Annotated in this window: 47 protein-coding genes, 1 pseudogene and 2 riboswitches (1 of these 50 running past the window's edge); of the genes and pseudogenes, 19 read left to right on the top strand and 29 right to left on the bottom strand. The window is 35.4% G+C overall.

All coding sequences use genetic code 11. The features are described from left to right. Positions 1 to 405, bottom strand: the 5' portion of a protein-coding gene (locus tag ADJ83_RS02650; RefSeq protein ID WP_031540410.1) for an AAA family ATPase. The gene continues 180 nt to the left of window position 1, outside the view; only the first 405 of its 585 coding nucleotides appear in the window; the start codon lies at positions 403 to 405; its stop codon lies beyond the left edge, outside the window. A gap of 175 nt (positions 406 to 580) precedes the next feature. Here ADJ83_RS02650 and ADJ83_RS02645 point away from each other — a divergent pair, with 175 nt between their 5' ends. Beyond that, positions 581 to 1,669, top strand: a complete 1,089-nt coding sequence (locus ADJ83_RS02645) for an iron-containing alcohol dehydrogenase family protein (RefSeq protein ID WP_031540412.1) — start codon at positions 581 to 583, stop codon at positions 1,667 to 1,669. 31 nt (positions 1,670 to 1,700) lie between these two features. Here the strand turns inward: ADJ83_RS02645 and ADJ83_RS02640 are convergent, their stop codons facing one another. Both ADJ83_RS02640 and ric read right to left on the bottom strand, forming a co-directional pair. After that, entirely contained in the window at positions 1,701 to 2,564 is an 864-nt protein-coding gene (locus ADJ83_RS02640) for an NAD(P)-dependent oxidoreductase (protein WP_031540413.1), read from the bottom strand. 132 nt (positions 2,565 to 2,696) lie between these two features. After that, positions 2,697 to 3,386 carry an iron-sulfur cluster repair di-iron protein gene (ric, locus tag ADJ83_RS02635; RefSeq protein ID WP_031540414.1) on the bottom strand — a complete coding sequence of 230 codons (690 nt, stop codon included), beginning with the start codon at positions 3,384 to 3,386 and terminating at the stop codon, positions 2,697 to 2,699. A 153-nt stretch (positions 3,387 to 3,539) separates the two neighbouring features. Here ric and ADJ83_RS02630 point away from each other — a divergent pair, with 153 nt between their 5' ends. Continuing rightward, complete coding sequence (locus tag ADJ83_RS02630; protein ID WP_031540415.1) at positions 3,540 to 4,250, top strand: Crp/Fnr family transcriptional regulator; 711 nt, start codon at positions 3,540 to 3,542, stop codon at positions 4,248 to 4,250. A gap of 148 nt (positions 4,251 to 4,398) precedes the next feature. On the opposite strand, the gene ADJ83_RS02625 is transcribed toward ADJ83_RS02630, so the two are convergent. The 8 genes from ADJ83_RS02625 to ADJ83_RS02590 all read right to left on the bottom strand — a co-directional run bounded on the left by ADJ83_RS02625 (position 4,399) and on the right by ADJ83_RS02590 (position 15,431). Continuing rightward, the gene (locus ADJ83_RS02625; protein ID WP_035416852.1) at positions 4,399 to 5,880 is read right to left on the bottom strand and encodes a glycosyltransferase family 2 protein; all 1,482 of its coding nucleotides are present in this window, start codon (positions 5,878 to 5,880) and stop codon (positions 4,399 to 4,401) included. A 450-nt stretch (positions 5,881 to 6,330) separates the two neighbouring features. Then, on the bottom strand, positions 6,331 to 7,563 hold the full coding sequence (locus tag ADJ83_RS02620) for a Zn-dependent hydrolase (protein WP_031540417.1): 1,233 nt from the start codon (positions 7,561 to 7,563) through the stop codon (positions 6,331 to 6,333). A 19-nt stretch (positions 7,564 to 7,582) separates the two neighbouring features. Then, on the bottom strand, positions 7,583 to 7,825 hold the full coding sequence (locus tag ADJ83_RS02615; RefSeq protein WP_031540418.1) for a hypothetical protein: 243 nt from the start codon (positions 7,823 to 7,825) through the stop codon (positions 7,583 to 7,585). A gap of 137 nt (positions 7,826 to 7,962) precedes the next feature. After that, entirely contained in the window at positions 7,963 to 9,438 is a 1,476-nt protein-coding gene (locus tag ADJ83_RS02610) for an NCS1 family transporter (RefSeq protein WP_031540419.1), read from the bottom strand. A 57-nt stretch (positions 9,439 to 9,495) separates the two neighbouring features. Next, a complete protein-coding gene (gene hydA, locus ADJ83_RS02605; protein WP_031540420.1) occupies positions 9,496 to 10,914 on the bottom strand; it encodes a dihydropyrimidinase in 1,419 nt (472 codons plus the stop codon). A 57-nt stretch (positions 10,915 to 10,971) separates the two neighbouring features. After that, positions 10,972 to 12,258, bottom strand: coding sequence for an NAD-dependent dihydropyrimidine dehydrogenase subunit PreA (gene preA, locus ADJ83_RS02600; protein ID WP_031540421.1), 1,287 nt, complete (start codon positions 12,256 to 12,258; stop codon positions 10,972 to 10,974). Positions 12,259 to 12,273: 15 nt separating this feature from the next. Beyond that, positions 12,274 to 13,647 (bottom strand): NAD(P)-dependent oxidoreductase, encoded by a 1,374-nt coding sequence (locus ADJ83_RS02595; protein ID WP_031540422.1) that lies wholly within the window; start codon positions 13,645 to 13,647, stop codon positions 12,274 to 12,276. A gap of 407 nt (positions 13,648 to 14,054) precedes the next feature. After that, positions 14,055 to 15,431, bottom strand: coding sequence for an aspartate aminotransferase family protein (locus ADJ83_RS02590; RefSeq protein WP_031540423.1), 1,377 nt, complete (start codon positions 15,429 to 15,431; stop codon positions 14,055 to 14,057). A 185-nt stretch (positions 15,432 to 15,616) separates the two neighbouring features. Between ADJ83_RS02590 and ADJ83_RS02585 the strand changes: the two genes are divergently transcribed. Further along, positions 15,617 to 17,251, top strand: a complete 1,635-nt coding sequence (locus ADJ83_RS02585; protein WP_048716718.1) for a PucR family transcriptional regulator — start codon at positions 15,617 to 15,619, stop codon at positions 17,249 to 17,251. A gap of 194 nt (positions 17,252 to 17,445) precedes the next feature. Here the strand turns inward: ADJ83_RS02585 and ADJ83_RS25445 are convergent, their stop codons facing one another. From ADJ83_RS25445 to ADJ83_RS02565, 5 genes are all read right to left on the bottom strand, one after another. After that, the gene (locus ADJ83_RS25445; protein ID WP_155986809.1) at positions 17,446 to 17,598 is read right to left on the bottom strand and encodes a hypothetical protein; all 153 of its coding nucleotides are present in this window, start codon (positions 17,596 to 17,598) and stop codon (positions 17,446 to 17,448) included. Between the two features lie 118 nt (positions 17,599 to 17,716). Further along, positions 17,717 to 18,193 carry a hypothetical protein gene (locus tag ADJ83_RS02580; protein WP_031540426.1) on the bottom strand — a complete coding sequence of 159 codons (477 nt, stop codon included), beginning with the start codon at positions 18,191 to 18,193 and terminating at the stop codon, positions 17,717 to 17,719. Positions 18,194 to 18,292: 99 nt separating this feature from the next. Next, a complete protein-coding gene (locus ADJ83_RS02575; protein ID WP_031540427.1) occupies positions 18,293 to 19,402 on the bottom strand; it encodes a GerAB/ArcD/ProY family transporter in 1,110 nt (369 codons plus the stop codon). Continuing rightward, positions 19,402 to 20,613, bottom strand: a complete 1,212-nt coding sequence (locus ADJ83_RS02570) for a Ger(x)C family spore germination protein (protein WP_031540428.1) — start codon at positions 20,611 to 20,613, stop codon at positions 19,402 to 19,404. The genes ADJ83_RS02575 and ADJ83_RS02570 overlap by 1 nt, the downstream gene beginning before the upstream one ends. Further along, positions 20,610 to 22,304 carry a spore germination protein gene (locus tag ADJ83_RS02565; RefSeq protein WP_048716715.1) on the bottom strand — a complete coding sequence of 565 codons (1,695 nt, stop codon included), beginning with the start codon at positions 22,302 to 22,304 and terminating at the stop codon, positions 20,610 to 20,612. Before ADJ83_RS02565 ends, ADJ83_RS02570 begins: the two co-directional genes overlap by 4 nt. Positions 22,305 to 22,807: 503 nt before the next feature. Beyond that, positions 22,808 to 22,924, top strand: a riboswitch (cyclic di-GMP riboswitch). Positions 22,925 to 22,961: 37 nt separating this feature from the next. Here ADJ83_RS02565 and ADJ83_RS25440 point away from each other — a divergent pair. The 3 genes from ADJ83_RS25440 to ADJ83_RS02550 all read left to right on the top strand — a co-directional run bounded on the left by ADJ83_RS25440 (position 22,962) and on the right by ADJ83_RS02550 (position 24,420). Next, positions 22,962 to 23,108 carry a hypothetical protein gene (locus tag ADJ83_RS25440; RefSeq protein WP_155986810.1) on the top strand — a complete coding sequence of 49 codons (147 nt, stop codon included), beginning with the start codon at positions 22,962 to 22,964 and terminating at the stop codon, positions 23,106 to 23,108. Positions 23,109 to 23,241: 133 nt separating this feature from the next. Next, entirely contained in the window at positions 23,242 to 23,646 is a 405-nt protein-coding gene (locus tag ADJ83_RS02555) for a YkvA family protein (protein WP_031540431.1), read from the top strand. Between the two features lie 183 nt (positions 23,647 to 23,829). Next, complete coding sequence (locus tag ADJ83_RS02550) at positions 23,830 to 24,420, top strand: DUF421 domain-containing protein (RefSeq protein WP_031540432.1); 591 nt, start codon at positions 23,830 to 23,832, stop codon at positions 24,418 to 24,420. A gap of 56 nt (positions 24,421 to 24,476) precedes the next feature. On the opposite strand, the gene ADJ83_RS02545 is transcribed toward ADJ83_RS02550, so the two are convergent. From ADJ83_RS02545 to ADJ83_RS26785, 7 genes and pseudogenes are all read right to left on the bottom strand, one after another. Beyond that, on the bottom strand, positions 24,477 to 25,658 hold the full coding sequence (locus ADJ83_RS02545) for a NupC/NupG family nucleoside CNT transporter (RefSeq protein WP_031540433.1): 1,182 nt from the start codon (positions 25,656 to 25,658) through the stop codon (positions 24,477 to 24,479). Between the two features lie 438 nt (positions 25,659 to 26,096). After that, positions 26,097 to 26,618 carry a KdsC family phosphatase gene (locus ADJ83_RS02540; RefSeq protein WP_031540434.1) on the bottom strand — a complete coding sequence of 174 codons (522 nt, stop codon included), beginning with the start codon at positions 26,616 to 26,618 and terminating at the stop codon, positions 26,097 to 26,099. 8 nt (positions 26,619 to 26,626) lie between these two features. Continuing rightward, a complete protein-coding gene (locus ADJ83_RS02535) occupies positions 26,627 to 27,610 on the bottom strand; it encodes a KpsF/GutQ family sugar-phosphate isomerase (protein ID WP_031540435.1) in 984 nt (327 codons plus the stop codon). A 17-nt stretch (positions 27,611 to 27,627) separates the two neighbouring features. Then, positions 27,628 to 28,455 (bottom strand): 3-deoxy-8-phosphooctulonate synthase, encoded by an 828-nt coding sequence (gene kdsA, locus ADJ83_RS02530; protein ID WP_031540436.1) that lies wholly within the window; start codon positions 28,453 to 28,455, stop codon positions 27,628 to 27,630. A 293-nt stretch (positions 28,456 to 28,748) separates the two neighbouring features. Further along, entirely contained in the window at positions 28,749 to 30,056 is a 1,308-nt protein-coding gene (locus ADJ83_RS02525) for a nucleobase:cation symporter-2 family protein (protein WP_031540437.1), read from the bottom strand. 1 nt (position 30,057) lies between these two features. After that, positions 30,058 to 30,666: a xanthine phosphoribosyltransferase gene (locus ADJ83_RS02520; RefSeq protein ID WP_031540438.1), complete on the bottom strand. Its 609-nt coding sequence runs from the start codon at positions 30,664 to 30,666 to the stop codon at positions 30,058 to 30,060. Positions 30,667 to 30,831: 165 nt separating this feature from the next. Then, a riboswitch (purine riboswitch) is annotated at positions 30,832 to 30,933 on the bottom strand. 144 nt (positions 30,934 to 31,077) lie between these two features. Continuing rightward, positions 31,078 to 31,392: pseudogene (locus ADJ83_RS26785) on the bottom strand (methyl-accepting chemotaxis protein); the annotation flags it as partial. 699 nt (positions 31,393 to 32,091) lie between these two features. On the opposite strand from ADJ83_RS26785, the gene ADJ83_RS02510 reads away from it, so the two are divergent. The 4 genes from ADJ83_RS02510 (at position 32,092) to ADJ83_RS02495 (ending at position 36,601) form a co-directional block, all read left to right on the top strand. After that, on the top strand, positions 32,092 to 32,781 hold the full coding sequence (locus ADJ83_RS02510) for a response regulator transcription factor (protein WP_031540440.1): 690 nt from the start codon (positions 32,092 to 32,094) through the stop codon (positions 32,779 to 32,781). Further along, positions 32,778 to 33,779, top strand: a complete 1,002-nt coding sequence (locus tag ADJ83_RS02505; protein WP_031540441.1) for a sensor histidine kinase — start codon at positions 32,778 to 32,780, stop codon at positions 33,777 to 33,779. The genes ADJ83_RS02510 and ADJ83_RS02505 overlap by 4 nt, the downstream gene beginning before the upstream one ends. Before the next feature lie 127 nt (positions 33,780 to 33,906). Next, positions 33,907 to 34,671, top strand: a complete 765-nt coding sequence (locus ADJ83_RS02500; RefSeq protein ID WP_031540442.1) for an ABC transporter ATP-binding protein — start codon at positions 33,907 to 33,909, stop codon at positions 34,669 to 34,671. After that, positions 34,658 to 36,601 (top strand): FtsX-like permease family protein, encoded by a 1,944-nt coding sequence (locus ADJ83_RS02495; protein ID WP_031540443.1) that lies wholly within the window; start codon positions 34,658 to 34,660, stop codon positions 36,599 to 36,601. Before ADJ83_RS02500 ends, ADJ83_RS02495 begins: the two co-directional genes overlap by 14 nt. A gap of 134 nt (positions 36,602 to 36,735) precedes the next feature. Here the strand turns inward: ADJ83_RS02495 and ADJ83_RS02490 are convergent, their stop codons facing one another. The 5 genes from ADJ83_RS02490 to ADJ83_RS24515 all read right to left on the bottom strand — a co-directional run bounded on the left by ADJ83_RS02490 (position 36,736) and on the right by ADJ83_RS24515 (position 47,082). Further along, on the bottom strand, positions 36,736 to 37,596 hold the full coding sequence (locus tag ADJ83_RS02490) for a hypothetical protein (protein WP_031540444.1): 861 nt from the start codon (positions 37,594 to 37,596) through the stop codon (positions 36,736 to 36,738). Between the two features lie 207 nt (positions 37,597 to 37,803). After that, entirely contained in the window at positions 37,804 to 39,156 is a 1,353-nt protein-coding gene (locus ADJ83_RS02485; protein ID WP_031540445.1) for a polysaccharide pyruvyl transferase family protein, read from the bottom strand. A 269-nt stretch (positions 39,157 to 39,425) separates the two neighbouring features. Then, entirely contained in the window at positions 39,426 to 40,781 is a 1,356-nt protein-coding gene (locus ADJ83_RS02480; protein WP_031540446.1) for a polysaccharide pyruvyl transferase family protein, read from the bottom strand. Between the two features lie 422 nt (positions 40,782 to 41,203). Then, positions 41,204 to 42,394 (bottom strand): MalY/PatB family protein, encoded by a 1,191-nt coding sequence (locus ADJ83_RS02475; RefSeq protein WP_031540447.1) that lies wholly within the window; start codon positions 42,392 to 42,394, stop codon positions 41,204 to 41,206. Between the two features lie 158 nt (positions 42,395 to 42,552). Further along, positions 42,553 to 47,082 carry an immune inhibitor A domain-containing protein gene (locus ADJ83_RS24515; protein ID WP_065429045.1) on the bottom strand — a complete coding sequence of 1,510 codons (4,530 nt, stop codon included), beginning with the start codon at positions 47,080 to 47,082 and terminating at the stop codon, positions 42,553 to 42,555. A 307-nt stretch (positions 47,083 to 47,389) separates the two neighbouring features. Here ADJ83_RS24515 and ADJ83_RS02465 point away from each other — a divergent pair, with 307 nt between their 5' ends. Further along, positions 47,390 to 47,950: a BsuPI-related putative proteinase inhibitor gene (locus ADJ83_RS02465; protein WP_031540449.1), complete on the top strand. Its 561-nt coding sequence runs from the start codon at positions 47,390 to 47,392 to the stop codon at positions 47,948 to 47,950. A gap of 113 nt (positions 47,951 to 48,063) precedes the next feature. Here the strand turns inward: ADJ83_RS02465 and ADJ83_RS02460 are convergent, their stop codons facing one another. Then, positions 48,064 to 49,329: an ATP-binding protein gene (locus ADJ83_RS02460; RefSeq protein ID WP_031540450.1), complete on the bottom strand. Its 1,266-nt coding sequence runs from the start codon at positions 49,327 to 49,329 to the stop codon at positions 48,064 to 48,066. A 188-nt stretch (positions 49,330 to 49,517) separates the two neighbouring features. Between ADJ83_RS02460 and ADJ83_RS02455 the strand changes: the two genes are divergently transcribed. From ADJ83_RS02455 to ADJ83_RS02415, 8 genes are all read left to right on the top strand, one after another. Then, on the top strand, positions 49,518 to 49,991 hold the full coding sequence (locus tag ADJ83_RS02455) for a hypothetical protein (RefSeq protein ID WP_031540451.1): 474 nt from the start codon (positions 49,518 to 49,520) through the stop codon (positions 49,989 to 49,991). 53 nt (positions 49,992 to 50,044) lie between these two features. Continuing rightward, positions 50,045 to 51,286, top strand: a complete 1,242-nt coding sequence (locus tag ADJ83_RS02450) for an MFS transporter (protein WP_031540452.1) — start codon at positions 50,045 to 50,047, stop codon at positions 51,284 to 51,286. Positions 51,287 to 51,790: 504 nt separating this feature from the next. Continuing rightward, positions 51,791 to 53,236, top strand: coding sequence for a menaquinone biosynthesis decarboxylase (locus tag ADJ83_RS02440; RefSeq protein WP_031540454.1), 1,446 nt, complete (start codon positions 51,791 to 51,793; stop codon positions 53,234 to 53,236). Continuing rightward, on the top strand, positions 53,223 to 54,239 hold the full coding sequence (locus ADJ83_RS02435) for a 4-hydroxybenzoate octaprenyltransferase (protein WP_035416843.1): 1,017 nt from the start codon (positions 53,223 to 53,225) through the stop codon (positions 54,237 to 54,239). Before ADJ83_RS02440 ends, ADJ83_RS02435 begins: the two co-directional genes overlap by 14 nt. A 45-nt stretch (positions 54,240 to 54,284) precedes the next feature. Beyond that, positions 54,285 to 54,857, top strand: a complete 573-nt coding sequence (locus ADJ83_RS02430; RefSeq protein WP_031540455.1) for a UbiX family flavin prenyltransferase — start codon at positions 54,285 to 54,287, stop codon at positions 54,855 to 54,857. A gap of 4 nt (positions 54,858 to 54,861) precedes the next feature. Beyond that, on the top strand, positions 54,862 to 55,806 hold the full coding sequence (locus ADJ83_RS02425) for an ABC transporter substrate-binding protein (RefSeq protein ID WP_031540456.1): 945 nt from the start codon (positions 54,862 to 54,864) through the stop codon (positions 55,804 to 55,806). Positions 55,807 to 56,011: 205 nt separating this feature from the next. Then, on the top strand, positions 56,012 to 56,761 hold the full coding sequence (locus ADJ83_RS02420) for an ABC transporter ATP-binding protein (RefSeq protein ID WP_031540457.1): 750 nt from the start codon (positions 56,012 to 56,014) through the stop codon (positions 56,759 to 56,761). Next, a complete protein-coding gene (locus tag ADJ83_RS02415) occupies positions 56,758 to 57,510 on the top strand; it encodes an ABC transporter permease (protein WP_035416844.1) in 753 nt (250 codons plus the stop codon). Before ADJ83_RS02420 ends, ADJ83_RS02415 begins: the two co-directional genes overlap by 4 nt. The last annotated feature ends 161 nt before the right edge of the window (positions 57,511 to 57,671 follow it).

The raw sequence follows: 57,671 nt of genomic DNA, 5'->3' as shown, positions 1-57,671 counted from the left end.
TGCTGCTTGTTTGTATGCCCAAGAATTTTCTCCTTCTAATCTGCTCCGTAACCTTTTTTTAATGGTAGCTTTCGATGCCATAAGTGTAACATGCTTAACACGTATTTGATCCTTCCGTAATCGAGAGAGAATTTCGTGAAAGTATTCTTCATTTGTGATTGTCATCGGTACAATAATGATCCCTTCATAATTTATGGCGATTTGCTTTAATAAGGAATAGTTTGTTTCTCTCCAAATAGGAAAATCTTGAAAGTCTTCCTTTTGTAAGGACTTAGGGATATTTTTCATCAATACATATCCAAAGCTTTCTGGATCAAAAACAAATGCTTTTTCTACTCTTTTTTCTAACTCATAGGCTGTTGTCGTTTTTCCTGAACCAAATGTTCCATTAATCCAAATAATCATAGGACTCCCCCAAACAGAAAGATTCTTCTCTTTACTATAGCAAATTTCTCAAGCACTCTTCTTTCTTTATGAAATTTATAAGAATATCTACTTTTCGGTTCTCAAAAGTTGTATAATTTTTAGAATAATAGAATTTATTACTATTGGATTATTGTAAGGAGGAAAAAACATGCAAATTCAACCAGAGGATATCGTTAGAAGTGGTCCTAATCAATACATTTGTAAAGAAGGAATTCTAAAGGAATTAAGTAGTTTTCTGTCTCCTTTTCAATCTCCTACTATTATAACAGGCTATAAGTCTTTTCAAGCATTTTCACAATATGTTGATTCTATTCCTATTGATTGGCAAGTTATTCAGCATACAGGCTATAGTTCTCAACAAGCAGTAGATCAAATCTCTCAAACGTGTACAGGTACAGATGTAATTGTCGGCATTGGTGGTGGTCTTGTTTTAGATACGGCTAAAGCTATTGCAAATCAACTAAATATCGAAGTGGTATTAATTCCAACCGTTGCAGGAACCTGTGCTGCTAGTACTCCATTAAGTGTCATTTATTCGCCCGAAGGAGTGTTTGAACGAGTTGCTTATCATCGTCGTTCTAGTTATTTAACATTAATCGATCCTTCCTTTTTAATACATGCGCCAATTGATTATTTAAAAAGTGGTATTGGTGATACATTAACAAAGTGGTATGAAGCAGAAGCTATTATTCGCAATGCGAACGATGAAAGATCACAATCTTTATTTGTCCAAGCTGCTTTAAGCCAGTCTGTATTTATCCGCGATATTTTGCTAAAAGAAAGTATTGAAGCTGTTCAAAACAGTGAAGCAGGTAATGTTACACCAAGCTTTACTAAAACGATTGAAGCAGTCATCACTTTAGCAGGAACAGTAGGTGGATTTGGAGGAAGATATGGCAGAATGTCTGGAGCGCATGCCGTCCACAACGGACTAAGCTTTATTGAAGAAACACATACAATCCTTCATGGACAAAAGGTAGCATTTGGCATTTTAGTTCAGCTTGCTTTAGAAAATCGCCTAGACGAAATCGAAGCATTATTATCGTATTATCAAAAGCTTGGATTCCCTACCAATTTAGCCGAGTTAAATATTGTCGACAATCAACCAGAAGCCTTGCATAAAATTGCTGCACATGCTGTTAATCCAAAAGAATCTCTTCAGCTAATGGGTTCATATACGGTGGATGAAGTTATAGCAGCAATAAATGTACTTGAAAATCTCACTGCTATGAAACAAGTGTAAAAATTGTAAAGGAGATGAATCTAACATCGCATTAAAGCGATGTTGATCCATCTCCTTTTAGCTCTTTTAAAACAGCCATTACATCTAATTCTCCTAGTCCCTTTTCAAGTGCACGCTGGTAGGTTTTATTGGCAGATGCACCAACTGCCTGTAATTCCATTGTTTCACTTGCTAAGCGCAAATCTTTTGCCATATGCTTTAGCGCAAATGCAGCAGGAAATTCATTCTTTAATATGGACGGTGTTTTCATTTTCGAGATAGCGGTTCCGACCGCACTCTCATTAATAATGGTTAACATGTCCTCCTGCTTAATACCTTGTTTTTCTGCAAAAAGAACAGATTCAGCAATTCCCTGTACAGTAATCCCCAATAAAAGATTGATCGCTAATTTAGCATTACTGCCAGCTCCAGAATTTCCGAGATAAATAGATAGTTTACTCATCGGTTCAAATATCGATTTTACCTGTTCATACACTTCTTCCTCTCCGCCGACCAGAACTAGTAGTTTCCCATCCTTTGCTGGCTGAACACTTCCTGATACAGGAGCATCAAGATATTTCACACCATTTTCTAAAGCAGTGTTGTATATGAATTGAGATGTTTGCGGGGAAACAGTACTCATATCAATAAATACTTTACCTGCTTCTGCTTGCGATAAAATCCCGTTTTCAATATAAATGCTTTTCACCGCATTATCGTCAGATACCATCGTAAAAATGACATCACTTTGATTAACTAATTCTGTTAAAGAAGTCGCCTGTTTAGCACCTAGTTCAGCCAGTTCCTCTCCCTTATCTGGTGTACGATTATAAAATGTTAATTCATATCCAGCCTTTACTAAATTTAAAGCCATTGGAATTCCCATATTTCCTAATCCAATCCAACCAATTTTCACGCAAACATCCGTCCTTTCGTTCTCCTATTCATACACATTTTACCATATCGTATATAAAAATACGTATGGAAAGGAGAGGCGCTAGGTTAAAAATATAATGAAAGAGGGTTCTCCTCATATTTTCTTAGATTTTTATAACCTTCTAAACAATACATTATTCTCTAAATGAATATGATCAAATGTTAGGCTTTCTAATTCTTCCAATTTTAAATAGGTTAATCGGTAGGTATTGCATGCATTCACAGGAATGGAATAATCTTCTGTAGCTTGACGGATTTTTTTCAGTATATCTCCTGCCCCTTCATGCTCCTCTTCTAATATACTAATTTCTGCTCTTGCTTCTTCAAGAATATCAAGTGATTTATTTAAATCATATTCCATTATCTTTGGAAAAATTCGTTGCTCTTCTCCAAGCAAATGCTGCTCTAATTCATCTTTTAATAAGAAAAATTGGGTATATACTTCTTTCAAATGGGTGTCTCTTTCTCCATGCACACGGTATACTTTACTCACAAATGCAGATAACTCTTCTAGTAAATCCCTTGTTTGTGCATGATAATGGCTAATGATATGGTTTACTAAATCTGTTAACGGTATATTCATCCAATCCACTTCTTCTGTCGCTTGCATTTGCTCGTACATAATATTGAGCACTTTTATTAAATCCTTCTCTTCAAGCTGTAAGGACTTAATAACTTCGCCAATTGGACGGTTCCCTCCACAGCAAAAATCAATTTTATATTCTTTAAATAGCTTACTCGCAGCTGGAAACTTAATAATAATATCACCTGTTTTTGTATCCTCTGTAAAAATGGTATTCATTTTGACACTCTCCTTTTTTAGAATAGCTTCAGTATAGGAGAAAAAAGCAAAGCAAAATAGGATTGAAATCACATATCAATCCTTGTTATAATTTATTCAGATATTCACATTATTAATTGTGAAAAAATACACAAACTCTACTGAGGTGTTTATATGCAACCATATGCGAATGAGCCTTGTCCTAAACGTGTGCCAATTTTCCATTCTTTATCCGAACTAGAAATTCAAAAAATAACTGACGTTGTCCACCATAAAGTCTTTAAAAAAGGCGAAAGAATTATAGAGGAAGGGGAAAAATCAACTTCCCTCTATATTATTCATAGTGGAAAAATAAAATTATCTAAATTAACTGTTCAGGGGAAAGAACAAATTGTCCATTTATTAACAGTTGGTGATTTCTTTGGAGAACAAAATCTCTTTCATGACAATACGGTTATGAACTTGAGCGGCTATGCAGTAGAAGATACAAAGATATGCCTTTTAAAGAAACAAGATTTTGATCAAATTATGGCAAATAATCCTGACATCTCTTTCAAATTCCTAAAAACAATCACAAAGCGCTTAGCCCATACAGAGGACTTAGCGAGAACATTAGCGACAAAAGACCCTGAAGTTAGAATTGCTAATATGCTTCTAGAGTTTTGTGAAATTTTTGGGACAGAGAAACAAAATGCTATTCTGATTAATCTTCCCATTACAAGAGAAGAGATTTCTAGTTACGTAGGTTTAACAAGAGAAACAATTAGTCGAAAACTTGCAAAGTTTGCGGATAAAGGAATTCTTACGTTGATCGGAAATAAACAAATCCTTATTAAAAATAAAGGAAAGCTGCAAACGACGGGTGATCCCCTCCTCGATTTTTAACCAATCATTTTTCGTGGATCACTCTTTTTTCCTGTTATTTAGATTTGGTTTTATTACCATTTTGCGGAGTCTAAAATAGGAATTTACCTCTCCATATAAGCAAAAAAAAACGCTTAGATAATCTATCTAAACGTTTCTCCATTAAATCTTAAGCTGTATGTCTTCCGCGCAATGTCCAAATTTGATAAGCCATCATTAAAGATTTTAAAATAGTCAAGTATGTTAATGTTATCCAACCACCCATCAAATATGGATTAATTGCTTGTTGAACAGCCTCACTTGTTAGAAAATCACGATAAGAAAAACATATATAGCCGATTATTAAAATAGTTATTGTTCCAAGCAAGATTCCTTGGGCTAATTTGCTTCGCGTTTTTCCTGACTCGGCAGCATATTGATTTGCCCATCCGTCTTTCTTATTAGCAGATAGCTTTTGCAGCCACACCTGACTAAAAGTCATTAAATTTACCCATAAATAAACTTCGGGAGCAATCAATAGTGCCGCAAAAATGACATCTATTGTCCGATGCATCGGTGTTTTGATAGCAAGAACCGTATTAAGAATAGATGCCAGTACTATTGGTGTTAACCATATCCAGGACCAATAAAATTGATCTGTAGCTAATGCAACACTTAATAAAATGACAAAGAGGACACGTATTACTAAATCCGAAAATGACTTTAGTTGGTTTCGCCAAATTTTCCCCTTGTGTCGCGTCTGAATACTTAAATCTTTATTTGTAAGCAATTCAACCGTTCCGGAATTCCACTTATTTCGTTGTTCCCTAAAAGTATGGTACGAGCGCATTGCATCTACAAAGCAGCGGCCCTTTGGACTAACAAGCGTCTTCCATCCCGATTTTTGCAATTGCCAAGTAAGTAGCATATCTTCTACATCACTATCATTCTGCCATGGGCCATCTAATTTATTATGGTTTACTACTTCTTGCAATGCTTCTGGTCGAAATAAGGTTGCTTGACCTCCAAGTACATATGTGCTGCCACCATGATACTGAAGATCTAATAGCCAGCTTGCCATATCTTGTTTTTGCTGATGTGTCCACCATCTACTAATGGGACCACCGTACTCACCGCTAGCTATCTTTTCTTCATAATAGACATCATGTTTGCTTAATAAGCTCTTCTTTTTCGGCATACGCATTGTATATTTAGCCATAACTCCACCAATGTTGCGGCCACTCATCAACCCTTCCCATAGATATTTTAAACAGTTAGGGGCTAAACGACTATCTGCATCCATCCCAAGAATCGCTTTAATACTTTGTTTATATAATTCTTGCGATTCGGTTAATTGAATATTATAGAAATCCATAATATCCCCATACAATAATTTCCATCCGCTATTTAAAGCGCCAACCTTCCGAAGTTTATTTCCTTCCGTAATAATCACTTTTAGATTTAAGCCGAATTCTTCGCCTGCCTTTATTGCCTTTTCTTCCGTGCGATCTGTACAGTTATCTGCGATGACATAAACATCTAACTCTACGCCTTTTGGTAGCAATTGATCATTAATTCCGGCTAAACAATCTCTAATGGATTTTTCTTCGTTGTGAGCAGGAATTAGTGCTACAATTCTAGGTTTCATATAGGATTTTTTTATACCAGGCATGCTAAAAAACGATATACTACCTTTTTCCTCTTCTACTACTAATGACAATGAATCCACCAACTTTCATTTTTCTTCATAATGCTATGTTAGACTTCATCAGGTTGTCTTACTAAAAAACAAATCGTTCTTTAAAAAGAACAAGTGAACAAAAAAATAAAATAATAACTTTTGGATTCATCTCCACCATTTGTTCTTATTTAAGAACATTTTATCATTATAATTGCCTAAAAGTCAATCAAATCCTTTTACTTTTTCTTTTTCGTTCCTTTTATAGAACAACATCATTTCTGGATGACAGGAAAAACACTTCAAAATAATGAACACCTGTAGCTATTATTGGAACTCTTTCATTTTTGCTGTCCCCTTTATGTCAAAATAAAAGGCTAGCCATTGTTTTGACCAGCCTCCAACCATCATTCGACTATTTCGCTACCGTTCTATTTACTCTTACTATTGTTTTCCTAAACTTAAGACAGTTTCTAATAAAACATTTACACCCTTCTCACAATCCTCCCATGGCGTTAGTTCTTCCTCACAGTGACTTTTCCCCTTTATACTTGGTACAAAAATCATCGCTGTAGGTACCACACTTGCCATAAATTGAGCATCATGTCCCGCGCCACTTGCCATTGTCTTATAGGAGTAGCCTAAAGTTTTTACGGACTCTTCTATTTGTTCCAAAATCCTTTCATCAAACCAGACGGTATTTCTATCCCATAGTTTTATGGCCGTCAAGCTACAATCTTCTAGTTCAACAGAAGTATCTAAATCTTGCAAAACACTTTCCACTTGTTTCATAATAAGTGGATCCTTATGCCGCGCCTCTACTGTAAAAATCACCTTATTGGGAATAACAGTATGAATATTAGGATATGTATTCATTCTGCCTATCGTAAAAACTAATTCACTATCTAATTTTCCAAGCTGCTTTCTTATTTCCGCTATTATATCATTAGCAGCAAAAAGCGCATCTTTTCTCATTGACATTGGCGTCGTTCCAGCATGATTCGATTCGCCACTTACTGTTATTTCATAACACACCATTCCAACAACACATTCAACAACGCCAATTGTTAGATTCTCTGCTTCAAGAACTGGTCCTTGCTCAATATGCATTTCTAGTAATGCTGTGGCCTTTGTTAATCGGTTTTTCTTATCCCCATCATAGCCGATTGCTTTTAATGCCTGTTCAAAAGTAATGCCATTTTCATCTTTTTTTCTCATCATTATTTCTTTTTCAAATTTTCCTGTTATAACACCTGAAGCCATCATGGAAGGTTCGAACCTTGCTCCTTCTTCATTTGTGAAATTAACAAGCATTAACGGAATCCTTGGTTTAATGCTGCTGTCTACAATCGTTCTAATGACCTCAAGTCCTGCTGCAACACCAAATACTCCATCAAATCGGCCCCCTTTTTTCACAGAATCCAAATGAGATCCCATTACAATTGGTGGATGCTCTGTTTCCCCCTCCAAAAGGGCATACATATTTCCCATATCATCAATACTTACGATCATCCCCAGTTCTTCACAGCAGCTGCGAAAATAATTTCTAGCCTCCTCATCTTCTTTTGACAAGGCAAGTCTCGTAACGCCATTATTTTCTGTCCTACCAAAGTCTGCAAATTTTTCTAATGAAGCTTTTAAGCGATCACCATTTATTAATACTTTTTGGCCCTCCATCCTTGATTCACTCCCTTTTTTAACTTTTTGAAGCGTGATGCATTTTTAATTGCTCTAGTAAAAGCACAGAAAAGTATTTTCTTCCGTTAGCCGTATGGATTCGTAGTGTTTGCTGTTCTACTAGTCGATTAGTTCTATCCTGTTTTTCTAGTTGAACCATCGCACCATTTAAATCTTCTAATATACTTTTTATTCGATAGCCGTCCGAAATTAAATAATCTATTTGGTCACGCTCATGTAAGAATTTCTGATAATCGGACATCTAACTCCTCCTTTTTAAAAAGTCTTTCTTCACGGGATTCAACATGATTATTTATTCAAGATAAATCTACTTCAAGCAGGGGAGCTTCCCATTCACTTACTGTCGCTGTTTAAATATTTCCAATTACATTCTAGTAACTAAACTCTTTCCACCATTGCATCCTCTATTTCTGTAGCTTCCTCTTCTGCTCCATCAATATACCAGTCATGACTTACCGTGATACCTAAATATTTTTCATCACAAGGATCCTCTATTTCTGCTTGTGGATATTTTTTAAACCACCAATATTTTGCCAATACATAATAAAGCCCTGATCCTACAACAAAACCAACGATGGAAGAATAAGAAGAAAGAAGATTTGCCAGCACTCCACCAACAATCCAAGCGATGAATCCAGCAAGATTTATTCCTTTCATATATCGAAATTGTCCATCTGGTTCATATAAATCGATGACATTTACCCTTCTTTTTCTTAAAAGATAGTAATCTGCAAACAAGATTCCTACAATGGATGTTAAAATTCCGCCGATAACAAGCAGGGCACTATTTAATACTTCAAATAAACTCCATGGCTGTGCAATGACACCAATAATTCCTGCAATCACCACGCCTACCCAAAAAGGCATCTTTGGTCCACCTACATTTGAAAAAATAGTGGCTGCTGGTATAACGTTAGCAGATGTATTTGTAGACCACTGTGCAAGAACAATCATTAATAATAAGATTCCTAATGCGAAACCACTTGCAGCTTCTTGCAAAGCAACGACAGGATCTGCGTTAGAAACAGCCATATAGGATACTGCACCAATGATAATCATAAATGTATTCACAATCGGCATTACAACAATGCTTCCTAGTAGCTGTGTTTTATTTCTTTTAAACCAATTTCTTTCTTCTTTTGGTGCTTTAAAAAAACGAGAGAGAGAAGGCATATCGGCAGCTAATGTTGCCCAAAATCCCATATTGCTCATGACAATGACCATAAATGCTGTAAAAGCAGCTCCCCCTGTTACAGGGCTTTCCACCCAAGTCCACACATCCTTTCCATCTGCAATGGCTTTATCAGATAAAGAGACATACATCCAGCATGAGATGAGGATAATAATAGGTGCCGCCAAATCAGCAAATCGTTCAATTGATTTAATCCCTAATGAAGTATTTAATAATTGCAATGCAGCAAAGAGAAAAAAGCATACTAGCCAATTGTCAAAGCCAAATAATAAATTTAATATGGCATTAATGGCAGTCGATCCAAAATACGTGTTAATTCCAAACCAGCAAGCGGCAGTAACCCCCCTTACAATAGAAGGAATATGTGTCCCAATCGTTCCAAATGGAGCCCTCATATAAACAGGAAACGATAGGCCATGCTCCACCCCTATATCGCCAATAATCGTCATAAGAATTCCTATAGCTACTGAACCGATGATTGTTGCTAAGATAACCATACCTAAAGGAAGGTTTATAATCCCTCCCCCGCCAATGGCAAATGCCGCCAGTACAATTGCCATCCCTACCCAAATAACCGCAAAACCAAATGGTCCAATACTTCGTTTTTCGTGACTAATCGGCAATAAATCAGGAGATTTTAAATAATTACTTTTTTGGGACATATAAAACACCTTCCTTTTATTTATTCAGAATATTAAGAATTCAAAAATCATACATTACTACTTCATTGTTAGTGATTTGCTTTTTGCAGATAATGCTTCTCCATACTTTGCACGTTTTAAATACTGACCTTTACCTGCTGTCCCTACAAATACTTTATTTTTAATCACATATTCTCCTCTTGAAAATACCGTAACTGGCTCTCCTATAATCTCCATGCCTTCAAACGGATTATAATCAACAGCCATATGATGTGTTTCAGCGGAAATTATTCTTTCTGTCTCTGGATCAAAAAGAACGATATCAGCATCTGCACCAATAGCAATCGTTCCTTTTTTCGGATATAGACCAAATAACTTGGCAGCACGAGTGGAAGTTATCTCTACAAATTGATTTAAGGTAATTCTTCCTTTTTTTACACCTTCAGAAAATAAAATACTCATTCTATCTTCAATAATTGGTCCACCATTCGGTATCTTTGAAAAATCGCCTCTCCCTAAATCTTTCTGTCCTTTAAAATCAAATGAACATTGATCTGATCCTAATGTTTGCAGTTGACCAGTTTTCAATGCATTCCATAATACATCTTGATTCCAAGCTTCTCTTAAAGGCGGAGACCATACATACTTCGCTCCTTCAAAATTAGGCTTTTCCAAATAGGATTGATCTAATACCAAATATTGAGGACATGTTTCTCCCCAAATATCTACTCCTTTTTTCCTAGCCTCCTCTAATTGTTTCACTGCTTCTGCACAGGAAACATGGACAACATAAAGTTGTGAATTGGCTAGCTGTGTTAATGTTGCAGCTCTACCTGTTGCTTCTCCTTCTGCTTCTGGTGGTCTTGTTAATGCATGATAAATGGGGTCAGTATTTCCTTCTTCCAATGCCTTTTTTACCAAATAATCAATTACATCCCCATTTTCTGCATGAACCATAACTAGTGCGCCTAATTCCTTTGCTGCTATTAACGTCTTAAATAATGTCTCGTCGTCCGCTTGAAATTGATTTTTATATGCCATAAATACTTTTAAGGAAGTGATGCCTTCCTCTGTGATCATTTCCTGTAGTTCCTCTAGCACCAGATCTGTTACTTCTACTATTTGCAAATGAAATCCATAATCAATCACTGCCTTATCTTTAGCTTTGGCATGCCAAGTTTCGATTGCGCTTTTTAAGCTTTTTCCTTTCGTCGTTAAACAAAAATCAATAATAGAAGTCGTCCCTCCAAACGCAGCAGCCATTGTTCCTGTTTCAAAATCATCTTTCGTCATTGTCCCCCCAAACGGCATATCTAAATGCGTATGCGGATCAATGCCTCCTGGAAAAACATACATTCCTTTTGCATCAATGATTTCAGCCTGAAGATCTATTATGTTCTCGGCAATTTGGGTAATTACTCCATTTTCCATTGCAATATCTGCATTATACGTATCAGTTGCTGTTACAATACAACCATTTTTAATAATTTTTTTCATGGTCATTCCTCCATTTACTTTTTAGGTCTGAACATTATCTTTTTCAGCTGAAAAAATTTACTTATTTCCTATTCCTAATGCAGTAGGAAATGCTCCAATTACGGCTTGTCGTTCATTCCATGTCATCGCAGGCATAGAATGAGCAACTTCTATCATTTCAATGGCTCCATCCACTGGACATACAATGGAACAGAGATTGCATCCTACACAATCCTCCTCTCTTACCTTTAAATAGCTTTTTCCATTACTATCCTTTAGCATGTCAATACATTGATGACTTGTATCTTCACAAGCAATATGACATTTATTGCAATTGATGCAAACGTCATTATTGATTTGTGCTACAATTTGGTAATTTAAATCGAGGTCTCCCCAGTCCGAATATTTCGGTACAGATTTCCCTACTAATTCCATAACAGATGAAAGATTTTTATCATCTAAATAATTATTCAACCCATCTATCATATCTTCGACGATTCGAAAACCATGGTGCATAGCAGCTGTACAGATTTGCACATTTGTTGCTCCCATTAGCATAAATTCCACAGCATTTTGCCAATTGGAGATGCCGCCAATTCCTGAAATAGGAACATTAATTAATGGATTTCTAGCACATTCTCCTACCATATGCAATGCGATTGGCTTGACTGCTGGTCCACAATAGCCACCATGGGCCCCTTTTCCAGCAACATGAGGAATCGTATCCCAAGTATCAATATCTACCCCTGCTAAACTATTAATTGTATTTATCATACTAATGGAATCTGCTCCTCCATTCACTGCTGCTTCTGCAGTTGCAGTTATATCCGTTATATTAGGGGTTAATTTTACAATTACAGGTGTCTGTGCTACTTCCTTCACCCAATATGTCTGCTTTTCAACCAACTCTGGAACTTGCCCAGATGCAGCCCCCATTCCTCTTTCTGCCATTCCGTGTGGACAGCCAAAATTAAGTTCTAATCCATCAACACCTACTGCCTCTACTTTTTTAACAATTTCATGCCATTTTTCCTGCTTTGGTTCCACCATTAAAGAAGCAACTATGGCATGATTGGGAAATCTTTTCTTTGTTTCATATATTTCTTTTAAATTTACATCTAATGGTCTGTCGGTAATTAATTCAATATTATTAAAACCCGCAACCCTTTGCCCATTAAAGCTTACAGCTGCAAACCTTGAGGATACATTTAAAATCGGATCTCCTAGTGTCTTCCACACAGCACCTCCCCAACCCGCTTCAAAGGCGCGTTGCACTTGATAACCAGAATTTGTTGGCGGAGCAGAAGCTAGCCAAAACGGGTTTGGTGATTTAATACCTGCTAAATCAACACGTAAGTCTGCCATGCTATTCCTCCTTTGTTATGCGGTTTCCATCTTTTTCGAAAGAAAAGATTGATGAATACGATAGGCACTTTCCTTCCCTTGCTGTGCCGCTGATACAACCATAGCCTCACCTTGCCCTTTTCCAAATATAACATCACCACATGCGAATACTTTACTATTACTAGTTTGATAGGTTGCAGAGTGAATGTTGACAATTCCTTGATCATGCTCTAATCCGAATTCCTCGATTAAATCTATATATCTAGATTGCCCAATTGCCTTAATTACAGCATCTACTTCCAATATAAATTCTGAGTTTTCTTGTTCAATAGGTCTTCTTCGACCATCTGCATCTGGTTCTCCAAGCATCATTTTGACACATTCTAAGCCAATAACTTCTCCCTTTTCATTCCCAATAATTTTTTTCGGAGCAGTTAGCCATCTGAATTCAATGCCATCCTGTTTTGCAAATTCGTACTCAAAATCATATGCAGACATTTCGGCTTCTGTACGCCGATATACTATTTTGACATTCTCGGCGCCTAAGCGAATGGAACAAGTTGCCGCATCTATCGCTGTATTTCCAGCGCCAATTACCGCAACCCTTTTTCCAATTAAATCTGTCGATAATGGCTTTGTCTTTGTTTCTTTTACAAACTCAATCGCATCATAAACGCCAGTTAATGCTTCACCTGGAATACCTATATTAGGTACATTAGCCATTCCAATCGCAAGCAATACCGAATCATAGTTTTCAAGAATCTCTTGTACAGAAATATCCTCTCCAACCCTTGTATTCGTCCGGATTTCAACTTCTAAATCTCTTACTTGTTCTACTTCCCAATAAGAAACTTCTTTTGGGAGGCGGAAGGAAACAATTCCATATGTATTTAAACCTCCCGCATTACTTTCCGCTTCAAAAATAGTGACATTATACCCGAGTAGCGCCAGTTCTCTTGCTGCTGAAAGTCCTGCTGGACCACCGCCTACAATTGCGATGCTTTTATTTATTGGAGGGACATTTCGCTTAAATAGTACCTGGTTGTTATACCTCGCCCAATCCGTTGCATATCGCTGAAGGTTTCCAATCATAATTGGTTTTGTTGAATTGTTCAGCACACAAGCTCCCTCACACAATTCTTCTGTTGGACAGACTCTAGAACAACTTGCCCCGACAGGATTTGCTGACATAATTGTCTTCGCAGATCCCTTCAAGTTTCCTGAAGCAATTTTTTTAATAAAACTAGGGATATCAATACCAGTTGGACAAGCCGTTATACAAGGCGCATCATAACAATATAGACAACGATTTGCTTCTTCTAATGCCTCCTGATTGGAAAGTGCTTCTTCTACTTCAGAGAAATTAGCCAATAACTGTTCATAAGAAAGCGTAGCATTAGATTTTCTCATAATCGACCTCCTTTAAATTGGTTATTAAATTGCGATTAAGAAAAATTAATAGGCTGTTTATACAACAAACTCTTTAATTAGTATTAAATAAATCACAGCCTATTGGACATGAAAAAAATTCTCTACCGTGTCGGAGTCTTGTATGGAATTAAATCTGTTTAAGTAAGTGTTGTTGTAGAATAAGTAGAATAGTTGTTTTAATGTTAAACGACGAAGAAGAAGTTACGATTGATGATGTTAGTTTTCATAACATTTATAGGATAAGATTTCCCTATTATAAGCTGATTGACATATTTAGTAAATGGATTTTATAGAAAATTAACAATATCCTACTATTTTCTTAAAATTGTTGCTAAACATGTTAGATTTTCTTTCGTAATTAATATTCTTGGTACTTCGATTTTTATCTAAGAAAGAACTTTCTGAGTCGATTGATTATTTTGTAGCACTTTCATTAAGACAGAAATAATAAAGTTTAGGTCATCTTCTGTAGATGATAATGGCGGGCTAAGTGTTAAAATATTATTGTATCCATCAACTGTGTCCCCATTTTTCCCTATTATAAGTCCTTCTTTTTTACATTCTGCAACAATCTTAGCCATATATTTAGATGATACAGGCACCTTTGTAAATTTATCTTCGACTAGCTCTATACCCAAAACTAGTCCTAATCCTCTTATATCTCCCACATTTGGATGACTATGTAAGCCATTTTTTAGATGTTCTAAAAGATATATCCCACTCTGAGCAGATTTTTCTACTAAATTTTCCTTTTCTAATATTTCGAGATTTTTTAAGGCAACAGCACAAGAAGATGGATTCCCACCAAAGGTATTGATATGGCGAAAATGGACATTTTCTTCTGTTCCTTTAAACTTCTCAAAAATTTCTTTTTTAACAGCTGTTACAGATAAAGGTAAATAAGCACTTGTTAACCCTTTAGCCATCGTTACAATATCTGGTTTGATATTAAAATGTTGGTGACCAAATTTCTTGCCAGTTCTTCCAAAGCCACAAATTACTTCATCCATAATAAGTAAGATTCCATATTTTTTACAAAGCTCCTGTACCTTTTCTAGATAAGAAGGATGCGGAATTAATACTCCTCCTCCCGTTATCAACGGCTCCATAATAACCCCTGCAATTGTCTCCTTTTGCTCCCAAATTATTTTTCTCTCCAATTCTTCCATCAACATAGAATGAAATGCCTCTATTGACATATTGTCGGGTCTCCGATAGGAATCTGGAGGTGAGATGTGAAGAAATCCACTTGCAAGGGGCTCATATTTATATTTTCGAAGTGCCTGTCCCGTTGCCGATAAGGCTCCCATTGAACTTCCATGATAGGCACGGTGTCTTGAAATGAATTTAAATCGACCATGCTCTCCATTTTGCTGATGATACTGACGAATTAATTTAAAGGCGACCTCATTCGCGTCTGAACCGCTATTTGAATAGAAAATCATATATTCTCCTTCTAGCCATTCATTAATTTTCTCTGCAAGCTTTATAGCCGGAATATGGCTTTGGGTTAAGGGCATATAGCATAATTCTTTCATTTGTTCATATGCTGCTTTTGCCAATTCCTCTCTTCCATATCCGATATTGACACACCAGAGTCCAGACATTCCATCTAGGTAGCGATTCCCATCATAATCGATAATCCATGATCCCTCCCCCTTAACAGCAATCATTGCTGGGTTTTCTTCAACATATGGAGAGATATGATGCCAAACATTACTTTGATCCCGTTCAATTAATGAATCTGTCTTTGTTTTTTCCATGGAACCACTCCTTAAAAACAGGTTAAGCATTCGTACTTTTTTAATTGCCATAAAAGAAAGGACAATTAATTGACGATGCTTGTTAACTAAGATACTATATAATTTACAGATTATTCTCACTATTTTCATTTTACATGGTGTCAAATGTTTTAATATTTTATTTTACATTTAGGAGGGTGCTCAAAATGGTTCTTGGCAAATTAACGGTTGAAGAAGCATTAAAACGACATACGTTTCAGCACGCGAAAGTATTGACAGGTGTAAATGGATTAAATAGAGTAATTAATTGGTGTCATATATTAGAAGTGAAGGATATCGATTTATTTATCAATGGAGGAGAATTAATTTTAACTACTGGCATCGGATTATTAGATTCTGATAATCAAAGAAACTATGTAGAAACATTGATAAAAAAGCAAACAGCTGGATTATGTATTGAATTAGGCTCTTTTATGCATGAAATTCCTAGGAACCTTTTATCTTTAGCAGAACAACAAAATTATCCAATCATAATTTTTGAGAAAACGGTGAGATTCATTGATATAACCCAAGATATTCATTCCCTGTTGATTAATCGACATCATCAAAATATGTTGGATCTTGACCGCTTATCTCAGAATTTTAATAAGCTTTCGTTGCAACCTAACGGAATACTAAAAATCCTTCAGGAGCTATCTCTATATTTCCAAAGTCCATGCTTTTTCATTACAAGTAATGAAAAATACTACTACCCTACTAATCAAGGGGAAACGGAAGCTGCCATTAGAGAATTAATAAATAACCATTCAAATGAACCAAAAACATTATCAACATTTTGTTTAAATAACAAATCATTTAGCGTGAATGCAGTGCAAGTATTCGAACAAGTTTGGGGCTATCTATTAATAGAAACTAGCAAATTCCCTTCCTCTGAGCTTACTGCTCTTATGTTAGATCGAGCATCAATTGCACTTTCTCATATTCTCCTTCGCAATCGAACGATAGAAGAACGAAAGCAAAGCGACGAGGCAGAGCTGATTCATTCACTCCTTAACATGGAAAACTTGGAAAGTAACCAGCTAAAGAACATTTTACCAATGTATTGTTTTTCCCATTCTTTCCGACTTATTTGCTGGCCACTACTTGAAGATGAACAAGTTAATTCCAGTAAAGGGGAAGAATTTAAACTCTATCTCTTAACATTATTACGCCCTTTTTTCAACAAATTAGGATTTCATCCCATCATCTCCTTCCGACACCAAGAATTAATAGTAATGATATATATGAATCTCTCCAAAGAAAAAAAAGTAAATTGGCAACAAATCACTGATAAAATATCAAAACTTACTGAGACTTATTTTCCTGCACAAACATTTTTTGGTATCAGTTCCATTCATCAAGAACCAATTAAAGCAAGAACTGCCTATGAAGAAGCAAAGCAAATCATCCTCTTAAAACAGAAAAAATTAATTGATTCCCATACTTATGAGCAAATAGGAATCTACCATTTAGTTCTTCCATTATTAAAAACGAATATTATTAAAGCGTATATCGACGTTCATCTAGGAAAAGTGATCGATTATGATCGAGTGAATAATAGCGAACTCCTTAAAACGCTTACTATCTATTTAGACTGTAACGGCAATAAAAAAGAAGCTTCTGAGCGCTTATTTATCGTACGACAGACCCTTTATCACCGCATAGAGAAGCTTGAAGGAATTCTCGGCCCCGACTTTATGCATTCGTCTAATCGATTAGCAATTGAAGTTGCCATAAAGGCCTTTTCCTTAGAAGAAGACGAGATGTACGTTAAAGATCAACTAATTGCTGATGCAAAATAATTCGACTTCTACTATGCTTCGATTTTGTTATTTCATATTTTGGGTGGGGACCTATTTTGCGTGGGGAAGAAGCAAGTTAGGTTGTTACTTTTATGGTAAGGCGAATATTATTTAGGTAGCCGTCCTGATTGGAGAGAAGAATGGTACATTCCGCTGTTTGTCTCCTATTCAATGGGGAATTCTGGCTTTTATGTTTAAGGCAACGCCGGTTTCCCCTTATTTTTTATGAATTTCGGCTTTCGTTTTTGGGATAAACGCCACTTTTCTGCTGTTGCCTCTGCTTTTTGGTTTTCATCTTCCGGATGAACACCACTTTTTCTCTGTTGCCTGCACTTTTTGGTTTTCATCTTCCCTATGAACACCACTTTCCCTCAAGCATCTGCTTCTTTTGGTTTTCATTATTATTTATTCATCAACAGAATAGGGAGGTGAACATTTTTATATTCACCTCCCTTTCTATTATTATTAATTACACTGAAAAGAACGAATGCGGTTAGTATCTGTGCCGTAATAAGACCAATGATTCATTCGCCAACGATATCCTGCAATGGAATGTCGTCCAACAAAAGTTGGATAGAACCAAAATCCTCGACCATTCTCTAGCCAAACATAAGTAAAACGGAACAGACAAGGTCTCATTGAACCAGAATCGACTGCAAAAGTACTTACAGACGACTGATTTAATTGTGGTGTAAAGGATGGTGGCGGTGTTGTTGGTGGTCCGTGATCTGCTCCACCCCCAATATTTGGAGCATCCGGATGAGCAGGATGTCCTCCTGGACCTGCTGGTGGCATTTCACCTCCAGGAAATGGCGGCAAAACGCCTCCTCCGATTGGAGGTATATGTGGAACAGTCCCTCCACCAATCGGCGGGAAGATTATTCTATTTTGTTGTGGAGATACTTGTTGAACATAGTAAGGATAATAAGGCTGAAAATACATCATTTTTCCCCTTTCTTTTTTGATGTATTAATCTATGCAATTCACCCAGTCAAGGTGCAAGGTTATAGTAACCTCCACCCTTAAGAGAAAACGACTAAGCTATTGCTTTACCTCATAATTTGCTTTCCATTTTTTACGAAAAACAAGACCCGAAATCCATAATATACCAATTAATCCAACCACCGTTCCAATGCTCAAATATACCCATGGACCTTCTATAAAATGCATTGCTCGATGATGATCCTTTACTAGCCAATAGCAAGAGCCACTTAAAATAAGACCTACAGGAATAATAACTGGACGGTAATCTTTTAATCCCAATAGCTTTTGAACAGCTATGGATGAGCAGAGAAATGCCATAATAATTTGAGTTAAAATCGATAACGCAAAAAATGCAATCATAATCATTTCATAACGATGGATAAAAAGACCAATTTCCGCACTCCTTGCCATTTGCATACAGGAAACAATATACTGGGCTGCGACGTCTGCTGTAAGCACTCCTGTTTCGAGAATTGGCCACATAACGATGATTATTCCACCATAAAAAATACCTGCTGTGGAAGATTTTATCCATGTCTCTTTGTCCCTTACTAAAGGAAGAATCATACAAATCATCATGGCAGCCATCGCATAATCTGTATTATGATGACGGCTCGCCCAAACCGTTTCTTTAAATCCTGATTGAAAAACTGGCTGAAGCTCTCTTATATCAAAATTACTAAGAGATCCAAGCATTAGCAAGATGTTCAAAGCAATTATAGAGAATACTCCAATCAATGCCATTCTTGCAACCACTTCAATTCCAAAATGAATAGCATAAATACCGATTAAGAAGGCAGCTAAAACAAATAATAAGGTGGGAGCCTCTGGCAAGAAATAATCTTTTAAATGATAAACAAATGTTGCCATAATACTCCCATATGCGCCCACAAAAAATACAAACACAGAAATAGCGACAAGTTTCCCGGGAAATTTCCCTAAAATGCGGTGAAATTGATCAATTAAATCTCCTTCAGGTATACGTTTCATTACTATAACGATTAGAGCAATTAGAAGAACTCCCTGAAAAGTGGAGAAGAAAGTTGATATCCAAATATCTCCTTTCACTTCACGTGCCATTATTCCTTGTGTCATGCCAATGGATTTTGCATAAAGCATATTGATAATTAATGCCATTAGCATACCATTGGATATCTGCACCTTCATTATTCTCCCTCCCTTTCTTTCCCAGATATTGTAGGCTGGAATAATAATGAACCACTTTCTACATTTGCTTGAATGCTAAGAGTTATCTCTGCATTTGCAAATGTATCTGCCCAATCCTTTTTCATCTTCTTCCACTCATATGGGTATTTATTTTGAAATACTTTTCCTAATTCTAATACATCGGATTGATATTCCTTTTGGATTTTCTCAATAGACTTATTGATGTCATCATTTAATTTAGCTTCTACAGACTTTTCTAATTGTTTTACAGCTTCTTTATCACTAATAGAGAATGGACAGCCTGCTTCTACTACAGTGACAGTAGCATCTAGCTTAGCATTGAAACTAACTTTATCATTTTTATAAGTTGGTTCCACATCAAACTTTTGCTTATTTAACTCGACACTAATCTCATTCTTTGGTTCTTTAGGACAATCAATAACTACTACTTCTGAATCAATCTTGTCTCTAAAAAGAATAATTCCTTGCAATTCATCTGCTTGTAATATCCCTACCAATTTATCGTTTTTAAAAACACCTGCTCCAGATAACTCAACTTGGTTCACTTTTGCGCCTTCCTCTGGTTTAAGACTATCAATTTTTCTTTCTTCAAGGGTTAGCCTTGCAAGTATGGGCTCTGTAGACTCACTTAAATATGCTGCTAGCAAGTCTTTTATTTCCGTATGGGGTGCAAGGGTTGAAATATTGGCATATCGAAATAATTTACTTAATGCTTCTCCAGGAACTACTTCTAAACTTGTTATTGTAGATGTAATTTCACTTGCTTTATCTGGGGTAAGGGCAACCAATGTTCTCATTCGAAGTTCTGGGTTTCTTGTAAAAAAATCAATAATATCTCCGATGCCTTCTTTTGCTACTTCTTCATTTATTACTATAATAAAATTATGTGCCCAAAATACTCTTCGCGACGAAATGCCAGTCAAATTTCGAATCGCTTCAAAAATAGTCTCTCCCTCTGCTTCAACATTCCATGATGTTTCTCCTGATTGACCTATAGGAGCACCAGTCTGTCCCCTGGCGTCTCCCGGTCTAGAAACTTGTGCCGTAACCTTTACCATTCCATCCTTTGACCCCTTATCAATCCCAACTGCCATTACTAGGACAAGATCATTGATTTCTCTTTTGCCAGCACAACCAGTCAATAATAATGAACTAAAAATAATGAAAATAAAAAACTTAGCTAGCTTCATTCCTTTCTTTTCTCTCCTTTATTATCCCCGGTTTTCTTTTTCCATCTTCTTAAGCCTGTTATATCGCTATTATCTCTGCTTTCCATATTTGATTTAGTCTCTTGTTTTTGATTTTCTTCCCCTCCTGATTCTGATTGATTGTCCTTATTCTTCTCTATTGGATCCTTCACTTTATTTGGTGGTTTTGGCTTCTGATGGCTACCTAATTTTATCGTGTCACCATCTGCAAGCTGAGGTCTTTTTTTCATCCCCCACCAAGGAAAGCGAATAAGTGTATCCTTCTGATCATTTGGTTGAAAAGGAGTTGCTGGGGCTAAATAAGATTCCCCAAAAGAACGAATACTCAGCGCATGAATTGCCAATAAAGTAAACATAACCGAAAAGCCAAGTAATCCTAGCGTTCCTGATGCAATTAATAAAGGAAAGCGAATTAACCGTATGGAGTAAGAGGCAGAATAATTTGGTATTGCAAAAGACGATATCCCAGTGACCGCTACTACAATAACCATAAAAGGGGAAACAATCCCTGCCTGAACAGCTGCCTGTCCAATAACAAGAGAGCCCACAATACTAACAGCCTGCCCAACCGGCTTTGGCATCCGGAGCCCCGCTTCCCTCATTAATTCGAAGGTAATCTCCATTAATAGCGCCTCTAAAAGGACGGGAAATGGTACTATTTCTCTCCCAGATGCAATGGTTAATGCTAATGGAGTAGGAATCATCTCCTGATGGAAACTGACTAGCATGACATAAATTGAAGTAAGCGTGAGACTAATAATAAAGGCAATATAGCGAATGATTCGAAAAAAACTCCCTGCCATAAATCCCATATAATAGTCATCACTCGCCTGCAAGAACTGCCAAAAATATGTAGGAACTACTAAAACAAACGGTGTATTATCGACAAAAATAGCTACTCGTCCCTCTAACAAAGCTGAAGCCACTTTATCTGGTCTTTCTGTACTCATTATGGTAGTAAACGGGGAAAAAGGAGAATCAGCGATCATTTCTTCTATATATCCACTTTCCAGAATTCCATCAATCTGAATTCGATTTAATCGCTTCTTTACCTCATCTACTAATCCTTTTTTTACTACTCCGTTAATGTATGCAATATTTACATCTGTTCTTGTCCGTAAACCAATACTCATTGTTTCTAACCTTAGCTCTGGATCACGGATTCTTCTTCTAACTAGCGCAGTATTAGTACGTATACTTTCGGTGAAGCCATCTCTTGATCCGCGGACAACCTGCTCTGTTTGCGGCTCATCCACACTTCTTGTGTCCCATCCTTTTGTTTGGATATGAAAAGCCTTTTGGCACCCATCTACAAAAAGAATACTATCACCAGAAAGGATTGCTATAAGGGCCTTTTCCACTTCTTCAATCAAGGAAAAAGAAGTATTCATTAAAACATGTTGTTCAATCAAAGTTTGAAAATCGGAAATTAATAATTGATTTCTTTTAATAAATTCATTTCCTTCAAACATCATCGCATCTATTACTTTTTCCACATGCTCTACACTAGCGAGACCGTCAATATAAAAAAGAACGGAGGAAACTTGTCTATTCCCTAGAAAGAAAATATTCCTTTTAACAAGGTCGATACTATCTCCTAATTCCCTTCTAATTATCGCTATATTTTTTTCTAATTCCGCTGTGAACCTTTTGTCTTTGCTTGTTGTCTCCATATCGTCCACCCTTACTATTTACTATTATTCTTCCTAACCAAGTGAAGGAATTTCTATTCGCTGAACAAGAAAATGTATAAAAGGTTTTTTTTTCGTATAAACAAGTGACAAGAAACATATTTAAAGGCGGAGATATTTTGAATTTTTACCATACATGGCTATATAAAAATGTTATAAATACAGAATGGCTTTTGTGGATGATTGTTATTTTTGTTCTAACATTTAATATTTTGTCCCCCATCATTATATGGTGCTTAATGAATGGAAAATCCATCTTAAAATGGGGAAAAGGAAAGAAAAAAAAGAAAAATTCGAAAGAGGAGAAGAAGTTCTAATTCTTTTATTCTATTTGAGATAATTTCCAAAAGAAGAGTGTTCTCCTATATCATTCACCTCTAATCCCTTTTTTATTAATTATTTTTACTGTTAACTAATATATGTAGGTCTTTAGATACTGGCATAATGGACTACTTTGTACTAGTCTAAGAATATAATTTAACTAATCGACGAAAGGGCAAAATCATTGAAAAATGATGACGCAAAGCTATAGGGGCTTCAGGGTATAAAGGTAGACGGAATAATTTCCAATCATTCCATACTCTTGCCAGCCAGTTACCGAATATACCTTCGACGATTCAGATGAAGGGGACTAGAAAATTGAGACAGGAAAATAACGATGAATTAATAATAAAACGAGCAAGAATTGTGAAGGAACAAATTGATTCTATTGAAACTGGCCATATAGGAAGAGGCTTATTTTTCGGCATGCTCATAAGCACTCCATTATGGATTTCTTTTTTTTGATGGCTTCGTATTTTCCTTTTTTTATTGGAGAAGTAAAACCTAACCAACATGAAAATATTTTACTTATACGGAATAAGGGCATATAATCATGATAAGAATAGGCATGGAAACCATTAGGAAAGGAGCTTTCATAATGGAAGATTCAAAAGAGAAATTAGAACAAGAAATATCGGTAGCAGGAAAGCATTATTCCGAGGAAAAATTCTGGAAGAAACTTGCAAGGTTTGGTAAAAAAGCAGGTTCCTCTGTTGTTTATGCGGTTTTACTTTTATATTACACCTTACAAAAACCAAATGTACCTAAAAAAGTAAAAGCAACTATTATTGGAGCTTTAGGCTATTTTATCTTACCAATTGATTTAATACCTGATTTTCTAGTTGGGATAGGCTATACCGATGATTTAGGTGCTTTAGGGATTGCATTACTCCAAGTAGCCATGTATATTGATGATGATATTAAATCTAAAGCAAGAACAAAGCTTGCAGAGTGGTTTGGTAACAAAGTGGATACCACGGATATAGATAAAAAATTGCATTAACGAAAAAAAGATCTCTAATGTCCTAAAAATAAAGCAGGTGAAAAAATATCAACTATTTTCTTCGCTTGCTTTTTTATTCCCAAAAATCAAAGTAACCGAAAGCAAACAACCTAAGTATTTCTAGGATAATTATTAAAGTCAAGGCTAAACTATCTTTATCTTAAAAATAGGATGGTGTTATCTTTGTCTTATATATGGCAGTCAATCATACTTATACTTTCCGGAATATTGCTACTCCGTTTGGCTGGTAGAAAATCCATTTCTCAAATGACACTAGCTCAAACGGTTATTATGATTTCTTTAGGAACCATTATTGTTCAACCGATTGTCGAAAAAAGTACTTTTAAAGCTATTATTAGTGCGGGTATTTTTGTTGTCACTATACTCCTTTTAGAGTTCTTACAGCTTAGATCAAATCGATTTGAAAAGTTTATAACAGGTAAATCAAAAGTAGTGATTAATAACGGACAAATAAATAGTAAAGTGCTAAAAAAGTTAAGATTGACAGTAGATCAATTAGAAATGCGTTTAAGAAACAATGGTATCAGTAAAATAGAGGACATAAAACATGCGACAATCGAGCCTAATGGTCAATTAGGGTTTGAATATATGGAGAACGCCAAGCCTCTAACAGTTGGAGAATTTCAAAAAATAATGCATACGTATTTTTCGAATCCACAAAATCCTAATCCTACTCGGACCATGAGTAATGGAAACAATATCTTCAGCGAAATAAATGAGCAGGATCAGCATAATCCTAAGTGGCTTCAATAAATAAAAGGGACTCCAAAAGTCTGTAACATGACTTTCGGACAGTCCCTTTTTTGTTATTATAAAAACAACCCAACAATTGTCGCTGTTAAAGTAGAAGCAAGTGTTGCTGTTAATAACATTTTCAAACCGAATTTTGCAACGATATCTGCTTTTTTCGCATTAATCGCTTGTATCGATCCAGCAATAATCCCAATACTAGAGAAGTTTGCAAAAGATACAAGGAATGTAGAGACAATTCCTACTGTTTTCTCTGATAACTCCCCAATCATTGGCTGGAATTGCAGCATTGCTACAAATTCATTTGCAGCTAATTTCGTACCCATTACAGATCCAGCAGTTACAATTTCACTGACAGGTATCCCCATTATCCAAGCAACCGGCGCAAATACATATCCTAATAATCCAGTAAATCCGATTCCGAAAATACTTGTAAAGAAACCATCAATTAAAGCTAGTAAACCTACATAAGCAACTAGCATAGCGGCAACAATTAAAGCAACGCGTCCACCATCTAAAGCTCCTGCTGAGATTGCTCCAAATACAGAATTGGTGTTGGAAACATCTTTAATGTTAATTGTCTCATCTTCATCTTTTGAAATAGGAGCAACTAATGTTGCAATTATTAATGCAGATAATGCATTTAAAATCATAGCAGCAAGTACATATTGCGGAGGAATCATTTCCATATATGCTCCCATAATGGATGCAGATACAGATGCCATAGCAGATGTACAAACAATGAATAGCTTATTGGCATTCATAGAATCTAAGTGTGTTTTAATCGCAATAAGTGATTCAGATTGACCAAAGAAGATAGAGTTAATGCTATTAAATGTAACTACCTTTGATAACCCAGTAATTTTCGCCAATGCCCCACCAATATATTTAATCGCTAGCGGCAAAACTTTTATGTGGGTTAATAAAGATAATAAAGTAGAAGTGAAAATGATAAGCATCAGTACATTTATAAAAAATACACTTCCACCTTCTGGAACTAATCCACCTGTAACAAAACTAACACCTTCATTCCCATAGTTAAGAACTTTGGAAACTCCATTGGATGTAGCTTCAACTATTTTTAGTCCTACAGTAGTTTTAAACATTATTAGTGCAACAATAAATTCAAGCACAAATAATACGAGGATAGCTCTGAAATTAATCCTTTTTTTATCATTTGATAGTAAAAAGGCAATTGCTATCGTTACGATGATACCTAATATCCCAACTAAAATCGACATAGAAAATTCCTCCTAAATAAGAAACAAAAACAAGCCTTTCTCCTTAACATAAAACTATCTCAATATAGTTAATATGTTTTCGATAAGCATTGTTAATACATTAAAAACGATATACAGTTTTAGATGTTACCTTATATTTAGGCCATTGTCATCCTTTAATTGAATATCAGGTTAAATTAATAAAATTAAAACCTTTCAAAAAATTATCTAAATATATTTAATTTCTACGATTCAAAATTCTTTTCCAAAAATCACAGAAATAAAAGGAAGCAATTTTAGAAAGTACTCCCTAAAATTGCTTCCTTTTATCCTATTATATATTCTACTTCTTATTCTTTAATGAATATTTTCCTTTTCTTGCTTTGCAGTTTCATATGCATTATTCACACTGTGTAAAAGGACACTATTTTAAAGTACTTTCGCACTTTCCAATCCTTACTATTGTGTTATCTTTGCTTTTTTTGATAAAAAAAGCTGAACTATTTCTTCTTGACTATACTTTTGCAGGAGAAGAGAATCGATCATTTCTCGAACTGCACCATCTCCTCCATTTGATTCAGCTACAAATGCGACTTGATTTTTCACAAAATCAATCGCATTTTTGGGAGCACATGGCCATCCTACCTTTGTTAAAATAGGAATATCGTTGAGATCATCACCCATATAGCATACTTCCTCAAACCCTATTCCTATTTCATCGATTATCTTCTGAAGTGTTATCAACTTATCATGAATTCCTTCAAAAACATAGTCAAATTTTAACTCTTCTGCTCTTTTTCTAACTGCTTCAGACTTCCTGCCCGTTATAATAGCAGTCTTTATCCCTACTTGTTTAGCTAGACTAATCCCCATTCCGTCCTGGGTATGAAAAGCTTTATACTCCGTTCCGTCTGAACCAATATACAGTCTCCCATCTGTTAATACTCCATCCACGTCTAATACAATTAACTTAATCGCCATGTAATTACTTAAATGCCTAACTTCATTAAATCATGGAGATGGAGCATTCCAACTGGTTTATTATAGGGATCCACAATTGGGAGTACGGTTATTTCTTTCTCCTCCATTAATTGCAGGGCTTCAGCAGCTAAAGCACCTCTTTCAATTACAATCGACGGAGCAGAGATTAAATTTTCGACATTTTCATTCATGACATCCATCGAGAGGGCAAAGGCTCTACGGATATCTCCATCTGTAAGAACCCCTATTAATTGATCGTTTTCATTCACAATCGATGCTGCTCCTAAACCTTGATCTGTCATCGCAAATAAGGCATCTTTCACTTTGTCTCCTTCTCGGACAATAGGGTTTTTCCTCGTATGAAAAATAATATCGTCGACCTTTAATAATAATTTCCTACCCAAAGAACCATTTGGATGATAAAGTGCAAAATCCTCTGGTCTAAACTTTCGTGCTTCTAATAACGCAATAGCAATAGCATCGCCTAAGGCAAGGGTTACAGTTGTGCTTGTTGTTGGTGCTAAGCCTAACGGACATGCTTCTTCAAACTCCCCTAGACATAGAGCTACATCAGCCTTCATTGCTAAAGTGGAAAATACATTTTTCGTAATAGCAATTAACTTCGCTCCAATCGTTTCTATGGAAGGAAGTAATCGTAGTACTTCATCACTTTCTCCACTATTTGAAATAGCGAGTACAACATCATCTGAAGTCACCATCCCTAAATCTCCATGCAACCCTTCAGATGGATGCAAATAGCAGGATGGTGTTCCTGTGCTTGAGAAAGTCGCCTGTATCTTTCTACCAATAATACCTGACTTTCCTATACCCGTTACCACTACCTTCCCTTCACAGGATAAAATTAGTTGAATGGCATCTTCTACTGAATTATCCAACATATCTCTTAAATCCAATATTGCTTGTGCTTCTTTTTCTAAAACGTTTGCTAATGTATCTGTGTAATCGAATTTCGGTAAATTAATTTCTTGCATATAAATCACTCCCATTCTTACAGATTTTTCACCAGTGCATCAATCTCCACTATTGGCTTTAACACTTCCTCTAACTCGGCTAATTTCACCATGTTTGGTCCATCAGACATTGCTTCATCAGGATTCGGATGAACCTCCATAAATATGGAAGAAATCCCTACTGCAGCTGCAGCTCTTGATAAATAGGGAACAAATTCTCTTTTTCCACCAGTTGTTGTTCCATTGCCGCCTGGTATTTGAACACTATGTGTGGCATCAAAAACGACTGGTACCCCTAATTCCTGCATCGTTATAAGAGATCGCATATCCACAACTAAATTATTATAGCCAAATGTGGAACCACGTTCCGTTAATAAAATCTGTTCATTTCCGCTCTCTCTTAACTTAGTAACAACATTTTTCATATCCCACGGTGCCAAAAACTGTCCCTTTTTCACATTCACAATCTTTCCTGTTTCTGCGGCAGCAACCAATAAATCAGTTTGTCTGCATAAAAAAGCTGGTATTTGCAATACATCCAATACTTCTGCTGCAACAATCGCTTGGGCTCGCTCATGAATATCTGATGTAACTGGCACATCAAATGTTTCTTTTACCTTAGCTAACATTTCAAGACCTTTCTCCAAACCTGGTCCTCGAAAAGAATGAATGGAAGAGCGATTTGCTTTGTCATAGGATGCCTTGAAGATAAAAGGGATGTTTAGCTTTGTTGTTAATTCCTTTAGGTGTTCAGCCGTTTCCATAACAAGTTTCTCATCCTCCATAACACAGGGACCAGCAATTAGAACAAAGGGTTCCATGCCTCCAAAGACAATAGTATCGTTTAATATAACTTTTTGTGTAATGGTACATACCTCCTCTATAAATGAATTTCCTTAAAATTATTCTGAATGATGTTTTATAAGCAAAATGTGGTAGATGAGATGGATAAGGGAAAGGATATTTTTTGGAATTTTCTAATTATATACCGTGTAGTTTACATAATATATGAAAGAAGATGTTTTGAAAAGGATTTTGTTACATTATCTGACACACTTTTTTTATTTCCCCCTAAAACATCGTTATTTTTCTGACAAAAAAAGACTTTCCGTTATATTAGGAAAGTCTCTCTTCATAAAGCTTTGCCTTAGGAAATGAATTAAGCTATTGTCTTTTCTTCCATTTGAGTTGTTTTGACTCGAGAACCTGGAATAATATTAAATAAAATATTTAATATTATCGCGGTTATTCCACCTGCCACGATACCACTTTGGAAAAGAATGCGGATGCTTTCTGGGAATTTCATAAAAATATCAGGAACGACAGTTACACCAAGTCCCATCCCTATTGAGCATGCAAGAATTAATAAGTTACCTTGTTGATTAAAGTCTACTTTTCCAAGCATTTTAATACCATAGGACACTACCATTCCAAACATCGCAAGAGAAGCTCCCCCAAGGACTGGAGTTGGAATCAATGTTGTGATAGCTGCAATTTTAGGAATAAAGCCTAAAATAATTAAAATCGTACCAGCTGCATAAATGACATTTTTCGTTTTTACACCTGTTAGCTGAACAAGCCCAACATTTTGCGAATACGCAGTGTAAGGGAATGAATTAAATATTCCACCAATAACAGATGCCACTCCTTCTGAACGATAGCCCTTCGCTAGATCCTTTTCAGATACCTCTTTGTTTGTAATATCTCCGAGTGCTAGATAAACGCCTGTTGATTCAATTAAACTCACAATAGCAACAAGTGTCATCGTAATGATAGAAGTAAGATCGAAGGTTGGAGCCCCGAAATAAAACGGAGTAATTCCATGAAGCCACTTTGCTTCTCCTACCTCTGAAAAATGAACCATCCCCATAAATGATGCAATAATGGTTCCAATAATAATACCAAGTAAAATAGAGATTGTTTTGATAAATCCAGTTGTAAACTTATTAAGTAAAATAATGATTGCTAACACACCAAAAGCAAGAACTAAATTTTTTAGGTTACCAAAATCTGCACTACCTTCTCCACCAGCCATATCATTAAAGGCTACAGGAATTAAAGTAAGACCTATGATTGTAACAACAGAGCCAGTAACAACTGGCGGAAAGAATTTTACTAGTTTGCTGAAAATAGATGAAATAAGAACGACAATAATACCAGAAACAATAATTGCTCCATAAATAGCGGATATTCCATGCTTAGTTCCAATTGCAATCATTGGACCAACAGCTGTAAATGTACAACCTAACATAACAGGAAGACCGATCCCAAAGAATTTGTTTTTCCAAACCTGTAACAATGTCGCTACCCCACAAGTTAATAGGTCGATTGAAATAAGGTATGCTAATTGTTCTGATGTTAAGTTTAGAGCCCCACCAACGATTAAAGGCACGAGCACAGCACCTGCATACATCGCTAGTACATGTTGTAGACCTACAGACCAAGTTTTTGCTGTCATTTTTTCCATTTTAATATCCTCCTGCATAAATGCCTTCGTGTATTCGTTGTTCAGCAAATGTAACTTTTCCACCCTTTAAAGATGCAATTCTTGCTAAAGACTCTAATCGATAGCCTTTTGCGATTAACTCTTCTGCTCCTTGCTGGAATGATTTTTCGATCAATATCCCAATCCCACTTACAGTCGCACCAGCTTGCTCGACAATGTTCGCTAAGCCAAGAGCAGCCTGTCCATTAGCCAAAAAGTCATCAATTACTAGAACATGGTCTTCTGGATGAATATACTTTTTAGAAACAGTAATTTCATTTGACTCTCGTTTAGTAAAGGAATAAACCGTTGCTGTATACAAATCACTTGTTAATGTCAGGGATTTTCTTTTTCTTGCAAAAATTACAGGAACATCTAATGCCAGCCCTGCCATTATAGCTGGTGCGATACCAGATGACTCTATTGTTAAGATTCTAGTAATTCCTGCTTCTTTAAACAATCTAGCAAATTCAAGGCCAATCTCTTTCATCAGATGAGGGTCCATTTGGTGATTAATGAATGAATCTACTTTTAATACATGATCACTTAAAACAATACCTTCTTCTTCAATTTTCTTCTTCAATAAATCCATTAACTAGACTCTCTCCTTTTTTAGAGGACAGTGTTACCAAAGTATTCGTAATGACTGTCCTCTCTTAATACGAAAAAAAGCACATTCGCTTACTCTATGAGTAAGCGAATGTGCTTTTTCGAGCAAAATAAACTGCTCTATTTAGGCAATAGATCAGTATATCTCCATTTTTATGCGCTTACCCGTAGTCAGATGATTAACGGTCATCTGGTAGAAACTTGCAGGCCATATTCCTGCTATTATACGAGTGGTTATTTTGTTAGATTATTTGACAACATAATGGATTATAACGGATTTTCTTTGAAATGAAAACCATAATTTTTTAAAGGGGAAAAGTTTCCATCTATTTTTATTATAACATCCATTAGGCACTAATATTCTGACAATTTTTCGACATTCTCAAAACTCTATTTACAGTTTATTTGAGTAATCATTTAATTTTTTTGCCATTTCTAATATTTGTTCCATAAAGACGGATGTATGCTGAATCGAGTCTGCTTGTTTTTCACCAATTGCCGCAATTTTTTCAATTGATTCATTGATTGCATTAGTAGTGCTTCTAATTTCTTCCATCGTTTGAGAAATAGTTTGTGTAAAGTTGACTGTTTCTTTTGAGAATTTACGTATTTCATTCGCTACTACCTCAAAGCCCTTCCCCTTTTCTCCAGCTCTTGCTGCTTCAATAGCAGCATTTAATCCTAATAGATTCGTCTGATCGGCCACTTTTTTTATAATCGAAACTACTTCACTCGTTTTCCTTATATTTTCTTCTGCAACATTTGATTGCTCTAAAAGTAGTTTGGAAAAATCCACTAAGGAATGCGATCCATCGGCTATGTTATTAATATGTTCTTGTGATTGTGATAAAGATCTTGTTATTTCATCTACGATATTTCGTATCTCTGTTTGCCTTTTTAACTGAACAGCTATTCCGCCAATCACTTCTCCTTTTGTATTGATAATCGGAGAAGCTGTTCCAATAAATTCAAAACCGTAAAAATCTGCTGGCACCTCTTGCTTTAACGTTTTCTTTTCACGTATTGCCTCTTTTAATGGTTCATCAGGCTGCAGAGCTTGATTCGGTTTAATATGTAAATCAATAACCTTTCCAGGAAAATAAGCAATAAATTTGTCCCTATCGCAAATTGCAATAGAGAGATCAGCAGGAATTGCTGCTTTAATAATGGGAACTATAGGGATAATATCTTCTAAGGATTCTACTTGTTTAATCACAGTTGTCGCACTCCAATCTTTCTAAATCACTTCAACATACTACCATAAACATACCATATTTTCACAATTTTTTACTTTTGATTTCGACTCTTTCGTATTGGAATATATTGCAACATGTTATAATGATATTAGTTCTCTTCTTATTATTGACAAAAAAGAGAATTAAAACCTAACTATTATGTGGTGATTTCCATGTTTAAAATACTATTAATCGAAGATGATCAAACATTATTTCATGCCATAAAGGAACGCTTAGAGCAATGGTCCTATGAAGCTTTTGGAATAAATGATTTCAATAGAGTCATGCAGGAATTTACGGAGATAAAACCTGATTTAGTGCTTATCGATATCCAGCTTCCTAAATATGATGGATTTCATTGGTGTCGAATGATAAGGGGCCATTCAAACGTGCCAATTATATTCCTATCCTCAAGAGATCACCCAACTGACATGGTTATGTCGATGCAGCTCGGAGCAGATGACTTTGTGCAAAAACCGTTTCATTTTGATGTCTTAATTGCAAAAATACAGGCAATTCTCCGTCGTGTTTATAATTACAGCTTAGAGCAGTCGATACTTAAAACATGGTGCGATGCAACAATAGATTTTGAAAAAAATACGGTAACTTCTACTGTTGGAGAAATTGAACTAACGAAAAATGAAATGTTCATCTTAAAAATCCTACTAGAGCAGAAAAATAAAATCGTCTCTAGAGATCATCTTATAAATGAACTTTGGAATGATAAACGGTTCGTTAGCGACAATACGTTAACAGTAAATGTAAATCGTTTACGAAAAAAACTCGATGAGCTCCATCTTGGTAGCAATATAGAAACAAAAGTTGGCCAAGGATATATGGCGATTGAAGAGGACATAAAATGATTAAACAATATTTAATTGAAAAAAAAAGCTGGATTATCTTTATTCTATTTCTACAACTGTTTCAATTATTTATGGCAAGTATCGATGAGACCATCTCTTTTTATTCAATGGTCTATATTTGCTTTATTAGCATGCTTTTGTTTCTACTCTTCTCAATCTTTCAATATCAAAAGGAAATAAACTTTTATAAAGGGCTTTCTACCCGAGAGGATGATTTAGACCTTACATCCTTACCAAAAGCAAAAACACCTTTTGAGAAAATCATGGAGGACAGTTTTACACAGCAAACTGCCATTCTAATGAAAGAGCGCAATCAAAATCTTGAACAGCTTGAACGTGAAAAAGATGAACTGCTTTCATGGATTCACGAAGTAAAAACACCGTTAACGGCATTACGTTTATTGATTGACTCCATTGATAATCATGAAATAAAAGCATCCCTAACGTTCGAGTGGCTGAGAATTCATCATTTGCTGGATCAACAGCTCCACCAAAAACGGTTTCCCTTTATTCAAAATGATTTATATATAGAAAGTATCGATCTCGAGAATATCCTTTTCGATGAAATCAAGGCATTACAATCTTGGTGCATACAAAAAGGGATTGGCTTTGATATCGAGTTACAAAAGACCACTGTGCTAACAGATGGAAAATGGCTTTCTTTTGTTGTGAGACAACTGATTAGTAATGCTGTGAAATATAGTAGCAAGGGAGATATTATCCTAAAAAGCTATGACCATCATGGTTATACATGTTTGAAAATTGCGGATAGCGGGATTGGAATCGCCATTCAGGATTTGCCTAGAATTTTTGATAAAGGCTTCACTTCTACCGCTAAACATCAAAATAATCATGCGACAGGCATGGGATTATATCTATCCAAAAAAATTGCAGACGCTCTAAAAATCATCATCGAGGTGGATTCAAAGGTAGATGAAGGAACAACAGTGACTCTAACATTTCCGAAAAACAATGCATTTGATCAACTTCATCATTAATTAAAATGTTTGTGGGAGGCATCGTGACAAAAATGTCACATGCCTCTTTTATTTGTTCGCCAAATCGAAGGAATGTATAAAAATCCTTTTATATAATGAATCTATCATGTATAGGAGTGTGAAAAAAATGGACATATTAGTTGCTTCAAAAGTTCATAAAAGTTATGGGAATAAAGCAAATCGCCAGGAAGTGCTTAAAGGTGTAGACTTAAGCGTCCAAAAAGCTGAATTTGTCAGCATTATGGGGGCATCGGGTTCGGGAAAGACTACGCTTTTAAACGTCCTTTCTTCCATTGACCAAGCTACCGGTGGAACCATTCACATTGTTGAAAAAGAAATTACACGTCTAAAGGAAAAACAGTTAGCTGAATTCCGAAAAAATCATTTAGGATTTATCTTTCAAGATTATAATTTACTCGATACTTTAACAGTAAAAGAAAATATTCTTTTGCCATTATCCATTACAAAGACACCACAAAAAGAGGCACATCAACGCTTTGATAAATTAGCAAAAGACCTAGGTATTTACGAGATAAAGAATAAGTATCCAAACGAGATATCAGGAGGGCAAAAACAACGAACGTCTGCAGCAAGGGCATTCATCCATGAGCCAGACATTATTTTTGCTGATGAACCGACTGGAGCGCTTGATTCGAAATCCGCTTCTGATTTATTAAATAAATTAAGCCATCTAAATCAAACAAGAAATGCAACAATCCTCATGGTTACACATGATGCAGTAGCTGCAAGCTATTGCAGCAGAGTAGTTTTCATTAAAGATGGACAAATTTATACACAGCTTTATAAAGGGGATCAAGATAGACAACGTTTTTTCCAAGATATTATCAAAACACAAGGAATTTTGGGTGGTGTGCAAAATGACTTTAAGTAATCTAGTCATTCGTAATCTCAAAAAAAATATAAAATACTATTATCTATATATTTTTGCCTTAGTATTTAGTGTTTCATTGTATTTTTCCTTTGTGACATTACAATATGATCCGTCAATGGATGCTGCCGGGAACACAGTGAAAGGTGCTGCTGCCATTAAAGCTGCTTCCTTATTATTAGTTGCTATCGTTTCGATTTTTCTCCTTTACGCTAATACGATTTTTATTAAACGGCGCGGAAAAGAAATTGGCTTGTTTCAATTGATTGGAATGACGAAAAGCAGAATCTTTCGTTTGTTAACACTGGAAAATTTCATCTTATACTTTTTATCTATCATTATTGGTATTTTTATCGGATTTTCTTTTTCAAAAGTAACCGTCATGATTTTATTTAAAGTAACTGGTGTAACAGCCATTACCAAGCTTCACTTTTCTACCGAGGCTCTTGTGCAAACAATCATAGTTTTTTGTATCATATACATTTTCATTATGTTAATGAATTATATTTTCATTAAAAGACAGACCATCCTTTCCTTATTCCGTATTACTTCTTCTACACAAGCACGAGTGAAGAAAATGTCAGTATGGGAAATAATCATTGGTATTGTTGGCATTGTCTTTATTATTAGCGGCTATTTTATCTCTTCAAAACTATTTAGTGGTTCTTTTCAAACAATGAATATGCTATTTATGGCAATGATTTCGATTCTATCCCTTGTAATAATTGGAACCTATTTGTTTTATAAGGGATCCGTTAGTTTTCTATTCAACCTTATTCGCAAAAAGAAAAATGGTTACATTAATATTAATCAAGTTCTTTCCTTATCTAGTATTATGTTTCGTATGAAATCGAACTCTATTTTATTAACGATAATCACATCTGTATCGGCGCTAGCAATAGGCTTATTATGCTTAAGCTATATATCCTACTATTCTGCTGAAAAAACAGCGAAGGAAACTGTTCCAGCAGATTTCACCTTTGCTCATTCAGAAGATGCCGAAGCATTCTCTAAGCTACTGAATAAACAAGAAATCGCTTATAAGGAAGAAAGAATTCCTGTTATTCAAGCAGATTTCAATGTAAAAGACATCTTGAACGACATTCCAGGCGAATCCACCCTAGATTCTACCAAGATGCAATTGCCTGTCATTAGCGAAGAATATGTAAAGGGTGTGAGCTTATCAAAAGAGGAAGTAGCTTTCACTAGGTATAGTTCTGCATTAGAAAAGTTTATAAACCTAAAGTCAAAAGGAACTATTTCCATTTTGGTCAATGGAAGCTCACTCTCATTAAATTATGTAGGACAAAAGGATCTATTCCTTATCCCTTATACCTTTACTAGTGGCGGACTTCCAACCGTTATTGTCGACTCATCTGTTTTTCATTTACTAGAAAAGAATATGGATGAAAGTATCCAAACACCATCTAATATATATATTGGAATTCATATTAACAAGGACCATGAAATCGCAGCTGCAAATAAACTTTATCAACAGCTATCTTTAGAAAATTCAAGTTCTATTTCACGCTATGATAGAATCCAAACCCAAAAAGAAATGATGGGTTTGACAATGTTTATCGTCGGTTTTCTTGGACTTACCTTTCTCATAACGTCTGGTTGTATTCTCTATTTTAAACAAATGGATGAAGGAGAAGAAGAAAAATATACTTATACCATTCTCCGCAAATTAGGATATACACAGAATGACTTATTAAATGGAATCAAAATAAAACAGCTATTTAACTTTGGTATCCCATTACTAGTCGGCTTGTTTCATAGTTATTTTGCTGTTCAGTCTGGCTGGTTTTTCTTCGGGACAGAATTATGGGCTCCCATGTTCATCGTAATGGGACTCTATGCAGTACTCTATTCGATATTTGGGATTCTATCTGTTGCTTTTTATAAAAAAATTATAGCCGATGCTTTGTAGTATTAGCTATGAAAGCGGAGAAAATGTTCAATAACTGGAGCAAAAAATAACCGGCTATTTTCGAAGATTTATTTTTAAATGGTTTTACTAAATACAAAAAGGAATCAAACATAACTGTCTGATTCCTTTTTATATTAGTTCGCTTCTTGACTCCAGCCAAAAAGTTGATTATCTCGCTGCTCCGATTCTAAAACCGCATGGTGAAATGCTCTAAAATCAATCGGCTGATCCTTCTTCTCAGCAATCACCCTAATATATTCACCAATCTTCACCTTATTGCTTGGAGAAACTTGGCCAAATGGTATTTCTGCTGATCTGCCGTAATAGACATTCACTGTTTTATTCGCTAATTTTACTTTCTTACTATTTATTAAATAACGTGAATTAGGAACCGTATAAACTGTCTCCCAATCACTTTCTGTCTCAAATTTAATTTTTGATAGATGTTCTCCTGCAGCTGAAATAAGAATAACATCTGGTTGTAAGTATTCGATAAGCTCATGCCATAATTTCACGCCACTAGCTTGAAGGTCTTTCTTTGCTTCTTTGCTTAAACTATCCCAAGTAGGATTCGTTGCAAGCGGTGAGCAAATATCTGTATGCAATGCCGTATTTTCTTTATTACCATAAAAGCTTGCATTTAATCCATTCAAAATCGGTTCAAAAGAAGGCTCATACCATGCTTTATATGGGTCTTTTTCAAAATACTGGTCAAGTGCAGTAATATATTGTTGATTGAATTGATAGTGATGGTCTCGTTTCATTGATTGAAACCTTTGGAAAGGGTCAGGGTCAGGGAAATCGCGCCTAGACGGATTTAGACCTACAGTAATGATGCGGATAGGGGATTCAAAATACTTCTTACTATTACCAAAATACATAACTGGCATTGAAGGCTTTACAAGATACGGCCTCTCTTTCTTACTTTCATACATTTCCCAATACTTTTTAATTAATTCGGTTTGTACTGCCTGTTGAATAACAATAAAAATCATCCTTTCAATTTAGTAAAAAATATAGCAAGTCCACAAAAAAGTGGAATTCCTTCTTCTCTATTATATATTATCTTTTGTCTATTGGTAAAGAATACGTCGTGTTTTATAAAAAAATCTTTTTATGTGGAATAATTAAATATAACTATTAGAAAGGAAGCCGAAATACTTTCTAATAGCTATATATATTTTCACCACGATTTTCGTTACCTACTGCCTATTTTTCGAGAACCTTTTGAAGGCTTTCTCCTTTTTTGTTGCAATCATATCGATAAACATTGTCTTAAATTGGTCTTTTGTAATAGATGGTGTACTTGTATTTTTTTGGCTATTTTCTAATGGATAATATCGCTCCCATCGCTCTACCATTTCCTCCAGACTACATCCACTTACTGGGTGTACAGGAGGTTGAAGTTGAATTTCTGCCAGTCTTTGATCTAATGGAACAATCGATGGTGTATTTGTATGTTTATATATATGTTCTAATTTATTCTTATTAAGAAAATCAATAAAGTGATCAAAATTCTTAGCTTGTACCTTTGTAGGTGCTTGAAAGTCACTTTTCTCTATTATTCCAGACAAGGTTGTCTTGCTCGTTATTTTATTAGCCATTAACTTTGTTAGTTGATGGTACTCAGCCAATTCCCTCATTCGAGCATCCTTAGGAATAATTAAACTTGGGGTTCCTGCAATCGTTGCTGCAATATTCCCATGTAGCCTTGCTCCAAAACTCAAATCAGCTTCTTTCATAAAGTCTAACCATGTAGGTACATTTAAGAAAAATCGAACTCTATTGTTCATATATACAGGATCTGACATTTTAATTGGATATTTTTTACTTACTTCTGCTATGGATGGTGCTCCTAAATACGTTAATTTCAACTCTTTTAACCATTGTGGAATAAAATAATGGTTTGGATATTCTTCCATCCCTCTAGCAATAAAGTCTAGTACCTTCTTTTGGGAACGACGAGAAGAATTAACACAGATTTTTGACTCTTCCGTTATATGCGTGTTTCTTATATGTAATTCTCTTCCAAAGGTATACATGGAAGGACAGCCAATTACTACATGGTCAATGCCTTCACGAAAACCTAAACGGGTTAGATATTTTGCTGTAATTTCTCCACGGACACCAATTATAGATGATTTCTTTAAAACAGCTTGAACAAAATTTTTCACATCTTTATCGAACGGAAAACCTTCATTTAGCTTTGGCTCAAAAGGAGCTCTTAATCCAACGCCAATTACAATAACTGGGATTTTTAGCTTGTTGATTAATTTCGTATATCGTCTAAGGGATGGAATAAATTCATTCCGAAAGGCATCCGCTAATGGGATAACATAGCAATCATAATTTGCATTTATTTCCTCTGCTCTCTCAGGGCCATATGTATAATAATCTGGTGTAATAATCGTATCTTCTGTCATCAAAGTCCGAAACACACTGAATTGATAGATTAAGTTTCCAATATTTCCTCCAAAAGTATTATCAATCATCATTTTTGCCGCATCAAATGGTTCTAAGGGTGACATACCAGCTCTTATTAATATTTTTTTCATATTCGCTTCTTCCCCACCACATTTTTTTATCATACCTTTGTCCTACTTAGCCTGTGTTTATAAGACATGCATTTTTATATTTTTGACAGGATAGAATCCTTTTAAACCTAGCGTTTAAAGTGAATCCAAATTTAAATAAGCACCTCAATGTTTAACATGGGTGCTTATCTTTTTTACTTAAGTATTAATTCTAAAAGATTGTTGCTTCAGTTGTTTGAAGTACTTATGAAAAGGATGTCCTTTAAATAAAATCATATACGGCATCAACCTTACCTAAATACATTTGCAGCTTTCAATACTAGTTTGACAGACTTCCGATTTAATTGTCCTTCTAGCTTTTTAATTTTATTGTCTTTGTCTTTTACTTTCTTCTTCAATGCATTAATTTGTGGAGATTCCCCTGAATAGAATTTCTCCCATCTAGCAACCGTTTCTTCAATACTGCAAGCACTAATTGGTACTTCTAATGGAAGTAATGAAACGTTAGACAATCTTTCTTCCAATGGTATTCGTGCCGGGTGATTCGTTTCTTTATAAATATGATCGATTTTATTTTTATTCAGGAAATTAATATAGTTATCAAAATTCTCCGCTTGACGTTTTGTCGGCTGTTGGAAATCTACTTTATCAATTAAGTCAGATAATCTTGTTGTCTCATTAATTTCATTTGCCATCACATGTGTTAGCTGATGATATTCTGCCAACTCCCTCATCCGAGCATCTTTTGGAATAATGATGCTTGGTGTTCCAGATATAGTTGCAGTAATGTTCCCATGTAGTCTAGCTCCAAAGCTTAAATCGGCTTGACCAATAAAATCAAACCAAGTTGGCGCATTCAATGGATAACGTACTCTATTATTCGCATATGCTGCATCAGAAATCTTAACTGGATAATTGTTGCTGTCTGGCGCTATTGCTGGTGCACCTAAATGTACTAGTCTTAATTCTTTAAGCCATTGTGGAATAAAATAATGATTTGGATATTCCTGCATGCCTCTAGTAATAAAGTCGAGGACGTTTTTTGGCGATAATCGAGAAGAATTCACACAAACCATAGATTCTTTCGTAATATTTGTTTCTCTAATAGTCAATTCTCTGCCAAACGTATACATAGAAGGGCATCCAATTACAGTATGATCTACTCCTTCCTTAAAGCCCAAACCAGTCAAATACTTCGATGTAATCTCGCCTCGTAATCCAACTATATTTGATTTTTCTAAAACTGCTTTAATAAATTCTTTTACATCTTCATCAAAAGGAAACCCCTCATTTAATTTTGGTTCAAATGGAGCACGGAGCCCAACACCAATAACATAAACTGGAATCTTTAATCTTTTTATTAATTGTGTGTACTTACGTAACGTCGGAACAAATTCTTTCCGAAATGCATCTGCCAATGGAATGACATAACAGTCATATTTTTCATTAATTTCATCTGCTCTGGATGGTTCATAATCATAGTAATCTGGCGTTATGATTGTGTCCTCTGTCATTAATGTACGGAAAACACTATATTGATATATTAGGTTTCCAACATTCCCGCCAATCGAATTATTGTTTAGTATGTAAGATGCATCAAAAATATCTAGAGGTGACATGCCTGCTCTAATCAATATATTCTTCATTTTACTAACCCTTTCTATAAAACAAAATTAATAACATCATTTATTCCGTTTTCTACTAACCTACTTGATAAATACCTAGTAACATCATTAGCACTTTTCATTTTTTTATACAGTAGTACAACTAATATATTCAATCGTATATTTGCAAATGATAAATCTATAAAATTTCCTTCTTAATCTGTAGGATAAAATGAGAAGCTTAATTTTTTCTTAACTAAAAAATGTATTAGATCCAATTTTAAAAAACCAACCATCTTCCCTTTCCCCATATTTATTAAATCTAAACCTGAAAATTTAGCAGCAAAAAAAAGAATCTGATTGTAAAAGATATCATTTTTCAACTAAGTACACAGTTTCTCCTGTTACACTAGCTGAAATAAAGTATCTTCTAGTATCAGATCCTAAAAAAAAGAATATTTCTCTTATTTCAAATCCGCAAACTCTTTTGCAATTCTTTCAATTGCTTCTTTAATAATGGACCTTGGAGATGGGATGCAGATTCTTTGATAAGTAATTCCCTCTTCTCCAAACATACTACCATCCTCCAGCAAAACATTAGCTCGATGATAAATACGTTCATGTACTTCTTCTGGAGTAATTCCATAACCTCCAAAATCCATCCACATAATATAGGTACCTTCCGGAATCATTACTTTTACCTTTGGCATATGTTCCTCTATGTACGCCTTCACCCATTCCATTGTACCGTCAATATATTCTTTTAATTCCTCTAGCCATTCTTCTCCATCCTTATACACTGCAATAAGCGCAGAAATAGTGAAAGGAGACGCTAATTGATGTCCCATCGTTTTTTTAAATTTATTTCGTAGCTTTACATTCGGAATAATTAAATTTGTACAATGAAGTCCTGCTACATTAAATGTTTTATTGATCGCCGTACAAGTAATCAAATGGTCATTATTTTCTGCGACTTTGGCAATTGGAGTGAATTTCTGATTGCATCTTATTAAATCACCATGGATTTCGTCTGCGATAATTATCACATTATGTTTCACACAAATCTCATATAAGCGAGTAAGTTCTTCCACTGAAAAAATACGCCCAGTTGGATTATGGGGATTACAAAGAATAAATAGCTTTGTTGATTCTTCTTTTGCCTTTTCTTCAAAATCAGCAAAATCTATCGTATAGTAACCTTCTTCATCTTTAAGTAATGCGTTATTTCTTACTACTCTTCCATTTTCTTCAATTGCTGAGGTGAATGGCGGATAAACCGGACGTTGAATAATTACCCCATCTCCAGCTTCTGTAAAAGCACGAACAGCCATATTAATCGCATGAACCGTTCCTGGACTATAGACAATAGAGTCTCTCTCTATATTCCAATCATGTCTTTTTTTGAACCAGTACTGAATTGCTTCATAATATTCGTCTGGAAAAACGGAATAGCCATATATGCGATTATCAACCGTTTTATGTAATGCATCAACTAATGCTTGTGGTACAGGCAAATCCATATCTGCTGTAAAGAGCGGAATAGTCTCCTCATCATAACGCTCTGTTAATCCCATCTCCTTAATCATCTTTCCACCATCCCATTTAACGGAATAAGTATTTCGTCGATTTACTACTTCATCAAAATTGTTAATCATAATATCCACCATCCTCTTCCTATTAATGTAGTCATTATAACACGAAAAATTGCTACAATACCTTGACCTGCTTCCACATAAACTGTTGATTTTTCTCAAAAAAATACTGTACAAAAAAGAGATGATTTCTCTTTTCTGTACAGTATGGATTGCTTAAATTATGCTTTTCTTCTTCTTTGAATAATAAATAAACTTATACCAGCAACAATTATAATTGTTCCTGCTAAAATCCAATTGTAAGTGGAAGTTGCTGTATTCGGTAAATTACTACCAGACTGGCTACTTGCATTTCCAGTAGTGTTTGTTCCATTCGATTTACCGTTATTTACAGTTCCACCTTTAGAATCGGACGGACTATCAGTATCATTATCTGATCCGCCATTGTTCGATCCGCCTTTATTATCGTCCGTGTCTGTAGCAGGTTCTTCATTCACGATAATAATTCTTTCTACAGATGTTTTATTTCCAGAAGAGTCAGTAACAGTATATGTCAGTGTATATGCTCCTACTTTGTTAGTATCTACTTTTCCAGAAACTATTACTTCATCTGTTAAATCTCCATCTACATTGTCTCTCGCTTTATAACCAGGCTCTTCATATTTCTCTCCCTTTGTTAGAGTGATTGAAGAACTGCCCTTTAAGGTTAAATTTGGTGCCGTTTTATCAGCGACTTTAACTGTACGTTTAGCAGTTGATTCATTTCCTGCAGCATCTGTTACTGTATACGTAATTGTATAGGTTCCTACTTCAAAGCGAAGTGTTCCAGATACTACTACTTGATCCGTAATATTCCCATCTAACGTATCAGTTGCAGTAAACCCAGGCTCTAAGTAAGCTTGACCTAAATCTAATGTTATCGTATCTTCACCTGAAAGCTTAATTACCGGTGCTGTTGTATCTTGAACTGTTACAGTACGAATAGCAATTGCTTCATTACCACTCGAGTCGATTACATGGTATTTTAATTCATAATCTCCTACCTTTGTTACATCTACGCTACCATATACCTCAACAGCTTCAGTAAGATTTCCATCGACATTATCTGTAGCAGTATAACCAGGTTCTACATATTCTGTACCGCCCTCTATGATAATTTTCTCTTCACCCTCTAAAGCTAGAACTGGTGCAGTTGTGTCAATTACCTTTACTATGCGTGTAACAGAATAGCTGTTATCACTGGAATCTGTAACTGTATAGGTTAACGTATATTCACCTGGTGTCGATGTATCTACATCACCAGCAACTTCTACTTTATCTGTTACATCTCCATCCACATTATCAATGGCAGTATATCCTGGTTCTGTATATTCATCTCCTACTTCTATTTCTACATTACCTTCTGTTAAAGAAATATACGGCTTTTCTTCATCGACTACATGGATTTTCCTTTGAACTTCTCCACTATTTCCAGCTGTATCACTTACTGTGTATGTTAATACATATTCTCCTGGTTTCGTTACATCGAGTGATTCTAAACCTGTAACCTCTACTGAAGATGTTACATCTCCATCCACATTATCATTAGCAGCGAATCCTGGTTCTACATACTCTGTACCAGCTTGAATAACGAATGGATTATCTCCCTCTAAAGTGATAACAGGCACATCTGCATCAACAGTAAAGGCGTTAGAAGTCCAATTAATTGTATTATCTAATACATCTTTTCCACGAACATGTAGATAATATATTCCACTCTGTCCTTCTAAGGTTAATGTATCTCCATTTTTAAATGGTTTCCATGCATTTAGTTCTGTTACCGAATTTTTCATTCCTTTTGCGGTTACGGCCTCTACAGAGTCTAATTCTTCCGATTCGGACCATAAATATTCTAACGTATCATCCTTCGCGTCTGGAATATTCACTGTAACAGAAACTTGATTAATTGGCTCTGTAGAACCATTATTTTCTCCAACATCTGGAATTGGAGCTTCATTATCTACATTAAATGTATCTGTTTTAGAGACGATTACCTTGTCTGCTGTTGCTACGGTGACTTCTAGCGTATATTCACCAGATTCTAATTTTTCAGGAAGGGTAAGCTGGAAGTTTAACTCTTTCTCTTCTAAATCAGAGACATATTTTTGTTCCGCAGAAACAACAGTATCTTGCTCTTTATTTACTACTTTTGCTGTGACAGTAATATCTTGATCTAATGCTTCATCGTCACTGATGACAGATAAATCAAGAGTATTATAGCCTTCATTACTTGAATAAGTATCATTCAATCCACTAACTTCTACTTTTGGATTATGATCATCATAAGATAATTGAATCTGTGCTACACTATTGTCCTCTGCTTGTGAAAGCACACTAATATTTAACCCATATTTCGGCACATTACGTCCAGAGTAAATTTGACCTGGATTAGAATAATCCTTGTAATCATTAAAGGTCGGAACCGCTGGCTGAGAAGGTAATGTAATACTTGTATTATCAACAGCTAAATAGTCAATAAACATTTTATCCGTTGGGTTTAAAGAAAATGCTGCATCTTGGATTTGGTATCTAGTAGAAGCTACTGCTCCATCAGACCATGCTGCGGTGGCTTGATGTGCATCTACTACTCCTAAAAATCCATCACCTGGATGATCTCCTACCCAGTTATTGTCATATAGATTGTCCACATACCAAACAACCATTCCTGGATCAAGTGTTAATACAGAGTTACCGCGAGTTATTCTACCTAACGCTGTATCCGCTGCTGCCCAGTTTCTCCATTCTACTAAATAATAATGTTCTGACTCTTTTAAACCATTACTTTTTGCAAATCCTTCAAGTGTGAATAGGGATTCATCTGATTCTGCGTCATCTACTATAACTTCTTCTCCATCAATAGTAACGACTAGATCATCTACATATAAACCTGGCATTGCAACATAACTATCTGTCCAGTAATTTATTTTCAGTTTAATTTCTTTCCCTGCATATGCAGATAAATCAAATGAAGCATTGACCCATCCATTCGATGTTCCTGTAATACCATGTCCTGGATTTTGTCCATATCCTTCTGGATCCTGATCGGTTGTAATATTACCTGGAATTGCCTTCCATCCTGAACCTTCGTCTACTTGTACAGAAGCGTAATCCCAATTTTCTTCAATATCATAATTAGCATTAAAAGTTAATGCAGCTTCTGTAGCTTTCGTTAAATCAACGGTTGTAACGAGATCATTATTTAAATCATTCCCACTTCCACTATGATACTCGTATTCTCCACTAGTTGGCGTGTTAATAACTGTTTTCTTATTAGGAAGAGATACTCTTATGGCATCTGCGTTTGTCCCTTTCATACTTGCTTGATCGATATTCAGTGTTTTCGTACCATTCATAATATCGTCTAGGCTATATTCTACTGGTTTGAACCAGTTAGAATTTGGCCATTTATTTTGCAAGTACTCCTTATCGTATGGACTAAATCCAGTAGGCTCTGTACCGCCAATGATACCTGCCCAGCTTCCAGATGCCATAATCGTCCAATAATCGGTAGGTGCACCTACACCACCAGCCGTATAATTCGTATCATATTCATCAGGTAAGCCTAAATCATGGCCGAATTCATGGGCAAAAACACCTGTTGCACCATCTTCTGGCTGAATAGTATAGTCATAAGCAGTTAACCCTCCACCCCAGTAAGGGACTTCTGCTTGTCCTTCCGTACCAGAAATAACAGTAGGCTCTGCTAGACTCCAACTATGTGACCAAATAGCATCAGCACCAATAGCGCCACCACCTGCTTCTTCTCCTGTTCCAGAGTGAACGATCATCAAGTGATCAATGATGCCATCTGGTTCACGATAATCTCCATCTCCGTCTAAATCATATAGATCTTCTCTATCGAATTGAGACAGATCAATATTAGGATCCTTTGATGCAGCTTCTAAGGCTTCTTGCACTAAATCTCTTGGACGAATATCACTGCCATCTGCTGTAGGATAGTTTCCACCATAATAGGCAGCTGGATGTTTTGCTGTATACCAGTCAGATACTACTCCATCAATGGTATAGCTTCCCCCTGATTGTTCTTCATAATATGCTTTCATGGAGATGAAATCTTCATCATTTCCACCTTTATAAGTAGTGTCTCCAAATACCATTTCTTCATAGTGTTCTTTTGAATAGTCATCATATAAGAGTACTGGATTATCCTCTTGAGTAATACTACTATGTGGATAGTCTGGGAAATCAATCAGTAATACTAACACTTCGTCTTCAATTACTTCGCCATCCCAATTCTCCTCTACAATAGAATCTGGTGATGTCTTTTTGGCAGCAATTTTTTCTTTTTTTGACTCTTTTGGAATCCCAGCAGCAACAGGATCTAGCCCGGTTTTCTTTTGAATTTCATTCCGTGCTTCTTTTGGATCATCAACCAATGCTTCCGCTTTGTCAGCACGATTCTTTAAGTAGGATAATAATTTCTTCTGTTGTTCATCTTTCGACGCATTTTTACTAATAATTCCTTGTTCAATTAAAGATGCAAGTACCTTTTCTTCATTCACCATTCCAATATCAAATGGACCACTTGCATGCTTGCTCATAAACGGCAGAGCAGAATCATCATGAGTATGTAATACAGGGCTAGTCTTTGCTTCCACTTTATCAACATTTCCAAATAATGAACCAAAAGAAGTAAAAACTAAACTAGCGGATAATACTGAAGTTCCCATCACTTTCTTCCAATTTACCATTTCAAATCCCCCAATGTTTTTTTATGACAGTTTTCTCCAATCCCTCCTTTTGAAGTGTCTCTTTGTATTTTCATAATATTTATATAGGAAAATTCTGAGATGTCTGAATATTACTATAACAAAAACAATAGAGAAAAAGAATATATTTTCCAATAAATATTACTAATTTCTTACTTTTTTCTTAGCAACTATTACAATATTATTATAATATTGTAAATAATAAGGAATAATAGAGTAAAAGCCTTCTTCGAGAAGTTTTGTAATATTTATAGATTTTAAAAAGAAAAATAGTAAAGGAGGTTTTAGCATGGGAGTTAAAAAGGGAATTGTTTTATCTATTTTCCTAATGTTAACCGCTTGCTCAGATGGAAATATGACAGAGTCCCAAAACCAGCCCTCTACCAGCGAACAAGAGGAATCAGCTTCTCCCATTCGTTCACCTAAAACGGAGAACGAAGATAAGGAGATAGAGACTACTGTTCCTGCAAAAGATGATTTCGACTTTCAAGGGGAGGATAAAAATGTTTTAAGTAAAATAGAAGCTTCGATTTCTTATACAGAAGAAGAATCAAGTCTACATTTTGTTTTTCAAGTAACAAATAACGCTAAGCACGATTTTACTTTTCACTTTGATACGATGCAGCAATATGCATACACGATTAGAAAAGCAGACGGAGAACTTGTGAAGCAGGTTAAAACATCATCTGATATAAAGCTGCCTTCTACTGTATTCATAAAGCCTGGAGGCTCTTCCTTGTATGAAGTTTCAGAAGAAAAGCTGCCACCTGGTTCTTACACGATTAGTTTTGTATTTCTCGCCAAAGAATTAGAATTAAAGAAGTCTTTCGATTTTTCTGTAGAGCAGTAAGGAAATAGCTTCAACAAAAAAGCTAAGTTCTATTTCCGCAAAATGCATTTCATAATCAAAATCCCCACTATATGAGCGGGGATTTTGATTATTTTATCTCTTCATGTCTTCATTCAATGAATGGCTGTGCCTAGCAAAGTATCCTGTGTGGCAGCTGGAAAAATAATTGTTACTTTTGTTCCTTTGTTTACTTCACTTTGAAAGCAAAGTTTGCCATTATGACTTTCAATAATTTTATAACAGGTCATTAGACCAAGACCTGTCCCTTTTTCCTTTGTTGTATAAAATGGTTCACCGAGTGTAGAAATTCTTTCCTCAGGAATTCCAACTCCTTGATCCATGATTTCAATCGAAATATTGCCCTCGCCCAAGAAAGTCCCCTTAATAGAAATATACCCACCTTTTGGCATAGCTTCGATGGCATTTTGCAAAAGATTAATAAATACTTGTTTCAATCGCTGCTCTTCACATAAAATTTTCGGTATATCCCAGTCATATACTTCATTAATCTGTATGTTATGTAAGCTCAATTGGGTATGTATTAAAGTAACCACATCTTTAATAATATTTCGAATATCTTTAACTAAAAAAACATCAGCAGTAGGTTTAGCAAGGAAAAGCAACTCTCCAACAATACTATTAATTCTTTCAATCTCTGATAATACAATTGCAAAATACTTATTTTGGGGGTTTTCTGATATAGCAAGTTGAATAAACCCTTTAATAGAAGTTAGTGGATTTCTAATTTCATGTGCAATCCCTGCAGACATTTCTCCCAAAATCGCTAGTTTTTCCGACTTTTGCAGTAAATTCATTGTCTCCTCTTTACTAGCTGTAACGTCTTTTCCGATAGACAATACTGCTTCTTTTCCATATAACTTAATCGCTAAACAGGATGCTTCATAGAAAAAATCACTTCCATCTATCCTTTTCATTTTATACTCGATATGAGATAGTGGCCTCTTTTTTTTCATCGCTATCTTTACTCTCATTTTCCAGCGTTCTATATAATCAGCCGATACAAATTCTCCAAAAGATTGATTGATTAACTCCTCTCTACTCGATGCTCCCATCATTCTTATAGCGGCATGATTGACATAAATCAATTTATTGTCACATTGTGATTGGATGAATATGGATTCAGGCAAAGAATCCATAAGGAGTCGATAGCTTTCTTCACTATCCTTTGCCTTCTTTTCATAATATCGAGATAGATCATATCTCCAGCCAACAATCCATGCTAATATCGTAAACAGGAAAAAATCAATAGTAAAAAATGGATCATGATTAATCACAAATTGGTAAGTAGTAAATAATACAGAGATTAATACTAACGTAATTTGTCCCCATATTTGTCTATTACGATTCCAAAGTAGCATGGTCATTGCCCCTTCAATATATTATTTCCAAAACTGTTCGTTGTAATGAACATCTTTTCTCCTATAGTAACATGTTTATCCCTTAACTTGAAGGATATTTCAAGGATAGAATAATAGATTACTTATTTTATTTTTTCCCATCGTCAAGTATAATTTGATGAAAGATGACTTTTTAAAGGAGGTATAAAATGGTAGAGTTTTTTAAAATAATAGCTGAAATTGTCAATATTCTCCACGATATTATTATGGACGTTGCCTCTATTCTTGGCTGGCAAGCTACAGATAAAGACTTACATTTATGGATTATTGGTATCATTGGAATTATTTCATTCTTTATTGTGCAATTCATCTTTAAACGCTTAGCAGCCTGGAGCATTAAGAGCATTTCTTTTATCTATACTTTTACGCTCATCCTCGTATTAGTATTTGCTATTGAAATTCAGCAGGGGATTACTGGACGGGGGAATATGGAGTTCGCAGATGCTGTGGCGGGTATTAACGGTTTCCTTCTTTTTTTCGGAATATATCTAGTTATCACCTTAATTTTTAAAGGAATTAAAAAGACTTTTCATAAAAGAAACAATCGATCAGACAGTAACGACAGTCCTACTGTCGAAAATAATGAACATCTTCCATCTCGTCAATCCCGATATCATAAATAAGTATTTTCATAATCTTTATATCACACCACATTTAGGAAAAAGAAAGGATGCCTATGGATCACTTAAACGCTTCTAGTAAAGAAAAGTCAAAACTTAATTACTATCTTCTTCTTATTGTCATTTTTGGCGGTTTTCTTATTTTCGGATTATCAGAAAATGTGAAAGGACCTGCCATACCAATCATTCAAGCTGACTTCCTTTTAAGTGAGTCGCAAATAGGATTTTTGCTTGCAATCAACTCCCTCGGCTATTTAATTGCCTGTACCTTTACAGCTGCTTTAGCAAATAGGATTGGCATTAAATGGACAGGTATTGTTGCTTTTGCATCAATGGCTGTCTCTGGCATATGTCTATATTTCTCTGAAAAATATTTTGCCCTTTCTTCTTCCTATTTCCTTTTATATATTGGAAATGGAATGCTTGAAATTGGCCTAGGGATAATGGCTGCTCGTATTTTCACAAAAAATACAGGATTTATGATGAATCTTGCACACTTTTTCTATGGTTTAAGTTCGATGGTAGCACCAATTATTGCATCTTGGATGATGAAATGGACTATCGCAGGAGGAGAATTAAGCTGGCGAGGGATGTATTTTATTGTATTGCTATTAGCCCTTCTGCCTATCATCCCTTCTTTTTTCGGAAAATTTCCAGAAGAAGAAACAAATGGCGAAGAGAATGTATCTTATCGAATTTTACTTAGGGATCCAGTTGCTTGGCTCATTGTAATGATACTTTCCTTTGGGGTAGTGTCTGAACTAGCTGTAGGAGGCTGGTTAGTTAACTTTTTAATTAAAGCGTATTCATGGAATATAGAAACAGCTTCTGGCATGCTATCAATGTTCTTCTTATTTTTTATGCTTTCAAGACTAATCTTTGGCCCGTTAACAGATAGAATCGGCTATACTCTTTCCATTATGATTTTTGCTGCTTTCTCTGGCATTTGCAGTTTTGCTGCCATTATCATTGGAGAAAAAGGGGCCATTCTGTTTGCAATCGCTGGAATTGGCATCGCTCCCATTTATCCGACTGTCATGGCATTGCTGGCAAAAAGGTATCCAAAGGGAACTGGTACAGCTATAACCTTTACAGTTACATTAATGGGAATTGCAAGTGTACTCGGAAACCTGCTGATTGGAGTCATTATAGAAGGGATAAATCGTTTGTTCCATACGAGTAATGGTGTCATTGGACAACAGGCAGGCTATGGATTTATTGCACTTCTATCCCTACTTTGCTCCATTTGCTGTGTCATTTTATTCTACTATTTACGGAAGAAGAGAGAGCTCATTTAATAACATTTTGATACATATTTATCTTTCTAAAAATAGATTTAATTGTAATGATTGTCATAGCTAGTAGTAGGAAGACAAGGCAACATCCAATGTAAAAAGAAAATTCTGGGGAATATCCAAATTGATAAAAGAAATAAATAGATATACCTATTAGCACTGTAAGAAATATCTCAAAGAGAAAAGCTATTATCATAAAGGACAAATATGGATAAATAATGCTTTTATGATTTACAAAAGTCAAAGTCATGCCATTCCAAAAATGATCTGCTAATTTAACAAATTTCAATATAGTCCTCTCCTTCTTAAATTTGTTATATATACTAAACTATGATTTCTGCTTTAAAAACATTCCTTATCCTAGAAAGGACAGTACCTCCTCTTCCTTTACGAGAGTTTTAGGTACTGTCCTTAATTTGTCACACTTACTTGAATGGACTGTCTTTAAATTGCTGATAAACTATGTTACTTTTATCACATACTATTCTTTTAGAAGGAGATTGTATTATGGCATACAAAGATTTACATGATTTCGTCGCCGCTTTAGATCAGGAACAAGAACTAAAACGGATAAAAGTCGAGGTGGATGCAGAACTAGAAATAACCGAGATAACCGATCGAATCTCCAAGCAAAATGGTCCTGCTCTATTATTCGATAACGTGAAAGGATCTAAATTTCCGCTCTTAATAAATGCGATGGGTTCCTATAAAAGAATGAATATGGCTTTGGAAGTTGATGACTTGGACATCATCGGAAATCAAATTGGGGATTTTATCGATATGACCACTTATTTAGGGCTTATGAATAAATTCAAGGCACTTCCAAAGCTTAGTAGACTAGTCAATGTTTTTCCTTTGAAAATCCCTAAAGGTTCTTGTCAGGATGTTGTAGAAATGGATCCTGATTTAAATACATTACCAATATTAAAATGTTGGCCAAAGGACGGGGGGAAATTTATTACACTTCCACTTATAATGACAAAAGATCCTGAAACAGGCCAACAAAATATGGGGATGTACCGCATGCAGGTCTATGATAAAAATACAACGGGCATGCATTGGCACTTACATAAAGATGGAAGAGAAATCTATGAGAAGTATAAAAAGCTTGGCGGAAAAATGCCTGTTTCTGTTGCTTTAGGCTGTGATCCAGCAATAACTTATGCGGCCACTGCTCCCCTTCCTAAAATGATTGATGAAATGATGTTTGCAGGCTTTTTGCGTAAACGCCCTGTAACGCTCGTAAAAAGTAAAACAAATGATATCTATGTTCCAACAAATGCAGAAATTATTTTAGAAGGCTATGTAGATGTAAACGAAGAACTTCGTCTTGAGGGGCCTTTTGGAGATCATACTGGATATTATTCATTAGCAGACTTCTATCCGACTTTCCATGTGAAATGTATCACACATAAAAAAGATGCTATCTACCCAACAACTATTGTAGGGAAGCCACCGATGGAAGATTGTTATTTAGGAAAAGCAACAGAAAGAATTTTCCTTCCTCTTATTAAGATGCAATACCCTGAAATAGTGGACTATAACTTTCCTCTAGAAGGAGTGTTCCATAACTGTGTGATTGTTTCGATAAAGAAACGGTTTCCTGGTCATGCTAAAAAAATAATGAACTCCTTATGGGGTATTGGTCAAATGATGTATACCAAAATGATTATTGTAGTAGACGAAGACATTAATCCACATGATCTTTCTACAGTTGCTTGGAAGGTCTTCAATAATATTGATGCAAAACGCGATTTAGTCATTAGCGAAGGGCCACTTGATGCATTAGATCATGCTTCCAATATGTCGCATTTAGGCTATCGACTAGGTGTCGATGCAACCAAAAAATGGTCTAGTGAAGGGCATACAAGAGAGTGGCCAGATGACATTGAAATGACTACTGAGATGAAAGAGTTTGTATCAAGGAGATGGAAAGAATATGGTCTTGACTAAAGCCCTCCATAAAGTAAAGCAATACGGCACCTTAGTTATGTTCCAGCATACGATTTTCTCTCTTTCCTTTGGTCTAGTATCCATGATACTAGCTAGCAAACTTACAGAAAATAGCTTTTTGCCTCCTTGGAAGATTAGCTTAATCTTTCTGTCACTATTAAGTGCAAGGACGGGAGCAAATGCAATTAATAGAGTAATAGATGCAGAAATAGATGCAAAAAATCCACGAACATCATCTAGGCAGCTTCCTCAGGGAGTATTGTCAAAAAAAGAAGTTATCCTATTCTCCTGTTTCTGTTTTGTCATAATGGTCCTTTCCGCTTTCTTTATTAATCCATTATGTGCATTACTTTCTCCAGGAGCACTTATCTTTCTGGTGGCCTATTCTTACACGAAACGATTTACTTTTCTATGCCATCTCTTTCTTGGAGTGACCTGTGCCATTGCACCAATGGGAGCTTGGATTGCGGTTACCGGCGATTTAGGTGACTTTACGCCAGCGTTTGTAGCTTTAGTTGATTTATTAAAATCTGTTTTATTTGGAAACTTTGCTCAAGTAGGACAGCTATTTCAGCATACGATACATTTATTTATTTCAGGACTTAGCATGGAAAACACTATTTTCATCCCCATATTCTTATCTGTCATTAACGCATGCTGGGTAGCAGGCTTTGATATTATTTATGGTTCACAGGATGTGGAATTTGATCGTGCCAATGGTATTCATTCGATTCCAGCAAAATTTGGTCTAGAGAATGGTTTATATATTTCAGCTTTCCTACATTTTGTTGCGATTTTGTTTTTATATTTCGTTGGCTTCCTTACCGTAACGTTTGGATGGATTTACTTCATTGGCATATTAATTATCACCGTTCTCTTAATCATTGAACATCTTATTGTTAAACCGACGAATTTGACTCATGCAAAAATCGCTTCCTATAGTATTAACGAAATAGTTAGTGTAGTATTTATTCTTTTTCCTATCGTCGACATTTATTTGTGATTTTCATCACAAATAAAATAATTCTATCTTGAAAGAAGGACTAAAATGAAGACATTTATAGTTGGTCTTACTGGAGCTAGCGGCAGTATATACGGTTTACGACTAATCGAAGAGCTTGCAAAACGAGACTATTTGGTTCACGTTATCGCCACAGATACGGCGAAACAAGTAATTACTTTTGAAACAGATATTTATTTAGAGACCTTTTTAAAAAATTTACAGCAAGAAGGCTACAAGACTGTTCTTGAAGATGCAACAAATTTTTTCGCAAGCGTTGCAAGTGGATCTTATCATACAGATGGAATGATTATCGCACCATGCTCAATGGGGACTCTTGCTGAGATTGCGCATGGCATCTCCGACAATCTCCTTGACCGTGCAGCAGATGTTTGTTTAAAGGAAAGACGTCCACTTATTCTTTTAGCGAGGGAAACACCAGTGAATCTCATTAATCTAGAAAATATGCTGACATTAACAAAAGCAGGTGCCACGATATTTCCAGCTTCGCCTGGCTTTTATAGTAAGCCAACTACACTGAACGACATAATTGATTTTATGGTTGGTAAAATACTTGATTCCTTACAAATTGAAAATAATTTATTCAAGAAATGGAGCTAATAAAATGAAATTTGCAAGAAAATACTTACTCATCCCCTTTATGTTAATGATTCTTTTGACCGTAACCGCCTGTTCGGATACTACTGAATCTACCAAAAGTAGTTCCAATAAAATCACCTTTGGCTTAATTGGTTCGATTGATGCCATCCCCATGATAATTGCCGAAGAACAGGGCTACTTTCAAAAACATAATGTAGAGGTAGAATTGCAGACATTTAAAAGCGCTAAAGATAGAGATGCCGCATTCCAAGGTGGAAATTTAGACGGTATTATTAGCGATTTAATAGCCATTGGTTTATATAACGAAGCAGGATTCGATGTAAAAATCACCGGCTCTACAACTGGAAGCTTTGTATTTCTTGCCAATCCAAGCATTGCTGATATTCATGATTTAAAAGGGAAAAATGTCATTGTTTCCAAAAATACTTCGATTGAATATACATTGGATAAAGCATTAGAATCAGTGGGATTAACAGCTGAGGATGTAACAAAAGAAGAGGTTCCTTCCATTCCAACTAGACTTGAGCTACTTACTAATAACCAAGCAGATGCTGCTGTTCTTCCAGAACCTTTTGTCACCATGGGAATACATGCAGGACTTAAGGAATTAACATCTACAGATTCACTAAAGATTGATCCATTTATTACTGCATTTACGCAAGAATCTATTGAGAAGAAATGTCCTGAAATTATCGCCTTTTATGAAGCCTATGATGAAGCGGTTGATTATTTAAATACACATGCAATTGATGAATATATGGATATCGTTATTGATAAAATTGGTTATCCTGAGGAGCTAAAAGAGCAAATCCAGTTGCCAGAATTCAGAAAAAACAGCCTTGCGAAAGAGGAAGATATACAAGCAGCTTTCGACTGGTTAAAAAGCAAAGAACTATTAACAAAAGAATTAAAACCAGCAGATGTACTATCAAATATAGCGATTAAATAAGGATGTTATCCTTCCTTATGCATTTCATATAAATATTATGGGGGAGCTCCCCCTATTTTTTATCCCACTCGTTAATTTCAGTAAGACTCTCACCTCTTGCTAATTAAAATTCGAAATGGATAAATCTGCTATTGGCTAAAAGGAACTAGAAGCCAATGGGTTGTTCAGCTTCCATTGCTAAAAGTTTTATTTAAAGGAGTTTATAATGTTAGAAATAAAAAATGTAGATGTCTTCTATGATAAAACTAAATCCGCAGTCTTAAAAAATATTAGTTTACAAATCAATACAGGTGAAATCTATGCTGTTATCGGTCCTTCAGGCTGTGGGAAATCAACATTGCTAAAGGCTATCTCTGGTTTAACTCCTTATAGTAAAGGAGCGATTTTGCTAAATAAAGAGAATATCTCGGCAAAACATCATACAATCGGGCTAATTCCCCAAAACTATGGACTGCTACCCTGGAAAACAGTTTTCGCCAATATCCTACTAGCCTTAAAAGTAAAAGGTCGTCACATAGACAGAACAACCTTAAACAACATCGAAGAAATAATGGAAAAACTTGAAATTTCGACACTAAAAGAGCGATATCCAAATAACTTGAGCGGCGGTCAAAAACAGCGAGTTGCGATTGCACGAGCTTTTGTTCTACAACCTGATATCCTTTTAATGGATGAACCATTTTCTGCATTGGATGCGCTGACGAGGGAAAGTATTCAAGAGCTATTTTTGAAGATATGGAAGGAACAAAATATTACAACCTTGCTTATTACTCATAGTATAGAAGAGGCCATTTATTTAGGGACTAAAATTGTGATTATGTCTCCTTCTCCTGGAAGAATAATCACCATTTTAGATAATCCTGTTCACAAGGTTGACAACAAACGAACATCCATAGAGTATTTACAAATCGCAACGGATATTCGAAATATCATGACAAAGGAATGGAAAAAATGAAAATCATTGATAAATGGAAGGATTTCTTATTTGGCTTTATTTCCATTATTCTTCTTTGGTATGCCGCTTCTCTCATCATCAACAAACCAATATTGCCAGCACCTAAAGAGGTTCTTTCTAATCTTTACTCTTTAGTATCACAAGATATTTACATTCATTTAGGCTATAGTCTTGTTCGAATTTTTGTTGGAATAGCAATTTCTGTATGTATCGGTTTACTAGTTGGTGTATTGATGGGGCAATCTAAACAATGGAATAAGATATTAAATCCCATTATTTATTTTACTTATCCCATTCCGAAGATTTCCTTACTGCCAGCTGTCATGCTAATATTCGGCTTAAAAGAGTCATCAAAAATTATTATGATTGTTTTAATTATCGTTTTCCAAATTATTATAGCTGTTCGAGATAGTGTTAAAGATATTCCCAAAGAAACCTACTATATCCTTCGATGTCTTGGCACTAGTAGATGGCGAGAATTTAAAGAAATCACATTACCTGCTGCGCTTTCTTCTATACTTAGCTCTATTCGTATTGCATTAGGAACAGCTACCTCCATTCTATTTTTCACAGAAATATACGGAACGGAATATGGAATGGGCTATTATATAATGGACGCTTGGATGAACATAAATTACCTTGATATGTATAGCGGAATTATCGTCTTAAGCTTAGTAGGTTTTCTTCTTTTTGTACTTATTGATTTAATGGAAAGCACTTTTTTAAAATGGAGAAATACGAATAGTTGATGCGACAAAAGTAAAATAGTGAAAAGAGGCTGGGACAAAAGCATTTCAACTAATAATAAACACGAACTTTCGTATAGATAATATACATAAAAGTTCGTGTTTTTCAGTTTTGAAAATAGTTTAAAAACGAAGTGAAATGGAGCGGAGGACGCTCGACTCCT

This window comes from Bacillus sp. 522_BSPC (assembly GCF_001076885.1).
Lineage (GTDB): Bacteria > Bacillota > Bacilli > Bacillales > Cytobacillaceae > Niallia > Niallia hominis.
Note: the sequence above shows the minus strand (reverse complement) of the source record. Positions and strands in the feature narration are given on the sequence as shown.

What these genes read in the sequence shown, in the direction of transcription:
- ADJ83_RS02500 (WP_031540442.1), top strand. Translation starts at nt 33,907, where the DNA reads ATGGACATATTAGTTGCTTCAAAAGTTCATAAAAGTTATGGGAATAAA.
- ADJ83_RS02485 (WP_031540445.1), bottom strand. Translation starts at nt 39,156, where the DNA reads ATGAAAAAAATATTAATAAGAGCTGGTATGTCACCCTTAGAACCATTT.
- ADJ83_RS02450 (WP_031540452.1), top strand. Translation starts at nt 50,045, where the DNA reads ATGGATCACTTAAACGCTTCTAGTAAAGAAAAGTCAAAACTTAATTAC.
- ADJ83_RS02615 (WP_031540418.1), bottom strand. Translation starts at nt 7,825, where the DNA reads ATGTCCGATTATCAGAAATTCTTACATGAGCGTGACCAAATAGATTAT.
- ADJ83_RS25445 (WP_155986809.1), bottom strand. Translation starts at nt 17,598, where the DNA reads ATGAAAACCAAAAAGTGCAGGCAACAGAGAAAAAGTGGTGTTCATCCG.
- ADJ83_RS02575 (WP_031540427.1), bottom strand. Translation starts at nt 19,402, where the DNA reads ATGAAGGTGCAGATATCCAATGGTATGCTAATGGCATTAATTATCAAT.
- ADJ83_RS02535 (WP_031540435.1), bottom strand. Translation starts at nt 27,610, where the DNA reads ATGCAAGAAATTAATTTACCGAAATTCGATTACACAGATACATTAGCA.
- ADJ83_RS02425 (WP_031540456.1), top strand. Translation starts at nt 54,862, where the DNA reads ATGAAATTTGCAAGAAAATACTTACTCATCCCCTTTATGTTAATGATT.
- ADJ83_RS02440 (WP_031540454.1), top strand. Translation starts at nt 51,791, where the DNA reads ATGGCATACAAAGATTTACATGATTTCGTCGCCGCTTTAGATCAGGAA.
- ADJ83_RS02490 (WP_031540444.1), bottom strand. Translation starts at nt 37,596, where the DNA reads ATGATTTTTATTGTTATTCAACAGGCAGTACAAACCGAATTAATTAAA.
- ADJ83_RS02475 (WP_031540447.1), bottom strand. Translation starts at nt 42,394, where the DNA reads ATGATTAACAATTTTGATGAAGTAGTAAATCGACGAAATACTTATTCC.
- ADJ83_RS02420 (WP_031540457.1), top strand. Translation starts at nt 56,012, where the DNA reads ATGTTAGAAATAAAAAATGTAGATGTCTTCTATGATAAAACTAAATCC.
- ADJ83_RS02590 (WP_031540423.1), bottom strand. Translation starts at nt 15,431, where the DNA reads ATGGAAAAAACAAAGACAGATTCATTAATTGAACGGGATCAAAGTAAT.
- ADJ83_RS02465 (WP_031540449.1), top strand. Translation starts at nt 47,390, where the DNA reads ATGGGAGTTAAAAAGGGAATTGTTTTATCTATTTTCCTAATGTTAACC.
- ADJ83_RS02455 (WP_031540451.1), top strand. Translation starts at nt 49,518, where the DNA reads ATGGTAGAGTTTTTTAAAATAATAGCTGAAATTGTCAATATTCTCCAC.
- ric (WP_031540414.1), bottom strand. Translation starts at nt 3,386, where the DNA reads ATGAATACCATTTTTACAGAGGATACAAAAACAGGTGATATTATTATT.
- ADJ83_RS02525 (WP_031540437.1), bottom strand. Translation starts at nt 30,056, where the DNA reads ATGGAAAAAATGACAGCAAAAACTTGGTCTGTAGGTCTACAACATGTA.
- preA (WP_031540421.1), bottom strand. Translation starts at nt 12,258, where the DNA reads ATGGCAGACTTACGTGTTGATTTAGCAGGTATTAAATCACCAAACCCG.
- hydA (WP_031540420.1), bottom strand. Translation starts at nt 10,914, where the DNA reads ATGAAAAAAATTATTAAAAATGGTTGTATTGTAACAGCAACTGATACG.
- ADJ83_RS02460 (WP_031540450.1), bottom strand. Translation starts at nt 49,329, where the DNA reads ATGCTACTTTGGAATCGTAATAGACAAATATGGGGACAAATTACGTTA.
- ADJ83_RS02565 (WP_048716715.1), bottom strand. Translation starts at nt 22,304, where the DNA reads ATGGAGACAACAAGCAAAGACAAAAGGTTCACAGCGGAATTAGAAAAA.
- ADJ83_RS24515 (WP_065429045.1), bottom strand. Translation starts at nt 47,082, where the DNA reads ATGGTAAATTGGAAGAAAGTGATGGGAACTTCAGTATTATCCGCTAGT.
- ADJ83_RS02510 (WP_031540440.1), top strand. Translation starts at nt 32,092, where the DNA reads ATGTTTAAAATACTATTAATCGAAGATGATCAAACATTATTTCATGCC.
- ADJ83_RS02480 (WP_031540446.1), bottom strand. Translation starts at nt 40,781, where the DNA reads ATGAAGAATATATTGATTAGAGCAGGCATGTCACCTCTAGATATTTTT.
- ADJ83_RS02520 (WP_031540438.1), bottom strand. Translation starts at nt 30,666, where the DNA reads ATGGATTTATTGAAGAAGAAAATTGAAGAAGAAGGTATTGTTTTAAGT.
- ADJ83_RS02545 (WP_031540433.1), bottom strand. Translation starts at nt 25,658, where the DNA reads ATGTCGATTTTAGTTGGGATATTAGGTATCATCGTAACGATAGCAATT.
- ADJ83_RS02580 (WP_031540426.1), bottom strand. Translation starts at nt 18,193, where the DNA reads ATGTATTTTCAGCCTTATTATCCTTACTATGTTCAACAAGTATCTCCA.
- ADJ83_RS02435 (WP_035416843.1), top strand. Translation starts at nt 53,223, where the DNA reads ATGGTCTTGACTAAAGCCCTCCATAAAGTAAAGCAATACGGCACCTTA.
- ADJ83_RS02610 (WP_031540419.1), bottom strand. Translation starts at nt 9,438, where the DNA reads ATGTCCCAAAAAAGTAATTATTTAAAATCTCCTGATTTATTGCCGATT.
- ADJ83_RS02630 (WP_031540415.1), top strand. Translation starts at nt 3,540, where the DNA reads ATGCAACCATATGCGAATGAGCCTTGTCCTAAACGTGTGCCAATTTTC.
- ADJ83_RS02505 (WP_031540441.1), top strand. Translation starts at nt 32,778, where the DNA reads ATGATTAAACAATATTTAATTGAAAAAAAAAGCTGGATTATCTTTATT.
- ADJ83_RS02620 (WP_031540417.1), bottom strand. Translation starts at nt 7,563, where the DNA reads ATGGAGGGCCAAAAAGTATTAATAAATGGTGATCGCTTAAAAGCTTCA.
- ADJ83_RS02595 (WP_031540422.1), bottom strand. Translation starts at nt 13,647, where the DNA reads ATGAGAAAATCTAATGCTACGCTTTCTTATGAACAGTTATTGGCTAAT.
- ADJ83_RS02540 (WP_031540434.1), bottom strand. Translation starts at nt 26,618, where the DNA reads ATGGCGATTAAGTTAATTGTATTAGACGTGGATGGAGTATTAACAGAT.
- ADJ83_RS02570 (WP_031540428.1), bottom strand. Translation starts at nt 20,613, where the DNA reads ATGAAGCTAGCTAAGTTTTTTATTTTCATTATTTTTAGTTCATTATTA.
- ADJ83_RS02495 (WP_031540443.1), top strand. Translation starts at nt 34,658, where the DNA reads ATGACTTTAAGTAATCTAGTCATTCGTAATCTCAAAAAAAATATAAAA.
- ADJ83_RS02415 (WP_035416844.1), top strand. Translation starts at nt 56,758, where the DNA reads ATGAAAATCATTGATAAATGGAAGGATTTCTTATTTGGCTTTATTTCC.
- ADJ83_RS02555 (WP_031540431.1), top strand. Translation starts at nt 23,242, where the DNA reads ATGGAAGATTCAAAAGAGAAATTAGAACAAGAAATATCGGTAGCAGGA.
- ADJ83_RS02625 (WP_035416852.1), bottom strand. Translation starts at nt 5,880, where the DNA reads ATGCCTGGTATAAAAAAATCCTATATGAAACCTAGAATTGTAGCACTA.
- ADJ83_RS02430 (WP_031540455.1), top strand. Translation starts at nt 54,285, where the DNA reads ATGAAGACATTTATAGTTGGTCTTACTGGAGCTAGCGGCAGTATATAC.
- ADJ83_RS02585 (WP_048716718.1), top strand. Translation starts at nt 15,617, where the DNA reads ATGGTTCTTGGCAAATTAACGGTTGAAGAAGCATTAAAACGACATACG.